Here is a 44,766-nt window from a genome sequence, read left to right as displayed (position 1 = left end):
ACATCCTCTGGACGTGGAACGCCCTCTCCCTGTCGCTGTACACGCGGCCTCCGTCCCGACCGGGTAATCCCCCGGTCCAACTTCCTGCCGCACCCCCCTAGTGCGAGGTTTGCGGGGCGTTTTTTACGCTTGTGCGAGGGGGTGGCCTGAGGTCGTCGGCATTTCCCCAGGTCAGGGGCTCGGACTTCTGGAGCTCTTCCCTGCAAACCTCGCATAACCGAAAAAAGCGCCCATTTTCGGAGTGCCTCTACGCAAAATCCCGCAGAACCGTCGTTTTTGGACGCGCCTCCATCCGGACGCGACGAAGCCCGCGCGGCCTTCGAGAGCCTGCCCAACATCGGCGTGCTGTTCGGCGGCGACGTGGCGTAGTATAGGCACGGATGGTTCACAGTGGGCCCCGGCTCCGCTTGTTCCGCGGGGTCGGGGCCCGTTTCTTTTTCGCGGAGGTCCCCATGATTCCCCAGGTGCAGGGTACGGTCGGCACGCCGGTTCGCCTGAGCGGCTACGCCTACGACTTCGGCCAGACCATCGCTGGCGTGCAGTTCTCGCTCAACGAGGGCAAGACGTGGACGACGTATGAGACGCCGGGCACGAACGACTACCAGACGCTGAGCTGGAGCTTCGACTACACGCCCGAGCGTCCCGGCACGTACCACTTCCTCATACGCGCCCTCAACGACCGAGGCGAGCCCAGCCCGACGCCCAGCCACGTTACGCTCGTGGTCTCCTAGGCCTACCTGCGCTTGTCGTTGAGACCCATCTGCAGCAGGTAGACTTCCTCGCGCAGCTGGTGAGCGACAGTCTTCGTGATGCGACCGTCCTCGCGAGCCCTCTGAATCTCGTCGAGCTCGAGGCTCAGCGCCCTGGCATATAGATCGCTCGCCACCTCGATGGCACGCTGCGCCTGGTCGCGCAGGTCGCCTACCGGCTGCATGGCGATCGTGCTGTCGGGGTCGGCGTTCAGGCGCGCCTCGAGTGTCGTGAGCGCGGCCTCGTGCTCGCTCAGGAGCACGGAAGCCGCTGCGGCGACTTCATGGCTCTCGTCGGCCATCTCGGTAAAGGGCCGCAGGTAGCGCAGGGCGCACTGCTCGAGCCGTACGACAAGCTCGAGGTCATCGCGCTTTGTCTGCCGAGCCGCTTCGCCCTTGCGCGCCCTCTGGAGAGAGTCGATGGCGCCGCGCACGGTGAGCTGCAGCGATACGATGGGATTGAACCGCTTGTTGCGGCCCGACCCCTGCTGGCGGGCGAGGACGCGCGCCATGCGGGCGATCTGGTCAACGCAGTGCTGACCGCTCTCTTTCGTGGCCGAGCCCTCGCGCACGGCCTTCATCGCCAGCGAGCGCTGCTGCTCAAGCACCTGCTCGCTGAGGTAGCGCAGCAGCTCGGCCGAGTAGCGCGGCCCCCTCAACTGCTCGAGGCGCACGTCGTAGGAGTGCAGCACGACCTGCATGGCCTGGGCGTTGCGCGGCGTCGTGGCCTCTCTAAGCTGCTCCATGACGTGTTGGAGGATGGCGGCGCACTCCTCGCGGGCCTTCTCGTCGTCGCTGTCGTCGCGCTTGGGCGCCACGGCCGGCATGAGGAAGTTGGCCGCTAGCAGCGTGAGCAGGACGGTCACCGACGCGATGCAGATGAGTGTCGTGCGGTAGGGGAACTCCACGACGCCACCGATGGAGATGGGGATCGTGAACGCGATGGAGAGCGTCACGGCACCCTTGGGGCCGGCGAGCGTTGTCACGAGCGCGTCGCGCGCGATCGCAAGCGACAAGCCCTGGCGCTTGCCCGTCTGCTCGCTGCGCATGAGCGCCTCCATGACGAGCACCCACACGAAGCGTACAGCGACGAGCACGAGCGCCAGTACGATGGCTGCCGTGATGATGAGGGCGTTGTTCATATCGGTGTCGTTCCAGCCGGGCAGGATGGCCTGCGGCAGCTCCATGCCCAGCATGACGAACACGACGCCGTTGGCCACGAACACGAGCAGCTCCCATACGCTTGACGAGGCGATGGACAGGCGCGTTGTGAGCGCGTTGATGGGCTTGGGGGCAAACGACATGAGCAGGCCGGCGGCCACGACGGCCAGGATGCCGCTCACGTGGAAGTGCTCGGCGGCGAGGAAGATGAAGAACGGCGTGAGCACCTCGAACGCCACGTGCGTCGTGACACTCTCGAGGCCGCGCCTGCGGATGAGACGCGTGAACGCCAGCGCGACGAGCCCGAGCACCAGGCCGACGAGCACACCCCCGCAGAACGTCGTGAAGAATGACACGCCCGCGTCGAGCAGCGAGAACACGCCCGTCGTGGCCGCGGCGATGGCGAACTGGAACGAGACGACGCCCGACGCGTCGTTGATGAGCGCCTCGCCCGACAGCAGCGCGCTCTGCCGTTTGCTGAGCGCGACCTCCTTCGAGAGCGACGCGACGGCGACGGCGTCGGTGGGCCCGAGCGCGGCGCCGAGCGCAAACGCGGCGGCGAGGGGGATGGACGGCTCGAGCCAGTGCAGCGTAAAGCCCACAGCAAGCGTGAGGGCGAGCACGAGCCCGATGGCGAGCGAGAGGATGGAGCCCTTGTTCTCCCAGATGGCGCGCGTGTCGGCGTTGCGGGACTCGTCGAACAGCAACGGTGCGATGAGCAGCACGAGGAACAGCTCGGAGTTCATGACGAAGTTCTGGTGTCCCGGCATGACGAGCACGATGACGGCGCCGACGGCGATCTGCACAAGCGGCAGCGAGACGCGCGGCAGGAGCTGGTCGACGACGGTCGAGGCCAGCACGGCGGCCATGAGCAGGAGAATGAGCTCGAACAGTTCCATAGGGCACCCGTCGTTCGCTATCCGACACTGACGTTAAAACGGTATAAAGACGAGCATACCCGCGTCGCGTTGCCACTGTGCGAACTGTCTGCACGCTGTGCATACGTCGCGGAAAAAACGCGCGAGAAGATTGCGGCGGAACCGTTTGCGCCGCACGGCCCGCTGAGGGGCGACGCGGGGCCGGCGCCCAGGTACAATTGCCCGCTGTCGGGACCTCTGAAATGGAGCTCGTCCGACGGGAAAGGGTCATCCGGGCGCAGGGAGGCGTCGTGTCGGGATTGGAGACGCAAGGGGATCCGGTGGTGCAGACGCAGTCGGCGCGCTCGTACTCCGTGGGAGATCTGACAAGCACGCTCAACATCTCGCGGACGACGCTGCTCTATTACGAGCAGCTCGGCATCGTGCGCCCCGAACGCGACGCGGAGAGCGGGTACCGCACATATCGCTCCCGCGACATATTCCGGCTCATGAGCGCCATCCTGCTCAAGAACTCCGGCGTCGAGCCCAAGCGCCTTGCTGAGCGCCTGGATGGCGAGCCGTTCTCCGACGAGCACTTTGCCGAGTACCTGCAGATGGCGCAGAGAGACGTCGCCTACCAGCAGGCGAAGCTCGAGTGCCTGCGCGCGCTCGACGAGCTGCGCCGCTCGGTGGGCACGCTTTCCGTCGTTGACGTCGAGCCGTACTACATCAGCTACGACCGGGCCGAGGGTGGCTATCACGACTTTCCCGAGGACGAGGCCCTCACTTCGCTGTTGGCGAACATGCCGATCGGTGGTCTGGGGTCGCACTACGACAGCGACCTGCTGGGGAAGGACAAGCGGCTCACGTCCAGCGGGGTGCGCTGGGGCCGTACGGTCGCCGTGCGGTTTGCGCCCCTCATCGAGGGGCTGCCCGAGGGGCTCGAGGTCATCGGCGGCTGTACGTGCGTGCGCAGCGTCACGTTTCAGAAGGACATCGTGACCTACCGGCCGAGCGTCGCAGACGAGGGGGACGACGTCCTCAGGTTTATGGCCGAGCGCGGCCTGCGACCTGCAGGTCGAGCGTTCTGTCCCTTCTCGCTGCCGTCGGATCGCGGGTTCTACGTGCCGCTGTGCCTGCCGGTTGAGCCTATCGACGCCTCGTCTGACCCACGGGTTTCGGGCACCGCTGGCGAGGCGGCCACGGGGACGAAGCGCAGCTGGTGGTGTCGTCTGTTCGGGTGCCGCTGACCCCTCTGGCAGCGGCTCGAGTGCGGCTCAATTCGTCGAAAAACGACTGTTGACCTGTCTAATATAGACGGTCCTAGGCTGAGGTCCGTCAGCTCGGAGATTGCTTGCGGCGTCGCGTGCGCCGGGTGTCTCACGGGCAGGGGATACCTCAGAAAGGGGACCGCGCCATGCACGACGTTTCCGCCTCACAGCCTGCCGTTTCCGTCTCGCGCCGCCGCTTCGTGGGCGCTGCCGCCCTGGGCGCCACTGCGCTCGGCATGACGGCTGCCACCTCGGCCTTTGCTGCCGACGCCTCCGCTTCGAAAGACGCTCCCGCCGCCGCGGGCTCGACGTTTGCCGACACGGTTGTCTGGGACGCCGAGTATGACGTCGTCGTGCTCGGCATCGGCTTCGCGGGCATGGCTGCCGCCATCGCCGCCGCCGACGAGGGCGCTGCGGTGCTGCTGTGCGAGAAGGCCGAGGAGGGCGAGTCGGGCGGCAACTCCAAGGTGTGCGCCCAGTTCTTCATCGACGGCCACGGCGATCCCGACGCCGTCGTCTCGTACTTCAAGGGCATGGCCGGCGGCCGCCTCGTCGACGACGAGGTCTACACGACGTTTGCGAACAGCGTCGCCACGATGGGCGACATCATCGCCGAGCGCTATGGCCTGGACAGCAGCCAGTACATCGATGCTGGCACGCTGGGCCTTGCCGCTGTTGACTACCTCTCGCCCGAGTACCCCGAGTTCGCTGGCTCCGAGAAGATCTCGTTCATGCTCTCGCACATGGGCTACAGCGACAGCTTCTTGTACCAGAGCGTGAAGAAGCAGCTCAAGGCCCGTTCCGAGAACATCGACGTCTGGTTCGAGACGCCGGGCGTCGAGCTCGTCCAGGACCCGGTGTCGCGCGCGGTCATCGGCGTCGTCGTCGAGCGCAAGGGCGAGCGCCGCTTCGTGCGCGCCCTCAACGGCGTGTGCCTGTGCACGGGCGGCTTCGAGAACAACCCCCAGATGATCCAGTACTACCTCGACTGCGTGAATATGGCGCCCATCGGCGGCCTGGCCAACACGGGCGACGGCATCGTCATGGCGCAGGGAGTGGGCGCGCAGCTGTGGAACATGGGCTCCTACGAGCGCGACTGCACGGGCGGCCTCGGCGCAGTCTGCTACAACGTGGGCGAGGGCCAGCGCGCCAACATGGTGAACCTGGGTGACAACGGCGAGATGCTCAGCGGAGCCGTCATGCTCGTCGGCACGTGGGGCAAGCGCTTCCTCAACGAGTCGGTGCCCGTGCGCCACGGCCACCTGCCCAACGGCAACGGCCAGTGGGAGAACCCCCGCTTCCCGGAGCGCTTCTGGGCGGTCTACGACCAGACGCAGGCCGACCTCATCGAGGCGGGCGGCGTGATCCCCGAGTCGTTCGCCGGCGACGTGCAGGCGTTCGACACCGCGGCCGACATGGCAGCCGCGCTCGACATGCCCGAAGAGGCGCTTGCCCAGACGATCGCGGACTTCAACTTCTTCGCCGAGAACGGTCACGACTACGAGTTCGGCCGCGACGCCTCGACGATGCGCCCGTTCGACGGCGTGAAGTTCTACGCCATCCCGCTGAAGAACGCGATCCTCAACACGCAGGGCGGCCCCAAGCACGACGCCCAGGCGCAGGTGCTCGACATGGCCGACGCGCCCATCCCGCACCTCTATGCGGCCGGTGAGCTGGGCAGCCTGGCCACCTACATGTACCAGGGCGGCACGAACGTGACGGAGTGCCTCGTGTTCGGCGAGATCGCCGGGCGCAACGCCGCTGCGGCCAAGGAGGCGCTGCCCGCCTACGAGGGCGTGCCGGGGGCGGAGTTCGTGACGTCGACACCGGCGCACCTCGGCGACGAGACCGACCTCGTGGCCGATGACGCCGCGGGTGCCTCTGAGGACGGCATGCTCGTGGGCACGGCCGACGGCATGGGCGGCACGGTGTCGGTCGCGGTCACGACGGACGCTGACGGCTGCATCGCGACGGTCGAGGTCACGCGCCAGTCCGAGACGGAGGGCATCGGCACGAAGGCCATCGACGAGCTGCCGCTGAAGTTCCTGGGCCTGAGCAGCGCCGACGAGATCGACGCCGTCGACGCGGTGTCCGGCGCTACCGTGACGTCCAACGCCCTGAAGGCGGCCGTGAAGGCGGCGCTGGGGCTGTAAGCCGAGGTTGTTTACTGGGCAATCGGAATGATGGGAGCGGGTCCCGCTGACGTGGGATCCGCTCCTTTTTGCGTGAGGTTGCCTGCGCAGGTTTGTGGGCATTGAACGCTTGCGACCCGCGCCCTATCTTGGTGAGAGGGGACAAGGGGAGGAGACGCGCTATGGGGGAGCACGAGGGGGACGCCAGAGACGTCGACCTGCGTTGGACCGACAAGGACGAGACGCCATACTCGATAGGCGACGTTGCCGCGGCGCTCAACCTGTCGCGCGCGACGCTGCTCTACTACGAGCGGCGTGGCATCGTGCGGCCCCGCCAGGACGAGGCGAACGGCTACCGCAGCTACACCGACGCCGACATCTTTCGGCTCATCGAGAGCATCGCGCTCAAAAACGTGGGCATCCAGCCGCGGGACGTGCTGGACTATCTCGATGGGGATCCGTTCTCTCCGGAGCGCTTCGACGAGTACGACGCTCTGATCGATCGCCAGGTGGAGCGCGCCCTGGCCGTGAGGGAGCGGATGGGCGCGCTGCGCCGCATGCCCGAGCGTGTGGGTGTCGTGAGCGAGGAGTACGTCGAGCCGTATTACATCAGCTTCGGCAAAGCGCCCGTAGGCTTTCGCGACTACGAAGACGATCCCGTGCTCGACGCGCTCGTGGCGAACGTGCCGCTGAGCTCCATGGGGGCGCTGTTCTTCGGCGACTACTTCGACCTGGACAGCCGCCCGCGCTTCGGCCGCACGGTGCCGGTGCGCCTGGCGCATCTCGTGGGGGAGTTGCCGACCGACCTCACGATCATGGGCGGCTGCCGCTGCGTCACGACCGTCCTGTACCAGGACGACATCTACCAGCGCCGCACGCAGGGCGTCACGATGAGCGGTCGCATCCAGGCGCATCTCGCCGAGCACGGTCTGACGCAGTCGGGTCGCGCGTTCTGCCCGTATTCGCTGCTCACCGAGTCTCGCGGCGCCTATACGGCCGTCTGCCTACCCGTATCATAGGCGCACGGCCCCATTCCCGCCTTTTGGTGTCGCGATGCCCAGGAGGTTTGCCGGCAGTCCTACCCGCGGTTGACGCGTTCGAGCAGCACGACGTTCTCGACGTGGTCGGTGTGCGGGAACATGTCGACGGGCCGGATACGGCGCACGCGGTAGCCAAAGCGCATGAGCTCCGTGATGTCGTGGCGCTGGCTTCGCGGCTCGCAGCTGATGTAGACGACGCGGCGCGGGCCGAGCCGGGCGAGGTTGGCGAGGAACGCCGGCGTCGACCCTGCGCGCGGCGGGTCCATGAACACGACGTCGAGATGCTCGCCGGCGCGGGCCATCCGAGAGAACACGCTGCCCGCGTCGCCCACGACAAACTCGGCCTGCTCGGTGCTCAGCCCGTTGGCCTCGGCGTTTGCCCGTGCGTCCGCGACGGCGTCCGCGTTGCGCTCGACACCGAGCAGATGCGCCCCGCTGCGCACGGCGGCCGCGATGCCGATGGTGCCCGTGCCGCAGTAGGCGTCGCCGAATCGGTCGCCGCTCTCGAGTTGCGCCATCTCGATGGCGAGGTCGTAGAGCTTCTCGGCCTGGATGGGGTTCGTCTGGTAGAACGACGACGAGCTGATGCGGAACGTGCAGCCGCAGATCTTGTCCTCGATGTAGCCGGGTCCGTAGAGCGTGCGCTCCTGCTTGCCCAGGATGACGCTCGTGCGCTCGGGGTTCACGTTGAGCACGATGGTCGTGAGCTCGGGATGCGCCGCCCGAAGCCGCTCGACGAACGTCCTGGCGCTCGGCAGGCGGTTGGAGCTTGCCACGAGCGTGAGCATGACCTGGCCGGTGTGCAGCGCCGTGCGTACGAGGGCGTAGCGCAAAAAGCCGGTATTCGTGCGTTCGGAGTACGGCTTGATGTTGAAGCGCGGCAGCAGATCGGCCACCGTGGCGATGATGGGGCGCGCCCGCTCGTCCTCGACGAGGCACTCGCGGCACGGGACGATGCGGTGCGTGCCGCGCTCGAAGATACCCCAGCGTGCGGTGGTGCGGCCGTCGCGATCGGGGCGTCCGGGGGCGAAGGGCAGCTGCACCTTGTTGCGGTAGCGCTGGGGGTCGTCCATGCCGATGATGGGCTCAACCTCGATGCGCGTGTCGGCGAACAGCTCTTCCATGCGGCGCTGCTTCATGGCGAGCTGCTCGTCGTAGGGCATGGCGAGCCACTCGCAGCCGCCGCAGCGCGCCGCCACGGGGCAGACGAGCTCGCTGCGCTGCAGGGTGCTCGCGGGGACGTCGCCGGATGCCGTGGGCGCGCCGTCTTGATGCGCGTCGCGGGCGCGGTGCTCGTCTCGCCGCCAGTTCGAATCGCGCGTGGCGCGCTGGTATCCTCGTTCGGTGTTCGCCATGGTGTCCCCTCTTGGTGCTGCGCGCGGCCTGGTTTGGCTTCGCGTCGCGCCTCTGCCCTCGAAGTGTTCGCCTCGTATTGTACGGGGTGCCCATCCTTGCGGCCACCTCCGCGCGACCCCTCACGAAATAGCGCATTACCGGCTTTTCTGGCCGCGCCGGCCGGCTGGGACGCCTTCTTTGTTGGGAGGAGGTTGTTCTGTGGCCAGAAGCCGAGCTTGTGTATGGGGCTCCTTCGGCTGGGCGACCGGTCGGCCGGACGCCACCTGCGGTTTTGCTGGCGAGCCTGTTGGGCGGTGGGATGGGCCTATGCACAAGCGGGATTCCAGGCCAGAAAGGCGGCGCCAGGTTGCAGGGCGCGCTTGCGGGCCGTTTGTGGGTCCGCTGATTGGCTGCCGTGCGGCGCCCGAGCGCAAGATTCCTGCTGCCGAGCTCGACGGGGCGCGCTGGATGCATGAGCGGGCTTTCGAGCTAGAGAGGCGGCGCCGAGCTGCAGAGTGCACCACCCCTGCGCTTGCGGGGGGTCTTCGATCGGCCGCCGCGTGGCGTCCGGGCGCGCGATTTCCGCCGCCAAGCTCGACGGTACGCGCCGGTCCGTGCTGCCTCGACGCGCTCCCTACCTGCTCGCCGGCAGCGTCACGGTGAAGTCCGTACCGTGGCCAGGCTCGGTGCGCACGGAGATCGTGCCGCGCGCCAGCTCGACGATGCGCCGCACGATGGGCAGCCCCAGGCCGTTGCCGCCTGCCGTCCCAGCCGTCGCCGACCCGCGGTAGAACTTGTCGAACGCGCGTCGCAACGTCTCCTCGTCCATGCCCGGCCCTTCGTCGCGCACGCTTACGCGGGCGATACCGTTGCCGCCTGCTGCCGTGCCTCCTACCTCGTCGGGCCAGACGTTCTCGCAGCTCACGTGCACGGTGCTTCCGTCGGGACTGTACTTGATGGCGTTGTCGAGCACGTTGAGCCATACCTGCGCGAGCATCTCCTCGCTGGCGCGCACCGTCGTGGGGCGCACGCTGTCGAGATCCAGCTCGATGCCGCGGGCCTCCCAGCGATCCTGCAGCATGAGGGCGCAGCGCCGCAGCTGCTCGTCGAGGGCGTAGTCACGCGCGTCCACGACGACCTGCTGGCTCTCGAAGCGGTTGAGCGCGAGCACGTTGGAGGACATCACGATGAGCCGGTTGGCCTCGGTGACGATGATGCCGGCGTACTCGCGGTCTCTCTGCGTGGCCTCGGGGTTGCGCTCGATTTGCCGAGCGAACCCGCGGATGGATGTGATGGGCGTCTTAAGCTCGTGCGAGAAGTCGTCGACGAACTCATCGCGCAGCATTTCGATGGACCCCAGCTCGTCGGCCATCGTGTTGAAGCTGCGCAGCAGGCTGCCGAGCTCGTTGTTAGCGCCCTCGTCATCGACGCGGGCCGAGAAGTCGCCCTGCGTCACGCGTTCCATGGCGCCACGCAGCTCGCGGATGGGCTTAAGCACGCGGTGCAGTGCGATGGAGGTCGTGACGAGCGTGGCCAGGGCCGACGCGGTAATCGCGAGGATGAGGACGGGCCCCGCGATCTCCTGGCCCTTGTGCAGCAAGCCGAGGTGGCTGAGGACGATGAGCGTGAGGCCGGTTGCGATGGCGCACAGGATGACGCAGGCGGCGACGCGAGCGATGACGAGCAGATCGAGCGAGCGTGTCCCGTAGAACGCGCGGCCCTGGTGGGACGGCGCTGGGATTTGGGAGCGACCCTGGGTGCTCTGGCGCGCGCCGCTCATAGGGTGGCTTCCAGGTGGAGGCTCGGCCTTGCGGGATCCTCTCCGGCGAGGACGACCGCCTTGTAGCCCAGCCCGCGCACGGTGGCGATCTCGAAGTCGGGACTGCCGTCGAAGCGCTCGCGTAGCCGGCTCACATGCACGTCGATCGTGCGCTCGTCGCTCTCGGCGTCGGGGCCCCACACGTCATCGAGCAGCTGGCGCCGGGTGAACACCTTGCCCGGGTAGGAGAGCAGCCGGAACAGCAGCTGGAACTCGAGTCGCGGCAGCTCCTGGACGCGGGAGCCTGCGCCTCGCCCCGCCTCGCTGACGGTGAGCGCGTCGGAGTCGAGCACGGTGCCCCCCACGGTGAGCCGGTGCTCGGCGTTGATGCGGGCGCGGCGCAGCAGGGCGCCCACGCGCATGACGAGCTCCTCCTCGTCGACGGGCTTCACGAGGTAGTCGTCGGCCCCCGCGTCGAATCCGGCGTGCTTGTCGCTGAGCGTCCCCTTAGCGGTGACGACGATGACCGGCAGGTTGTTGCCGGCACGGCGGAGCATGCGCGTGAAGGCGAGCCCGTCGATGCCCGGCATCATGACGTCGACGACGGCGAGGTCGACGCGCTCGTGCTCGAGCACGGCGAGTGCCTCGGCGCCGTTGGCGGCCGGCAGGGGAGCGTAGCCGCTCTGCTCGAGCACGACGCACGTGAGCCGGCGGACGTTGGGATCGTCCTCGACAACGAGAATCTGGATCACGGGAGCCTCCTTTCTCGTGGATGATACCCGCTTCGCCGAGCCTTGCCTCGTACCCAGTTTAAACGTGGTTCACATTCGGCTGGTAGGGTTGGGCCTACCATGGCAGGTTTCTCTCCCTCGAAAGGAAGTGATCTTCCCAGATGCTCGAGCTCAAGGACATATACAAGGACTACCCGTCCGGCGACGACATCGTGCGCGCGCTCAAGGGTGTCACGATCAAATTCCGCGACTCGGAGTTCGTCTCGATCCTCGGCCAGTCGGGCTGCGGCAAGACGACGATGCTCAACATCATCGGCGGTCTGGACCACTACACGACGGGCGATCTTGTCATCAACGGGCGCTCGACGAAGCGCTACAACGACAAGGACTGGGACACGTATCGCAACCACTCCATCGGCTTCGTGTTCCAGAGCTACAACCTCATCCCGCACCAGAGCGTCCTGCGCAACGTCGAGCTCGCGCTGACGATCTCGGGCGTGGGCCGGCGCGAGCGCACGCGGCGCGCCACGGAGGCGCTCGTGGCCGTGGGCTTGGGCGACCAGCTCCACAAGAAGCCGACGCAGATGTCGGGCGGCCAGATGCAGCGCGTCGCCATCGCCCGCGCCCTCGTCAACAATCCCGACATCATCCTGGCCGATGAGCCCACGGGCGCCCTCGACTCTGAGACGAGCGTCCAGGTCATGGAGATCCTCCGCAAGGTCGCCGAGACGAAGCTCGTCATTATGGTGACGCACAACCCCGAGCTCGCCCAGCGCTACTCGACGCGCATCGTGCGCCTGCTCGACGGCCGCATCACCGAGGACTCCAACCCCTACGTGCTCAACGTCGCCGAGCTGGGTGCCAACCCCCTCCCGCAGACGAAGCGCGAGATCCGCCGCGCCGAGAAGGCCGCGCGCAAGGCCACCGGCAAGGGCAAGAAGCGCATGTCGTTCGTCACGGCGCTCGGCCTGTCTATGCGCAACCTCACGACGAAGAAGGGCCGCACGATCCTCACGGCGTTCGCGGGGTCCATCGGCATCATCGGCATCGCGCTCATCCTGTCGCTGTCGAGCGGCGCGCAGAGCTACATCAACGGCGTCGAGCAGGACACGCTGTCGAGCTACCCCATCCAGCTGCAGAGCGAAAACGTCGACATGAGTGCGCTCATGAGCGCGATGGGTGCCATGACCGGCAGCGATACCGACGGTGACGGCCAGGCCGACGACACGAAGAGCGGCGCGCAGAGCGAGGCGCCCACCGAGCTCACGACGAACAACGTTATGACGAACATCATCCAGAAGCTCGGCACGGGCTCGACGAACAACGACCTGAAGTCGTTCCGCGACTACATCGAGAACGGTGACGGCCACAGGATCTACGACCTGGCCAATGACGTGCGCTACGGCTACGACACGACGCTGTACGTCTACAGCGCCGAGACCGACAACGGCGTGCTGCAGGTGAACCCCTCCACGGTCATGGATGCCATCGGCCTGGGCGGCATGATGGGCACGACCGACCAGACGCAGGACCAGAGCGCCGCCAACAGCATCGTGTCGAGCATGTCGTCCATGAGCCCGATGATGAGCTCCACCGACGTGTGGGACCAGCTCATGAACAACGACGACCTCGTCAAGAGCCAGTACGACGTGCTGGCCGGTCGCATGCCCGAGAAGTACAACGAGGTCGTGCTCATCACGGACAAGCAGGGCCGCATCTCCGACTACCTGCTGTACACGCTGGGCATGAAGGACCAGGACGAGGTCAACCAGATGCTGACCGACGTCGTGAACGGCGAGGAGCTCGAGCCTGCCAAGCAGGAGGAGTACGCGTTCGACGACTTCATCGGCAAGACGTTCAAGCTCGTGCCCGCCTCGGACTTCTACGAGGAGCAGGACGACGGCACGTGGGCTAACATGAAAGACGACGAGGCCTACATGAAGGGCGTCGTCGAGGACGCCGAGGACCTGGAGATCGTGGGCATCATCCGGCCCAACGACAACGCGGCTATCGAGGAGGACCAGGGTGCCATCGGCTACCGTGCCGACCTCACGGAGCACGTGGTCGAGCAGATCGACGACTCGGCCATCGCGCGGGCTCAGAAGGATGACCCCACGGTCGACGTGTTCACGGGGCTGCCGTTCGAGAAGAACGATGACGGCACGCTGACGGAGGCGGGCCAGGCAGCGAAGGACGCGGCCGAGGCTGCGGCAGCGGAGACTACCGATGGCGCCGAAGCCGTCGCCGCGCCGGCCGCTCCCACGATGGCCGACCTGACGACGTACATCGGGCAGCTCCAGGCGAGCAACCCCGACGCGGCGGCGCAGCTCACGCAGGCCGTCGATGGCGTGCGCGCCCAGCTGGGCGAGGGCGCAACCGACGACGCAGTTCTGCAAGCGCTCTACGCGATGAGCCCTGATCTGCAGGCGCAGCTGGCGGCTGTCGCGGGCGCTTCTGCGACGCCCGTCCCGACGATGGACATGTTGAGCGCCTATCTGGCGCAGCTCGCGACGGCGGATCCCGACACGGCAGCTGCCATCCAGGCTCAGGTGGATCAGGCTGTTGCGAACGGCACGCCGGCGGACCAGGTCGCGGCGGGCATGGCGCAGGCTGACGCGGGTTTTGCGGCCTACGTGGCGGCCCAGGCGCCGGCGGATGCAGGCGCACAGGCCGAGCAGCCCGAGCCGACGGTCAGCAGCGCAACGTACGAGGGTAACCTGCGCAAGATTGGCGTGGCTGACGTGGAGTCGCCGAATACCATCGAGATCTACGCCAAGGACTTCGACTCCAAGGAAGAGATTACCGGCATCATCGACGAGTACAACACGCAGGCTCAGGACGACGGCGAGGACGGCAAGGTCATCCAGTACACCGACTACGTTGGCCTGATGATGAGCTCCGTGCGCACCGTCATCGACGCCATCAGCTACATTCTGATTGCGTTCGTGGCCATCTCGCTCGTCGTGAGCTCCATCATGATCGGCATCATCACGTACATCAGCGTACTCGAGCGCACGAAGGAGATCGGCATCCTGCGCGCCATCGGCGCTAGCAAGCGCGACGTGAGCCGCGTGTTCAACGCCGAGACGTTCGTGATCGGCCTCATCTCCGGCCTGCTCGGCATCGGCGTGACGCTGCTGCTGATCATCCCGATCAACATCATCGTCTACCAGGTGGCCGGCGTGGCGAACCTGGCCGGCCTGCCGTGGGTCGCGGCGCTCATCCTCGTCGGCATCAGCGTCGTGCTGACGTTCATCGGCGGTGTCATCCCGGCGCACATGGCCAGCAAGAAGGATCCGGTGCTGGCCCTGCGCACGGAGTAAGGTGTCCGAACTTGCGGGAGCGGGGACCACGGCACCCCATCTGCTGCGTTGCCCGGTGGCTCGCGTATGTTCAATACGCGTCGCCGCCGGGCGCCTTGCATCTGGGGCACCGTGACCCCGCTTAACGAAGCTGGCACGACATGAAGAAGGCCGTCGCCCTCGCCCGCGAGGACGGCGGCCTTCTTGCGTACAGGATTGCACGAGGGCATATGCTTTCCCGGACAGAATGTGCCGGGCTGTAGCGAGGAGGCGTGACGCCGTGCGAGCTGTGAGGGATGACGTGGCAGAGGCCTCCGAGCTGCGGATGGACGCCCTGCTGGGTATTCGCACCACCGGGCGCGACGAGTCGCATGCCGATCAGGACAGCAACCCTTACGAGCCCACGCCCTACGCGGTGCTCGATCGTTTGGCGAACAGCGGCTTGGTAGGCAAGCGTAACGTGCTCGTGGACTACGGCTGCGGCAAAGGGCGCGTGGGTCTTTACCTCGCGTATCAGGCGCGGTGCCGCTCGATCGGTGTGGAGCGCGATCCGCTGCTTCACGAGGCCGCGCTGCGCAATGCGGCGACCGCGCGCTTCTTGCAGGGCCCGTACTCCGCCGGCCGCGTGACGTTCGAGCGGGCCGACGCTGCCCAGTACGTGCCTCCGGCGCAGGCCGATCGCTTCTACTTCTTCAACCCGTTCTCCGCCGTGGTGTTCGAACGCGTCCTCGACCGGATTCGCCGCTCGCTTGATGGCGCCCCGCGCGAAGCCATCGTGCTTCTCTACTATCCCGACGACGAGTACCGCGACGTTTTAGCGCGCACCTCGTGGTTGGAGCCTGCTGGCCAGGTAGACTGCCGCGACCTGTTTTGCGCGGAGACTGGCGCCGGCGGCAGCGACCCTCGCGAGGTGGTGCTTGCGTTTCGCGGCTAGCCGTACCGGCCGCGCGCGCGTCGAATGCGGGCTGACGGCGGTCTCTTCGCGCGCGGGGTCGAGGGTTTGCCAGCAAACCCGCAGGTGGGAGCCTCGGTAAACTTGAAGGTTCCCCGCAAAGACGCCCGAGTCAGCCCGCACTCGACGAAAGAGGGGCCGCCATCCTCGCAGGTGAGGACGGCGGCCCCTTGATACGTGGGGCAGATGGGCCGCTACAGACCCTGGGCCGCGTTCTTGCCGGCGATGTAGCCGTAGAACAGCGCCATCGAGACAGAGAGGCCCTTCAGCGAGATCGGGTACTCCACGGCGAAGCGGTTGCCTTGCATGTTGCCACAGACGTAGAGGCCGGGGATGACGTTGCGATCGGCGTCGAACGTGTGGCAGTTCTCGTCGGACTCGAGACCGCTGTTGCAGACGAGCAGCAGCGCCTGGCCGCACTCGACGGCGTAGTACGGCGGGTTCTGCAGCGCGAACAGGCGCTGGGAGCTCTTGCCGAAGTCGGTGTCCTCACCGGCAGCGCACAGCTCGTTGTAGTGCTCGATCGTCGCTTTAGCCGCCTCGACGTTCATGCCGTCGATCTGGGCGAGCAGCTCGGCGAGCGTGTCTGCCGTCAGGCAGCGGCCGTCATCCAGGGCACTCTGCAGGTCGGCGGGCGTGCGGACATTGATGAGCTGGTTGGAGTTCATCCACTCGGGGTAAGCCTCGTCGCTGTAGATGCAGGCCACGCCGTGAGCCGCCGGGAAGTACTGCAGCTCCTCGGGCCAGGCGGCGTCGAAGATCTGGTAGGCCTTGTGCCCGGGCTGCAGCTCAACCTGGTTCTCGAGCTGCTGGCCGGGCAGGTCTTCGTTCATGAAGCGCTCGCCGTTGAGGTTGATCCACAGCCAACCGTTGTTGCCCATGACGCCGTGGCCGTCGGGGCCAGCGCCGCCGCCCATGTGGTGACCATTGGGGGCATGCCACTGCTGCACCTGCGCGCCGGCCCATACGCCCATCTTGATGCCCGAGCCGTCGTTGGTGGCGTTGCCCTCGCTGTCGTGCCAGATCCACAGCGTCTGGATGTCATTCTCCACGGCGGAGGGCACGAAGTACTTCAGCATGGCTTTGTTGGAAGAGTAGTCGCCGGTGGCCAGAATGACGCCCTTGTTCGCCATGGCCTTGACGTACGCGCCCGTCTCGATATTGCGCACGTAAACGCCCGTGCAGCGGCCGTCCTCCATGATGAGCTTCTCGGCGATGTGGTTGTAGCGGATGGTCAGCTTGTCGCCGGCCTCCTCGACGGCCTTGTCCAGGTTGCCGCCCAGCGCCGCCGTGAGGTTGCTGAAGCCCAGCGACGTCGGGTAGCAGGGCATCTGCTCCTTCGTGTAGTCGTAGGACTCGAGCATCGGGACGAAGTAGGGGTAGAGGTAGTTGTCGCGGTTCTCCTCGGGCACCTCGGAGAACGTCTCCTCGGTGATGTAGGAGCCGGAGGCGTCGACGAACCAATCGAGCATGTCGCCCATCTCGTCAGCCCAGCGCTTGAAGATGGGGAGCTTCGTGTGGTAGCTGCACTCCTTCTGGTGCTCGGCAGCGATCTCGCGCTTGTCGAGGAAGCCCTCGCCACGGCCGTAGCGCTCCTGGATGGAGCCGCCCAGAACGGCGACGTCGCCGCCGGTGGCCGTGTAGTTCTCGCAGCGCTCGAACGCCAGGACGGTTGCCCCTTCTTCGACGGCGGCGCGTACGGCCGGGATGCCCGAGTCGGCCAGGCCGATGACGATAACGTCGGCGCTGAGCTCCTCGCTCACGTCGGCGTCGGAGATCTTGGGCTCCTCGCCGAGCCAGGACGAGTAGTCGGGGGCGGAACTGACCTCGGTGGCGGCCGTGCTTGTCTCGTCGGCCAGGGCGGAGCCGGCGGCGACGGTGGCGCCGGCGACAAGGGCACCGGCAACGCCGGCGGACTTCACAAAGCTGCGACGAGTGAGCTGAGGCGTGCTCGTGGACATACGTAACTTCCTTTCGATACGGGGAGAGGGACAAGCGGTGACGTGCCCCTCGCTATGCCTCCCGTATACTAGGAACCGGTGGGAAACTTGCCTATCGTCTGTGATGGTCGATGGGTTGAGCTGGTATTTTGCCGAAGCTCACGCATGAGGGTCGATGGGGTCGAGAGGGGTCTGATGGGCGGTTTGCTGCGCGACGGCGTTGGATCGGCGCGAGTGCCGGGCGTGTGGCGGGCGCTTGCGTTGGCTGCATGCAACCTCTGGAGCAACATGCTGTTCTTTGCGACGCCCCTGCTTGCCTCTCCCGAGGTCGCGATCTCCGTACGCGCGGTGTCAGTGCTGACAAGCATCGCAGGTTTCGCGGCGGCGTTTGTGATTGCGCGCCGTGTGCACTCGAGGCGTACCTGCGAGTTGGCGATTTCTCGCGTCGGCCGGCAAAGCGCGGGTTGCGAAGGCCGTGCCGCTTCTTCCGGGCCGAGAGGGGTTTGGGCTGGCGCGCTTCTTGGCGAGCAGCGCGCGCTCATGTGCGTGGCGGCCGTGGTGGCGGCACTCGCGACAGGCGTGCACGTGCTCGGGGCGCCGGCAATTCCGATGGCAGTCGACATCGTGGCCATCTCCCTCTACTCGGTGTTCTTCGCGTTTCTTCTTGTGGGCGCTGGCGAGGTGTATGCGCACATGAAGCCGTTCCAGGCGCTGGCGCTCGCGAGCGTATCGTTTTTCATCGGCTGGGTTGGTGGGTCAGCTGCGGCGCTCTTGCCGCGCGTGCCCTCGGCCATTGTTGCCTGCTCCATGCCACTTGTCGCTCTGGCTCTCATGCCGTGTTGGGATCGAGGTCGTGCGGGTGCCGTTGCCGGGCATGCGTGTGCGACGCGATCTGCCGTTTGGGACGCGGGGAGCGAGGCGCTCGGAGGCGCTCGCGATATGTTCTGTGCCGAGGGCCATCTTGCTGGAGGAGAAGCCGGCATGGACGCCAGCCGGGCCGTGGCGCCTGATGTGGCGTGCCGCCGCCCTGCTCCCTCGCTGCTCGATGATCTGCGCCGCACGCTTACTGCCATCCCGGCGCGCATTCTTGCCGGGCTTGCGGTCACCCACCTGGCTCTGGGTGTCGTGCTTGCCGCCACGGGCGAGGCCGCGACCGTGACGAGCTACTTCGCGCCGTCGTCCATAGCTATGGCGGCTGCAACGTGTCTCGTCTGCTTGGGGGTGGCCCTGCTGCTCAAGGGACGCGTGCCGCTTCTGACGTTCTACAAGGCCGCTCTGATCGTGCTCGTGCTCGGCGTGTTCCTGCTGGGTGAGGCGGGCATTGCCCAGCTCATGGGCGTCGTGTCGTTTGTGGGCGTCTACATCGTGTCGTGGGCGCTTGTGGCCCAGTGCGCCCATGCCGGGCTGATGCTCGGCGTGCTTCCGACGTTTGTCATCGTCGCGGGGCGCCTCGTTGAGCAGGCGGGAGAGGGCGTCGGACTTGCTTTGGTGGCGTCGGGAGCACTCTCTGGTGTGGCGTTGATGGCCGTGGTCGCTGTGCTGCTTCTCGTGGCGTCGGCGTTTCTGTTCACGGGGTCGCTGGAAGGGGACGCGACCTCCGCCCTGTCGGACGGGGCCACTCATGCAGGTACGCCGACTGCTGCGGAGGAAGCCTTGGGCATGGCGGCGGCCCCCTCTACGGAGGAGCGCCTCGCTCGAATTGCCCAGGCGTACCGGCTTTCGGCGCGCGAGACGGACGTATTCGAGCTGTGGGCCACGGGCCACGACCTCAAGTACGTGCAGGAAAAGCTCGGGCTCTCCCTCTCGACGGTTAAGACGCACGTGCGCCATATCTATGCCAAGACCGGCACGCACTCGCGCGCTGAGGTCGTCATCCTGCTCGATGAGGCCCAGCCGGACCCAGAGAAGTAGGAGCGAGTGCCTTTCTGGCCAGAAGTGCCCCGCTTTGCGAGTCACAGGTGGGCCCGCCGCCCTCTGGCTGGGGGTTACGCGAATGCCGACCTGCGGTTTTGCCTTCGCCTCGATGCTTCCATGCCTCCACGGGGCACCCTGCCCGCCGGGGACACTCGCAAAGCTCCGCCTTTTTGGCCACCGCACGGCTGTTTGAGACTGCTCTGGCCTTGCATGCCCCTCGTGACGGCCTCCCCCCGCCCGATCGGCGCGCACGCCGCCCTGTTTCATGTGGGTACCTGGGGGCTTGCGCTTGCCGGGGGCACTGCGAGGGCACCGCATGGCGGTTCTCGCTAGAATTGCGCCACAGGAACACGGGCGCCGAGGGGACGCTTGCAACATGGTCGAGCCTGGTTTTTCCGGCTGGGTGGCGACCCGTCCCCTTCTTCGCGCATCTTCGACCAGAAAGGGTTTCCGCCCATGGATCAGACCATCGCGCAGCGCGTCGAGCAGTGGCGCGCCGGCTGCACCGACCCGGAGCTTGCTGCCGAGCTCGCCGAGCTCGAGAAGCTTGCGGGCACCGAGGCTGAGCCCAAGCTCATCGACGCTTTCTATCAGGATCTCGCGTTTGGCACGGCCGGCCTGCGCGGTGTCATCGGCGTCGGTTCCAACCGCATGAACATCTACACGGTCGCGCAGGCGACGCAAGGTCTCGCCAACTACCTCAACGCGCACTTCGAGCACCCCACCGTCGCCATCGCGCGAGACAGCCGCAACAAGGGCGAGCTGTTCGTGCAGGTGGCGGCCGGCGTTCTGGCGGCCAACGGCATCGCCTCGCTCGTGTACCCGCGCATCGAGCCCGTTCCCGCGCTGAGCTTCGCGACGCGCCACCTGGGCTGCTCGGCTGGTATCTGCATGACGGCCAGCCACAACCCCGCTGCGTACAACGGCTATAAGGTGTACGGCGCCGACGGCTGCCAGATCACCTCTCAGGCTGCGGCGGACATCCAGGCGTCCATCAACGAGACGCCCGTCTTCGGGGGCGCCAAGCACATGGACTTCGCCGAGGCGCAGTCCGCGGGGCTCGTGCGCTGGATCGGGGACGAGACGCTCGACGCCTTCGTCGACGCTGTGCTCACGCAGTCGCAGCCCCAGGCCATCGCGGCCGCCAACGGCTTCGCGGACTTCAAGGTCGTCTATACGCCGCTTAACGGCACGGGCATCGAGCTCATGCGCCGTGTGCTTGACCGCATTGGCGTGCGCAATATGGTCGTCGTGCCGGAGCAGGAGTACCCGGACGGCAACTTCCCGACGTGCACGTATCCCAACCCGGAGAACCGCGCCGCCCTGGTCAAGGCACTCGAGCTGTGCGAGGTGGAGCACCCCGACCTGCTGCTCGCGACGGATCCCGACGCCGACCGCGTGGGCATCGCCGTGCCCCACAACGGCGCCTACGAGCTGCTGACGGGCAACGAGGTCGGCACGCTGCTGCTCGACTGGCTGTGCCGCACGAAGGCCGAGGCCGGCGAGGACCTCATGAGCAAGGTCGCCGTGAGCACGATCGTTTCGACGTCCATGCCTGATGCGCTTGCCCGCCACTACGGCTTCGAGATGCGCCGCGTGCTCACGGGCTTCAAGTACATCGGCGATCAGATCGACCGCCTGGAGCAGGAGAAGCGCGGTGGGGACTTCCTGTTCGGCTTCGAGGAGAGCTACGGCTACCTGGCTGGCACGCACGTGCGCGACAAGGACGGCATCGTGGCCGGTATGCTCATCTGTGAGATGGCGGCGTGGTACGCGGCCCGCGGCAAGGACCTCTACCAGGCCATGGACGATCTGTATGCCGAGCACGGCTACTACCTCAACGGCGTCGTCAACGTGGAGTTCCCCGGCGCCGAAGGGTCGACGCGCATGAAGGAGATCATGGCGGGGCTGCGCGGCGATCAGGCGCCGACCGAGGTCGCAGGGCTGGCTGTCGAAGGCGTGACTGACTATGCGACCGGCGTGGAGATGCCTGTCGTGCATGGTGCGTGCGCCGTGTGCGGCAACTGCGACGGGGGCAACAATGGGGCCGAGTCGCAGGTGCTGCCGAGCGCCAACGTCGTCGAGTTCCGTCTGGCGGGCGGCAGCAAGCTCATCGTGCGCCCGAGCGGCACCGAGCCCAAGATCAAGGCGTACCTCTTCGCGAATGCCACCACTCGTGAGGCAGCGGAGAAGCTGCGCGATGATCTCGGCGCAGCGGCGCGCGTCCTGCTACAATAGGCGAGTTCTCTCAACGGGATGGCTGCCGAATCCTCGACGGCTGCCGCGAGAATTGCCTCTTTAGCTCAGGGGATAGAGCACAGGTTTCCTAAACCTGGTGTCGTAGGTTCGAATCCTACAAGGGGCACCATCAAAACCGCAGGCCAGGGGGCGTGAGGCTCCCTGGCCTTTTTATTTAGGTGGCCTGCTACGGCTGCCGAGGCCCCTGGGGCCCGCTACTCGCGCCCGAACGGGTCGATGCGGCCGCGGGCATCCGTTGTGACGGGCGTGCCGTAGACGCGCTCTATGGTCGCGGGCGACAGCACGTCACGCGGATCACCTGCGCAGACGACGGCGCCCCCATCGAGCAGGACGACCTGGTCGGCGTAGGCGAGCGCCGCGTTGAGGTCGTGCAGCACGACGGCGACGATCTTCCCCTCCGCATGGGCGAGCTCTGCAGCCAGGTCCATGATCTCGCGCTGGTTCTTGATGTCGAGGCTGCTCGTAGGCTCATCGAACAGCAGGACGCGCGGCTCCTGGAGCAGGGCGCGCGCAACGACGATCTTCTGGCGCTGTCCTCCCGAAAGCTCGGCGAGCGCTTCGTTGGCAAGGCCGGCGATGCCCAGGCGCTCCATGACGGCGTCCACCGCTCGCAGGTCGTCGGCGCTGAGCTGCCACGAGAGAAACGGCCGCCGTCCGAGCAGCAGGTAGTCCACGACGCTGCCCGCCAGCTCTGTGCTTGCGCGCTGCGGCACGTAGCCCACAAGCCGCGCAAGTCGCTCCAGGGGGCAGGCGAGCAGATCCTCCGCGTCGTCGCCCTGCAGTTCGATGGAGCCGTCCCATGGCCGGTTGATGCGGTCGATGCACTTTACGAGCGTCGTCTTGCCGCACCCGTTCGGGCCCACGATGGCCGTGAGTTCCCCGGCGTGCATCGTCGCCGATATGCCGTGCAGCACCTCCCGCCGCCGCGCGTACCCGAAGCGCACATCGCGCAGGCTGAGGGCACTGGCTTCTTGGGGGCTCGCGCTCGTCGGGGCCATCTACACGCGCCTCCTGCGCACGATGAGGTAGAGGAAGAACGGCACGCCCACAAACGACGTCACGATGCCCACGGGCAGCTCTGTCGGCGCGAACAGCGTGCGGGCGAGGGTGTCGGCGGCCAGCATGAGCACGGCGCCGAACAGTGTGGCGGCCGGAATCGAGAACCGGTGGTCCGTCCCCACGAGCATGCGCGCGACGTGCGGCGCCACGAGCCCCACGAAGCCGATGATGCCGGTGAAGGAGACGGCCGTCGCAGTCAGCACCGTCGCGAGCGCGAACGTCAGCGTCTGCGTGCGTCGGTAGTCGACGCCGAGCGCTGTCGCCTCCTCGCGGCCCAGAACGAGCGCGTTGAGGTCCCACGCCCGCCGCATGGCGAGCACGAGGCTGACGCCGAGCACGACGGCGAGGATGGCGGCGACGTCCCAGCGCAGGCCCATCAGGTTGCCCATGCGCCAAAAGACAAGCTCAGGCAGGTTGGCGTCATCGGCGAGGTACTTGATCGTCGAGACGCCGGCCGAAAACAGGTATCCCACGGCGACGCCCGAGAGCACGAGCACGGCCGTTGAGCCGCGCACGACGCGCGAGATGGCGTAGACGAGCCCCATCGCGACGAGCGCCATGGCGAAGGCGAAGAGCGGCGTGAGCCATCGTCCCAGGTCAAGGCCGCGGGCGGCCAGCTGGCTTGCGCAGACGATCGCGATGCTCGCGCCGAACGACGCTCCATCGGAGACGCCGAGCGTGTAGGGGCTGACGAGCGGGTTGCGGAAGATGCCCTGCATGAGCAGGCCGGCGAGTGCCAGAGCTGCCCCGGCGAGCGCGGCGACGACGACGCGGGGAAGGCGGACGTCGAACACGATGCTCAGCAGCCCCTGGAGGTCGATGCCGCCTGCGGCTGTGCTGCCGGAAAAGCCCAGGGCGTGCACGATGGCCTGGCCGACCTGCGCCGGCCCCACCGATGACGCGCCGACGCATGACGCGGTCACGATGAGCACGAACAACAGCGCCGCCAGTATGCCGATGACGAGCAGCCTTCTCCGCGTTACCCGCTGAAACGTCGCGAGTGCGGGCGCCGGGCTGTCGGGAGCTCCGGGGACCTCGCCCCTACCGCGTATACGCATAGATTCCCGCGCGGCTCTCTCCGGGCCAGTACGTGTCGAACACCTCGGCAAGCAGGGCGTCGGGGTCGACGTCCGAGAAGCGCTCGGGGTATGCCTCGCGCGCGATGTAGAGAGGCGCGAGCATGAAGCCGAGGGGGTTGGTGGTGATGGCCGTGTCCAGGATGATGATGCGCCCGTCGCGCACGGCGTCGATGCTGCCCCAGCCAGGCCGGCTTGCTAGGCTGTCGTACAGCGCCTCGACGTTGGCGGCGTCGGAGACGCCCGGTCCCGTCGCGCCTTTGAGCGCCGAGCTCTCGCGGACGATGAGCTGCGGGTTTGCCGCGATGACCCACTCGTCGCTCACCTTGGGGTGGCCGGCCTTCTCGCTGCCGGCGAGGTTCGCGACGCCGGCCATCGCCATGATCTGGTCGCCGCCGGAGCCTGCACCGACTGACTTGTAGTCTGCGTAGATCTCCCAGTAGGTACGCAGCGGCTCGAGCCCCTGCGTTCGGCGCGCTACGTAGTTCTGGACGGCCTCCATCTGCGCGATGAACGCCCCGGCAAACTCCTGCGTCTGGAGCACGTTGCCGAGGAACTCGAGCTCGGCGCGGCAAGTGTCCGGCTTGTAGAGGTCGAGGCGCGCGATGGGAATGCCGGCGCCCTCGATCTGGCTGGCGATGCCCTCGTCCAGGCGCTTTGAGTAGGCGATGACGAGGTCGGGGCGCTCCTCGATGATGGCCTCGACGTTGGGCTTCGAGAGGTCGCCGAAGCTGGGGACGTCAGGCGTCGACGGGTCAAGCGTCGTGGTGTCGTTGACGCCGACGACGCTGGAGGCCTTGCCGAACGCGCAGATCATGTCGTAGACGTTGTTGTTGAGGCAGATGATGCGCTCTGCCGCGACGGGCATGGTAAAGGCGGTGCCGGCGGCGTCGAGGATGGTGTCGCCGGGGACCGCGATGACGGGCGTGCTTGAGGCGGCAGCCTGCGCGAGGTCGAGCGGAGCGTCGGTGCTTGCAAGGCTGTCCGCCTGCGAAGAAGAGGCCGCCGACGCCGCAAATGCGGGAAGGGCTGTCCCGGCCATGAGGGCGCCCGCTGCCGTGAGCATCGCTCCCGCAAACGAGCGCCGCGAGCAGGAGGGTGCCGGCTCTGAGATGCATGTACGCCCTGGGATGCAGCCCGAAGCTGAGGTGTCGATGCGATCGGGTGTAGGCATGGGGCCTCCCTGGGTGATGGCGCGCAAGCGCTGCTGGGTGGCCCGCTGCAGGGCCAAAGCTCCCCCATCATACCCCGATGGCCCTGCGCCTATGGGTGGCTCCCGAATGCGTGCGGCGAGCCACCATGCAATGAACGGGGCAGACGGGCGCGGGTTGCCGAGAGGGCGAGGAGATCTGCAAGCTTCCCCGCCCATCTCGCGTAAGCCCCGGCGCTGCCGCAACCCAGGCTACCGCAGGCGGCGCCCCTTGGAAAAGGCGGCGTCTCCCACGATGTAGTCGCCGGTGATGGCGGGCGCGGGAAGCTCGCTGAGGCTGACGCCCTGGCGGGTGACGCGCGCGAGTGCCATACCGCCGTTCTGCTCGACGAGGTAGGGAACGCCGTTGCGGCGCAGCTCCTTGGACTCGCGCAGGCTTTCAGCGATGGCGGCCGGGACAAGGGGCAGGTTGGTGGTCACGAACAGCAAGAAGTCGATCCACCATCCGCCGCGGTCGTGGGCAACGGCCTCGTCGGTGTAGGCCTCGTGGGCGCGCCAGATGGCGGTCGCCTCGGGAACAGCGCGCAACACGGCCTCGTCGGCTTTCGAAGGACGGCCACCATCCGCAGTGCGGGAATCTGGGTTGTCTGCCATGAACTCGTCACGCCCCTTTTGAACGAACCCGTTGCTGGGGTTGCGCGCTGCCTGCGTTGAAAGGGGCGCTGCCGCGCGCTCCCAGCCAGAAACGGCGAATATTCTAGCATGTCACCATGCAACAGGCAGGTGCTGCCCCAGCCCATCCCCGGCCGCCCATTACCAATAAGCAAGCATATCGGACGCTCTTACTTATACAAATCGCCCAATCGTATAAATAAGGAAGCCACCTAAGCGTCTCTATTGATACTTTCGGCCCTCGGTCCTACTCGCTTCCTATGCCCAACATGCTGCAAGCACGTTCTGTCAGCGCGAACCTGAGAGGCCTCTCGCTCGTTACCGCGATGAGCCCTCGTGCCTCCAGTTCGCGCGTGTACTTGCGCGTCATCTGGGTTCCCCTTCCGATGTAGGTTGCAATCTCTGCGAGCGCCACATCAGGGAACGCCCCAAACAGGTGATATTGCGCCAGCTGGTACAGCATCTCAAGTTCTTGCCGGTGTGCTCGGCCCTGGCCTGCCAACCCGTCAAGGTGTTTTGCAACGGTGTTGATTTGGGCGAGCTTGAGCCCGAGGTCGTCAATGATGCTCTCTTGGGCGGCCTGGACGTACTCGAGCATGTCGATGACAAACATGGTGAGCTCGCCGTGGTTGAGTTTTGCTTCTGCCTCGCGAAACGACCGGTAGTACCGGCTTCGATTCTCGGCGATAGTACGGGAGAGCGACAGCGTTGTCAGGAGCGAGAGCGACCTGCTGAGGTAGAGCGCAAGCAAATAGCGCCCCGTGCGCCCATTGCCATCGTAAAACGGGTGAATGCACTCGAATATGAAGTGCGAGAGTATGGCGCTGTACGTTTTGGGAATGTCGTCGGAATTTGCCAAGCCTATCATGCGCTGGATCCCGTCGATGATTTTGCTCTCCGGGCTGAAGCCCGTGTGGATGACGCGAGAGCCGGCCCCTATGACGTCGACGCCTCCCGCTCTGAACAGAATCCCGTCTGGTTCGTTGCCGCGCAGGTCTTCGCCGAGCATGATGCGGTCATAGATTGTCCTGATGTCTTTAGGACTGGCGGGAACAACGTGGCTTTGATCGCTGAGCTCGAGGTAGAGCCGGGCAAGCTCGCGGAATCGCTTGGTTTTGAGGGCTTCTTTGGGGCCTGAGGACTTGGCGGGGCTGGATGTGGGGGTTACCTCTTCGAGCAGGTCGCTGATCTGCCTCCGCGTGCTGTGAATTCCCTCGAGCTCGTTGGTACAGACGACTTCGTCGATGACGAGGCTGCGGATGAGCGCCCCTTGCGCGATGTGGGGCAAGGCGTTGAGGGCCTGCGAGACGCGCCGCTCGAGCTGAAGGACATGCTCGTTGAGAACGGAGAGCTCGCGTGGGGTGGCGAGGAAGAGCTCTCCCTGGGGAAGTACGATCCCCGTGCGAAACGTGGACTCTGCAGCGAGCCGCAGCTGGGCCATCTGGGTATTCTGCGTGAAGCGGTCGGGGGACGCGTCCTTGTGGAAGAGCTTTTCAAGGGATGCGTAGGGCATGGGAACCTCCGCAGGTGACTCGGGGGCATTACCAGTAGCTCGATAGTACCAATTATCGCCTCGATCTGACCTCTCTATTTATATAAATCGGCCAATCATATAAATAAGAGAGACAAAGACTCTGGCCTATTGCCAATGTGGACAGAACCGTACCGAGTGCCTGCCATGCGTGTGCTCAGGCCTCCCCGTTGGTGCAAAATCTTTCCCATAAGCCTCAGATGTGGCTTTTCGTTGTCGAGTGAACCCATGGCCGTCTGCGCGCTACCTACAGAAAAAGACGGGAGGTGGGCCGGGCGTATGGGGCTGGCGAGGGCGATACGAGAGAAGCTTGCGCGCTCTGATGAGGACGCATGGGCCCGAGGGCTTCTGGGGCGAGTCGCGGGCGGCGACGAGGACGCGTTCGAGGCCCTTTATGCTCGCTACGCCCAGCCGGTGCTTGCGTTCGTGGTGACGCGCTGCCCCGATCGGGGGCTTGCCGAGGAGGTTGCGGCAGACACATGGCTCGGTTGCTGGCGCTCGGCGCGGGCTTTTCGGGGGGACAGCCGCGTGCTTACGTGGCTGCTGGGGATTGCACGCCGACAACTCTACGTGCGCGTGCGAGGCGTTCGAATGGTGATTGAACCGTTAGACACCGGATCGGGGGACCCGACGGCAGCCGACGAGTTGGGGCTTGGCGCGGAAGACGGGCCCGCCGAGCTGGGGGATCCCGAGTCTCTGGTTTTGGCTGCTGCGGGCGCAAGGGAGCTGGATGCTGCCGTTGCCTGTTTGACGCCTGACCTGCGCGAAGTCGTGACGCTTGCCTGGCTCCATGACCTTCCGTACGAGGAGATTGCGCGTGTTGTTGGCGTTCCGGTCGGCACGGTGAAGAGCCGCGTTTTCCGCGCCCGTCGCCTGCTGCGAGAGCGGCTGAGAGGGTCGGAGGAGGATCACCATGAAAACTGACGAAGGGGCTCCCGGAGATGTCGTGCTGCGGGAGGTCCTAGCGCGCGCCGAAGCGGAGCGGGCTGGCGAGGTACCTTCGTTCGAGCAGGTGAAAGCCCATATCGCAAGGCAGGCCGAGCCGATGGCGGGGCGCCGGTGGACTTTCGTGCACAGCGCGCGACTTGCGGGGGCGCTCGCCCTCGCCCAGCTGAGGGTCGTGCCAGGCCTCGTCGCACCGGTTATGGTGGTCATGGCCGTTGCGGCTGTGCTGGCGGCTCTCTTCGCTGCCGGGGTGCCGGGCAGTTCGGGCGGCGCATCGGCGTCTCGTGATCTCTTCGCTACCGTCCTGCTTGCGGGGGTTGCCCTGACGGTAACGATGGCCGTCGGGCACGTCGAGCACGATGCGGTGAGCTTGGCAACGCCGCTCGGGCCCCAGGTGGTGACGCTGACGCGCCTCGCCCTCGTGCTGGCTCTCGATGTGGCGTCGGGTTTTGTGGCGTCGGTGGTTCTGGGGTCTCTCGGGCAGGGTGATGTCCCGGCGGTGTTGATGGGGTGGCTGCCCCCGCTTGCGCTCGTCGCGGGGTTTGCGTCCCTTGTAGCAATATGGATGGCGCCGTGGGCGGGCGCTACCTGCGGTTTTGTACTTACCCTGCTGGTGAGCCCCGCTGTGGCTGATCTTTTTGGCCCTGCGTGGGGCGTTTGGTTTGCTGGTGCCGCCGCGAGCTTTTGGGGGATGCTCGGGCCGGTTGGCATGGTCACGCTCGGGGTTGCCATGCTCGCGTTGACGGTCGCGACGTCTCGGCGCGCCCTGCTCATGCGTGAGGCCTGGGCGGAATAGGGCCCGGCTGGATCTAGCGGGCGTGATGGGCTTGCGACTGGCCTCGCCTACTTGCGAATTTTCCTCATCTGTGAACCGTCGCGTTCGCTTGCGCTACCTACCAGGTGAAATGGGCCGTTTGAACATCGGAGGGGGCTGATGCCATGGGGGCTCAACAGTTCGAGGAGCGTTCTGTGCCAAACGAGACGGGGACGATCGCCCCGCCGCCTCTTTCCGGGCAATCGCGGGGCTCGCGCCCGTCTGTGCCGACGCTGACGAGCGCGTACCGACATGTTTCGCCGTGGCTACTCCTGCGGGCACAGGCTCGTCGGTTCGGCGCCCTGCCTTTGCTGGGCCTGCCCGCTGCGGCCGCTCTCATGGCGGCGCTCGGCCTGTGGGGTCACACGGCGCTGGCACAGGAGGAGGCGTTCCTGCTGACAGCGGCGCTCGGCCAGCTTTTCCTTATCTCGTGCGGCGTTTTCGCGGCGTCCTTGCTTGCGGGCGACGCGCTGGGGGAGCTGCACGAAAGCACGCCAGCGGGGTTTCGGGCAACCCAGCTCGCTCGTCTGGTGCTCGTTGTGATGGCGACGATCCTGGGAGGCATTCTCTTGTATGTGCCTCTGAGCTGGGATGGGGCTCTGCCTTTCGGAGGCGAGTGGGCGACCATTCTCGTCGAGCCTCTCGGGTCGGCGCTCATCGTGTGCCTTGTCGCGTTCTGCGTCGCGACGTTTTCGGGCTCGACGCAGGCCGCAGTGCTCGCCTCGTTGAGCATGTGGTTCTTTCTCGCTCTGTTCTGGGATCCCAATATTGTCGGCGGTCTGGCGCTCAGGCGTGGCCTTCCACTGGCCGTGATGCTGCTCGTTGCAGCCTGGGCAATCCGGTGCCTGGGGAAGTCCGAGCGCACCATCGAAATGGCGCTGAGAGCGGAGGCCGAATGATGGGGGCTGCCAAGCGTTTTGCCCAGCTGGCCCTTACGCACGTGCGGGTGGCGGCACGTCGTCGGGCACTGTGGAAGGCCATCGTCCCGATCACGCTGCTCGTTACCTTGCCAGCGATATCTTCGCCGATGGAGACCTCGGGGATCGCCGGCAAGCTGGTCACCTTGGGCCAGATGTTCGTGATGCTGGGCACTCTGGTCTATGCGGCGTCGTTTACCGACCTGTTTACGTCGGCTCATCGGCGCGGGCTTGGCGAGGTGGAGTCGGCTTGCCCCAACGGTGGCTTTGCGTTGGCAGCGGCGCGCCTGGTCGGGTCGTTTTCCGTCGCCATCGTGCCGCCGACGGCTGCGCTGCTGCTCATGGGTATCGTCCAAGCATTGCAGGGCAATGCGATGGCGCCGCTGCATGCCCTCGCTGTTGCGGCGACCATCGTCGCTCCGGCGGTGCTGTTATCTGTCGCTATCTCCGGACTGGCCGGCACGCTGCTGCCACGGTCGGTCGCGCGCGTCGCGGCGCTCGTCGTGTGGTGCTTCGTGGTGTTTACGACGCCGGCCATGCATGTGCCGACGCTCAACGGCAGCGTGCTGACGCTGATGGGCGATGCGGTTGCAGCGGGATTCTTTGGCGCGGATCCGGGCACGAGCCCGGTGGGACCGCTCGCCTTTGACGGAAGCGTGGCCAGTGCAGTCGTCTCGCTGGCATGGCAGGGGCTGCTCATCTCGGCTCTCGTGGCGTTGGGGACGCTTGCTGCGCGCCGCCGCTCGCGACGCCGTGGGTAATGCCCCACGTCCTTGGATTTGCCCGCATCCCTGTTTTCTTTTCGTGCAGAAAGGAGCCTGGCCTCCTATGTTTATCTCCATTGATCATGTGAGTAAGGATTTCCGAGACAAGCCGCGTGCTCTCAACGACGTTACCGTTGACCTTCCCTCCGGCATGATCGGCCTGGTGGGACCCAACGGTGCCGGCAAGACGACGCTCTTGCGCATCCTGTGCGGGATCGTGGCCCCGACGCGCGGGCACGTGCTCGTGGATGGAGCCGACATCTCTGCCGCTCGGTCTCGTCGTGCTCTCAAGCGCAGCCTGGGCTACTTGCCGCAGGACATCTCGCCCTACCCCAACCTCACGCCGCTTGAGTTCCTTGACTACATGGGTGTGCTCAAGGGCATGGATAACTCTCGCGAGCGTCGCCGCCAAGCTGCCGAGTTACTGGAGCGCGTGGGTTTGGCTGACGCGGCACACGCGCGCCTCGGTGGGTTTTCCGGTGGCATGCGCCGGCGCGTTGGCATTGCCCAGGCGCTTATGGGAGACCCGCAGCTCATCATCGTCGACGAGCCGACGGCCGGCCTCGATCCCGCCGAGCGCATGCGCTTTCGCATCATGCTTGCGAGCCTGGGGCGCGACCGCACGGTCATCCTTTCGACGCACATTCTCGACGATGTGGCGCAGACGTGTCCCTGGACGTTCATGCTGCAGGCGGGGGGTGTGCGCTATGCCGGCCCGACGATGGATCTCGAGCGGGAGGCACGCGGCCGTACATGGCTGACCCCGCCGCTCATGACGCCGCCGCCCGATGGGGGCGTGCTCGTGAATGCGATTTCCGACGCCGGGGGAACGCGGTACCGGCTCGTGAGCGACGCGCGCCCGGACGGTGCCGAGCCCGTGGAGCCGACGCTTGAGGACGGCTACATGGCGCTGCTTTCCCTTGAGCCAAGGGCGGCAGTCCGATAGGCGCTCGGCACGTCGGGATTTCTGGACGGTTCTTTGTCGCGCGGCTCATTCCCTTGCGTGGGGGTGGGCCGCGCGTTTTCGTGTCGAGGCCGGATTCTGCTTGGCGCCTCGGGGTCGACCCCGCCTCGGCGCCGCCTTGAGACTTTCTTGAGCAGTGCCCCCTATCGTGGTGATGCGGTCGCCGAGGTTGGTGCCGGTCGCCGCTAACGCTTCTGTCACCTGGGGATGACGGTTGCGCAACAGATGCTCTTTTACACGGCCCGATGGAGAAGAATGAGGGTGGCGAGGGGGCAAAACTCCGCCCGGCCCTCTCGCCACTTACCCGCTAGGAGGTGCATTATGTCTGTCCCAATAGCCGCTACGATTTCCGCGCCCGTGTCCGACAAGGGGGTGCCCACGCCTGCCGACCCCCGGCTGGGCGGTATCCCCGGCCCCGAGCGCTGCGCGTTCCTGCGTGCCCTTGGGGCCATCCGTGACGGCGCGTTGAGCCTCGTGGCCACGACGGTGCTTATCCTGGGTGCTGCCTGGCTGCTCCGCAGGGCGTGATGTGCCTGTGGGTACGGACTTTACGCTGAGCTTGGGTTTCCTCTCGGGGTATAGCCGGCAGTTCGCTGTCGCTCTGAGCATGTGGCCGCTTGCGTCGATGTTCTTGACGCTGCCGCTACTCGCGTTTCTCTACCACCGCGACGGCAGGCTGCGTTTCTGGTCCGCCGTCGGCGCGTATCTGTGCGTGCTGTACGGCCTGTCTCTCGTGTGCTTCACGCTGTATCCGCTGCCGACGGGGGACTCGGGCCTCGGCATCACGTACGGCGCGCCGGTGCAGCTCGATCCGCTCGCGTTCGTTGGGGACCTGCGTCGGGATGGCTTGCGCGCCGCGCTTCAGATCGCGTTTAACGTCGTGTTCTTTGTGCCGCTCGGGTTCATCGCGGGGCGTGCCCTGCGTCTGAGCCTGCCCTGGGCCCTGGTCATCGGCTTCGCGGTGTCGCTGCTCATTGAGGTTGCGCAGCTCACGGGCCTGTTCTTTCTCTATCCGTACGCCTACCGCACGTTCGATGTCGACGACCTCGTCTGGAACACGTCGGGGGCGCTTATCGGTTGGGGGTGCGCGGCGCTTTCGAAGCGCTTGCTGCCGAGCGCGATCGCCGGGGTGCCCGCCGACACGACGCGGCCGGGCTTCGTGCGCCGCTGCGTGGCATTCTGCCTCGACATGGCGCTGATGACGACGCTGGTTCTTGTTCTGTGCGCAGGCCTGCAGGTCGTGATCGTGTTGGGCCTGCGGGTCCCCGCCGAGGCGCTCTATGCTGAAGCCTCGTGGGCGGTTGGCGTTGCTGTGGCGGTGTTCCTGCTGTTCGAGGGCATTCTGCCGTGGATGCGCGGTGGCCAGACGCTCGGCGGCGACTTCGTACGCATGACGTTCGAGACGTGCGAGCGACACGGGGTGCGACGGCTCGTGTTCTACGCAGCCAGGCTGGCAACCATCGCGCTGGCCGTCGGCTTCCCTCCGATTGTGGTGCCCATTCTCGCGGTGTTCTACTTCGCCGTCCGCTGTATGCCCTACGACTACATCTAGGGGGGGCGGTGGGCTCGGTTTCGGGGCACTCGCTTGCGTGGCGTTCCGGCAGATTGCCGATCTAGCACAATAAAGTGCTCAAGTGCACATCTCTTGGACGTGTCGTGTCCAAGGTGACCCTCGAGTGCAGGTTTCTTGGGGATGGGCGGCGCGTACTGCGTCCGATGGGACGAGCAGCCCAGCTCACCACCTGCGGTTTTTTTCGGGCAAAGCGCCGACCGTGCCTCCTAGGCGCCTCAATCGACGGAAGAAACCTTCACTCGACGGCCATTTTGCGCACAGGCATCCAAAGAATCATGCACTTGAGGCCGTTCTTGTACGCAACCCGTGCTGCCCGACTATCTGGGCGCCTCCCCGAACGTCTTTAGCACTTCTTTATGGCTGCCTCCGATGATGGGATACGTGGCGGACGCCGGGATGTGTTTCTCGGGCGTCTTGCTCAGATCTCAGCTGGCGCCTCGCGGCGTCTTCGTGCCACCCCAATCGGAAAGGAGCCCCTGCATGGGATACCTGCTCGAAACGCGCGGCCTCACGAAATGCTTCGGTCGCGGGGCCAACGCGCAAACGGCTGTTGACAGCGTGAGTCTGCACGTAGGCGAAGGCCAGGTCTACGGCCTGCTCGGCCCCAACGGCGCCGGCAAGTCCGCGGCGCTCAAGATGGTCTCCGGCATGCTGTACCCAACGGATGGCCAGATCCTCTTCGACGGCCATCCTTGGTCGCGTGCCGACCTCTACCAGATCGGCTCACTCATCGAGGCACCGGCGCTCTATCCCAACCTGACGGCCTTCGAGAACCTGCGCGTGCGCACGACGCTGCTCGGCCTGCCCGAGTCGCGGATCGGCGAGGTTCTCGCGGCCGTTGGTCTCACCGGCACGGGCAAGAAGCGAGTGGGGCAGTTCTCGCTGGGCATGAAGCAGCGTCTCGGCATCGCACTGGCGTTGCTGGCCAGCCCGCGCCTGCTCATCCTCGACGAGCCGGCGAACGGCCTCGACCCCATCGGCATCGAGGAGCTGCGCGGGCTCATCCGGTCGTTTCCGGCCCGAGACGCCACCGTCATCGTGGGTGGCGCGCACCGATGGCCGCCGCGGGGGGAGTAGGGCCTCGCTCTGGCACTGCCCCCGCCCGGGCTCACCGGCGGCGCAGGACCTTCTCCATCGAGCGCCCCTTCGCTAGCTCGTCGACGAGCTTGTCGAGCCGGCGGATCTCTCGCATGAGTGGCTCCTCCACCTCTTCGACGCGCACGCCGCACACCACGCCCGTCACGAGCTCGCGGTCCGGGTTGGGCGCGGGCGCCTGCTCGAAGAATGCCCCGTAGGTTGCGGACGGATCGGCAAGTAAGGTGTCGAGCTGCTCCTGGCTGTATCCGGTGAGCCACCGCGTTACCTCGTCGACCTCGGCTCTCGTGCGGCCCTTACGCTCTGCTTTTGCGACGAGCAGGCCGTACACCTTGGCAAGATTCATCTGGTAGACGCGCTCGTTTGACATGGGGCCTCGGCTCCTCCGGTTTCTTGGGCAACGAGTGGAGCACGCCGCCCAGTGGGCTTGCTGGGTGCTGTTGTACCATGCGTGACGATCTGTCGCACAAGACGGGAGCCCCGTGCGGTGGCTATGCAGGATGAAAAGGCGATCAGAGGTGGCGCGCGTTCTTGCGGTCGATGACGGCCAAGCGATCCTCGACGTGCTCGGGCACGTCCTGCGCCGGGCCGGCCACGACGTCCTTAGGGCGAGATTGATGCGACGCGCGAGCCTCGATAGCCTCTCGCGGGCTCCGCTCTGCGGGAAGGCCGGCCATCCACGGCCAGAAAGCCTGCTCGTGTATGGGCTCCTCTGCCCCAGGGGGCGCCCTCGGGCCGCGTGGGCGCCAAAAACCGCAGGTGGGCTCTGGGCTCGGAGGCGTCGATCCGGATGCGGCCATGCACGCCGCGCATTCCTGTCCAGAAATCGCGTCTCTCGCTACAAAGATGCCCCGCCGACGCCGATGTGCGCGCCGACGGGGCATCCGCATCTCCGTATTTGCCGTGCGTCGCGGCTTGCTTGGCCGCCCGGCCGCGCGCCGCTTACTGCGCGAACATGCTCTTCCGCATGAACTCGGCTTTCACCGTGCGCAGCATGAGGTCGGTGTCGTCGAGGCCGAGGTGCTTCTCGTTGTCCTCCGTCGACAGCGTGCCGCGGCGGCGCGCCCAGTTCTCCAGGCTCGCGGGGCTGGACTCGCGCGGCAGCGTGGCGACCTCGCCGTCGAGTCGGCGGCAGACGTCGCGCGTGTCGATCGGGACGATCTTGCCGGCCTTGCGGGCCTCGGCGTACCCGTCGAGGTGCAGCGTGAACCACGAGTCCTCGAACGCCGCGTTGTGCGCCATGTACGGATAGGTTTGCATGAGCTTGAGCAACGTCTTCTGCAGCTCGCGATCCTCGCGAAACGGCGTGTGCCCCGCCACCATGTCCCACGTGATGTGGTGGATGCGCTCCAGTGGCACGCCCGTCTCGGCGTACATGTCGGGGATGCCGGGGTAGACGGCCTGGGCGTCACGCGGCTCGCCGTCAGTCGTCAGGTCCATGAGCTCCCAGCCGACGTTCACGATGTACCCGCGGTCGGGGTCGCGGCTCGTCGTCTCGATGTCGATGCCGAGCACGGTGCCCTTGATGGGCTTGGCGACGTAGGACGAGGCCAGGTTGTTGCGGTCGCCGCGGATCTCGCGGACGACGGCGCTCTTCTTGCGGCCCTGCAGCGCGGCGACTCCCTGGCACAGGTCGTCGTCGGTCAGGCTGCGCTCCAGGTTGCGGCCCTGCAGGTTGGCCAGGCGCTTCTCACCGATCTCGTCGCACAGGGCGCGGTTGCGGTCGGCGAGCTCGCGCACGATGACGAAGGGGAACTCGGGGTACTTCTTGCCGTCCTTGTCGACACCCTTGAAGAAGGCGTCGCGCAGAAGCTCGATGGCCTCCTCGTTCTTCTGGCGCTCCGAATCCATCACCTGGTAGCCGCTACCGTAGATGAGCTCGGGAAACGCGAACGCGTTGGCGTGTTCGAGAGCCTGGGACAGATTCATGGCGAAGGGGCCTCCTCGTGTAGCGCCCGCAGCGGGCGTGTGGCTTGCCTGTGGGTCCGGACGGGCGTCCGGTGGCGCGGCCAAAAGCGAGGCGCGCTGCCCCGTGGTCGCTATTGCAAGAGAAACCACAGGTAGATAGCGTCGTTTTGCCCGCGCTGCGCAGGTGAGCCAAAATGGACGGTTAACGTGTGCTCGTGGCCCCATGATAGGAAGCCACGGCATACTGGCATTGCCACGCGCCCGGCCTCCCACGCGAAACCCACAAGCCCTGTGCGCGCCCTGCCAGAAGGGAGCTTTTGCTCAGAGACTCACTTGCAAAAGGCTGCATAAAACTGTTCCAAAATACACTCTTGACCGCCGGTGCCTTGCCGCGTAATCTACCGCGCAATCGCACAGCACCTCCACAGGCTATGACCGAGGGCCAGTACGGCGGATGCCGCGCTCACAGAGAGCTGCCGGTTGCTGAGAGGCGCGAGTCGCGCGCCGCCCGAATACACCTCGAGAGCTGCGCACCAAACGGAAGGGGACGGCCCGGCCGACCCTCTCAGTAGGCTGCGCCGGGTGCGCCCGTCAGCGCGCATGGGCTTTCCGGCCAAGGGGCAAGCGCGGGTGACGCTCCGGTTTGGGCAGTCCACAAGGCCGGGGTCGCGAGGCCCTGGCAAACGAAGGTGGTACCGCGGGTTTCTCTCATCCTCATGAAGGCCCGCCCTTCGACGCATCGTCGGAAGGGCGGGCCTTTTGCGTTTGCATCCGCAGCCGCCAGGGCCCCCTCTTCCGCACCGTCCGCACGCGAAAGGGAGTGGGTCCAGTGGTCGTCAAGGTTCTCATGCTCGTCGTGTTCGTTGCGCTGTGTGTCGGCATCGGCCTGTGGTGTCGCGGGCACGCGCACAGCGTCAGCGGCTTCGTGCTCGGCGGGCGCTCCGTCGGCCCGTGGCTGTCGGCGTTCGCCTACGGCACGTCGTACTTCTCGGCCGTCATCTTCATCGGCTACGCGGGCCAGTTCGGCTGGAAGTTCGGCCTGTCGTCCACGTGGATCGGCATCGGCAACGCCATCATCGGCAGCCTGCTTGCCTGGGTTGTGCTCGGCTCGCGCACGCGCCGCATGACGCAGGGGCTCGGCTCGCAGACGATGCCCGAGTTCTTCGGCATGCGCTTCGACAGCCGCGGCCTGCGCCTTGCCTCCGCTGCCATCATCTTCGTGTTCCTCGTGCCATACACCGCCAGCGTCTACAACGGCCTCTCGCGCCTGTTCGAGATGGCGTTCGGCCTGCCCTACGAGGCGTGCATCATCGGCATGGCGGTCGTGACCTGCATCTACGTCGTGCTGGGCGGCTACATGGCCACCGTGGTCAACGACGCGTTCCAGGGCGTCATCATGCTGGTGACCATCACGGCCGTCGTCGTGTGCGTGCTGGCGGCAAACGGCGGCCTCGCCGCGTCCGTCACGGAGCTCGCACAGGTCTCCGACGCCTCTGCCGGCGTTGCGCAGGGCTCGCTGACGTCGCTGCTCGGGCCCGACGCCTTCAGCCTCATGACCGTCATCGTGCTGACGTCGCTCGGCACGTGGGGCCTGCCGCAGATGGTACAGAAGTTCTACGCCATCCGCGACGACGGCGCCGTGCGTCGCGGCACGATCATCTCGACGCTGTTTGCCCTCGTCGTGGCCGGCGGCAGCTACTTCCTCGGCGGCTTCGGGCGCCTGTACGCCGACGAGGTGACGATGGGCGCCAACGGCGTGCCCGTCTACGACTCCATCGTCCCCACGATGCTCTCCACGCTGCCTGACCTGCTCGTGGGCCTCGTCGTCGTGCTCGTGCTGTCCGCCTCGATGAGCACGCTGTCGTCGCTCGTGCTTACGAGCTCCTCGACGCTCACGCTCGACTTCCTCGCCAACACGTGCGTCAAGAACATGGACGAGAAGCGCTCGCTCGGCTGGATGCGCGGGCTGCTCGTCGTGTTCGTCGCGCTGTCGGCCGTCATCGCGCTCGTGCAGTACAACTCCTCGATCACGTTCATCGCCCAGCTCATGGGCATCAGCTGGGGTGCCCTGGCCGGCGCCTTCCTCGCGCCGTTCCTCTACGGGCTGTACTGGCGCGGCGCCACAGCGGCCGGCTGCTGGGCGAGCTTCGTCTTTGGCGTGGGCTTTACGGTGGCGAACATGATCTGGGGCTTCGCGGGGTCGTCCATTGTGGCGGGCGCCATCGCGATGCTGGCGGGCCTCGTCATCGTGCCGGTCGTGAGCCTGCTGACGCGCAAGCCCTCGGCCGAGGTCATCGAGCGTTCGTTTGCGCCGTTCTCGAAGTAGGGGGCACTCCAAGAGAACGCTGCGGCACGCAGAAGGCGGGCGCGGGGAGCTTCGCAGCTTCCCGCGCCCGCCTTCGTTTGAACGCTAGATCGCCCTTGTTACCCGCGCTTAGCCATCGACTGATACAGCGGGTAGAGCGGCGTGCCCAGGCCGCTGCCGCCGGCGAGCTCCAGCACGGCGCCCGTCATGTAGGCGCTCATGTCGCTGGCGAGGAAGAGCACGGCGTTGGCGATGTCCTCCGGCTCGCCGAGACGGCCGAGCGGCACGGTCGACAGGAACGCCTTGGTGAACTCCTCGCTCATGTTGTTCTTGACGGCGTCGGTCGCCACGGCACCCGGCGCGACGGCGTTGGCGCGCACGCCCTGGCGCGCGTACTGGATGGCCGTGTCCTTCGTGATGCGGATGATGGCCGCCTTTGCCAGACCGTAGCTCTCGCGGGCCAGGTCGGGGTAGATGCCGCCCGTCGACGCGATGTTCACGATGGCGAGGCCGCCCTTGTCGCGCATGGCGTTCACGGCGGTCTGCGTGGAGTCCCACACGCTGCGCACGTCGTCCATGACGATCTCCTGCATGACGTCGAACGGCGTGTTGGCGATGTCGTGGTCGCGCGTCACGTCCGTGGAGCCGTAGTTGTTGACGAGGATGTCGATGCGTCCCTCCGCCTCGACGATCTCGCGCACAAAGCCGGCGTACGTGCTCTTGTCGGCGGCGTCAAAGCGCACGTAGGCGGCCCGCCCACCCGCGGCGACGATCTGGTCGATGACGCCCTGCGCGCGCTCGGCGTTGCGGGCGGCCACGTAGACCTTCGCACCCTCGGCGGCGAGCTTCTGGGCGCAGGCCAGCCCGATGCCGCGCGTGGAGGCGGTGACGGCGGCGATCTTTTCCTCGACGAGTCCCATGGCGTGTCTCCCTTCTGGGCGGGGCGTCTTGCGGTGCTGAGGGCGACGCCCGCAGTTGCAACGGATGCCGAGCGTATGCCCGAGGTGCGCCCCTCGAGACCTCCTCCACGGGAACAGCGTCGGCACGCTCGGCGGGCGGCGGTGTTTCTGGCGCCAGGCGGGAAGGCGATGGGGGCTCCGGAGCCGGGGTGAACCTCTCGCTGTCTCACGGCATGTTCCTGACGGATTCTTGTGGGTTCGCAGATGCGTGGGATGCGCCACATTGGGTAGCATGGTGGTAAACAACTGCATTGAACAAGGGAGATGCCGTGGACACACAGTCCGTGCCCGAGAGCCCTGTTGCGCCGCAGTCCAGCGCGCGCCGCGGGCCCGTTCAGCCAGCCAACAAGCTCGACCAGCGCATCACGCGTGTCTGGCGCATTCACGAGGGCATCGCTTTGGTCGTTATTGCGCTCATCGCGGCCTGCGTCGTGGGCGGCATGTACGTGGGCGGCGTGTTTGCGTCCAACTTCGCCGTGGCGTTCTGGGTGAGCTTCGTGGCCATTGCTGTCACGCTTGCCCAGCTCATCGAGTTTGCCGTCGTGCCCTCGATTCGCTACGCCCGCTGGCGCTACGAGGTCACGAACACCGACGTCGTGCTCAAGCACGGCATCGTCGTCGTGAAGACCGTCGTCATCCCGCTCGTGCGCGTGCAGCACGTCGAGACGAAGCAGGGCCCCATCCTCAAGGGTTGCGGCCTTTCGAGCGTGACGATCTCGACGGCCGGCGACAGCTTCGAGATCCCCGGCTTGGGCTCGTCCGAGGCTGAGCGCCTGCGCGACCAGGTGGCCGTGCTCGCGCGCATCGCTCAGGAGGACGTGTAACCATGGCCGACTCAACGCTGCGCCCTGATCAGCAGGGTGCCCCTGACGGCCGGACTGCGAGCCCTGATCGGCCTGCCGTTGGCGGCGCCCCCGTCCCGCCCGCCGGGTTTGCGCCCTCGCCTGTTGCGGGCGCCCCAGCTTCCGCCGGCGAGGCGACGCCAACCGCGCGTCCTGAGCGACCCGTTCCTGCGGGTGCTCCCATTGCTCCCGATGCGCGCCGGCCCGAGGACGACGCTCCGCGCTCGGCGTTCGAGACGGCTCGTGCGGCTGTCGAGAGTATTCCTGGCCTGGGCGACATCAACGTCAGCCAGCTTGACGCCATCGCGCCTGGCCCGCATCGCGCTTCCCCGCTCTCGTTTATCCCGACGAGCTTCAAGATCATTCCTTCGTTCCTCGCCATCATCGTCGTGTGGGTGTTCCAGCTGCCAAAGGCGTTCGAGAAGTCCGGCGGCGCCATGGTGCCGCTGTTCCTCACGGTGCTCGTGATCGTGGCCCTGCTCGTGCTCGCCGCGATCATCGCGCTCGTCTCGTGGCGCATCCACACGTGGGAGCTTGAAGACGACGCCCTGGTGCTGCGCAAGAAGTTCGTCACGAGTACGGAAAAGCGCATCCCCTATCAGCGCGTTCACTCTATCGATCTCAACGCCGGCCTGTTCTCGCGCCTGCTCGGCCTCGTGGACGTCTCCGTGGACACGGGCACGGGCGTAGCCGACAAGATCGACGGCCTCAAGCGCTCCGACGCCGAGGTGCTCAAGCGCACGGTGTTTGCGCGCAAGGAGCTGCAGGGCAAGGCGGCCGTTGCGCGCGATGGGGTTCCCGCCCCTGCGGGCATGGGCGCACCCGTTGACAGTGCGGCTTCCGTCGAGCCCCAGCCCGTCGCGCCTGCGGCTCCCGATGACATCCTTACGTCGGATCACGTCGACCACGAGACGCGCCTCACGCGCCGGCAGTACGTGCTCGGCGCGCTCACGAGCCCCAACATCAACGGCCTCATCGTGTCGCTCGTCGGCTTCGTGGCCGGTCTGTTCAGCCTGCTCGACTACGCTGCCGACATATTCGGCGAGCAGGTCATCTACGGTCTGCTGGGTTCCGGCGTCGAGATCACCGTCGATTCGGCGGCTGACATGGCAAGTGGCATAGACCTGGGCCTCGTCGCTGTGATCGTTGGCGTGCTGCTGGTCGTGCTGCTCGTGGTGTGGGTCGCCTCAGCCGTGCTGTCGCTCATTAAGTGGGGCAACTTCGTCGCGCGCCGTCGCGGCGATCGCGTCGAGGTGTCGTGGGGCCTGCTGTCGCGCAGCACCCGCGCCGTCGAGCTCGGTCGCGTGCAATATATCAGCGTCGAACAGTCGCTCATCCGCCGCGCGACCGGCTATGCGCGCATCGTCGCGCATACGGTCAGTGTGAGCTCGGGGGAGGATGCCAGCTCTCTGGAGGCGGGCGTCGTCATCCACCCGTTCATCAAGCTTTCCGAGGTGGACGCCTGGCTCGCCGACATGCTGCCCGAGTTCTCCGGCATCGTCGGCGCGGCTCCCGACTTCGACCGCCTGCCGTTGCCGGCGCTGCGCCGCACGCTGCTGCATGGCCTGTATTGGGCGCTTGCGTGCGCGGTTCCTGCGGTGATCCCGACGATTCTACGCGCCACCGATGTGATGGTTGTCACGGGCAGCACGGCGTGGCTTGTGGATGCCGGCATCGCGACGCTCTGGGTACTGGCGGCGTTCGTGCTGGTGTGGGGCGAGTTCGTGCGCGTGCTGGCGTGGCGCCATCGCCGCATCGGCACGAGCGGGCGTCTGTTTGCGCTGCGTGACGGGGCCCTGGGCAGCACGATCAGCGCGACGCCGCGCACGAAGGTACAGGCGCTCAACGTGAGCCAGTCGCCGTTCCAGCGCGGTGCGGGCGTCGGTACGGTGCGCGTGAACACGGCCGGTGCGGGCGGCGACCTGCGCATGCGCGACGCGGGCACCAGCACGACCGACGGGCTGCTCGACTGGGCGCGACCGCGCTACCACAACGAGGAGCAGGTGGCCCGCGCCCTCACCGACGCCGGCCTGATGTAGGGACTTGCCGCCCGCCGACGCCACGCAGCTTCGGGGTGTCGGCAGGCTTCTTTTCGCGTGAGGCGTCCTGCCCACGCACCCACCGCGCTCCCCGCGAGTTAGCCGGAGCGGCCCGCGTGAACGTTCGCTGGCCGAGGTCGGGTCGCCCGGCGCCGTCTGACAGCGCGTCGCGCAGTTCGGGTATAGTGAGACGTACCTTGTTTCTCGTTCGTGCGCGCGTCACGCTCGCTCTCGGTCTGGGCGGCTTCCTTTTGAAGGAGCCTTCTCGATTCGAGGCGCACCTGATGCCACGCGCCAAAGGAGTCGATGCACGCGATGGCGGGTTCAACACCATCATCGGAGGGTGAGCCTCCGCACAGTACCACGGCCGCACCTGCGGTGACAGACGACGCCTCGTGCGGCGACTGTGCCTGCGTGGGCGGCGGCCCTCTCGACTCCGCGGCGCACCCCACGTGGGAGCAACGCCGCGCCGGCAGGCAGTACACCATCGGCGAAGAGATCGCCAACTCCATCTCACACGGCATCGGGGCGGGCCTCTCCATCGCGGCGCTCGTGCTGCTCATCGTGTTCGCCTGCACGCATGGCGGCGGCCTCAAGCTCGTCTCGGCGCTCATGTTCGGCATCGCGCTGCTGCTCGAGTACCTGTTTTCGACGCTGTACCACGCCATCCAGCCCGTGCGCGCCAAGCGCGTTCTGCGCATATTCGACCACTGCGCTATCTACATTCTCATCGCGGGCACGTATGCCCCGTTCCTTCTCGGCCCCCTGCGTGACGAAGGCGGCATCGCCATGTGCGTGGCCATGTGGGTCGCGGCCCTCATCGGCGTGACGGTCGAGGCGTTCTCTCGCGAGCGCCAGCCCAAGTGGGTCAGCGCGCTCATCTACCTTGTCATGGGGTGGGTCATCGTCTTCAAGCTGCCGGCGCTTGTCGGTGCCATGCCCGAGCCCGGCCTGTGGCTGCTGTTCGCTGGCGGCCTCTCCTATACGGTGGGCGTGCTGTTCTACCTGCTCAAGAAGGTGCCCTACATGCACATGGTGTGGCACCTCTTCGTGCTGGGCGGCAGCGTGTGCCACTTTCTGGCGGTGTTGCTGTTCGTCTACTAGTCGCCCTCGTCAGGCACTGCGGGCGCTCTGCGCTCGAATCCGTTTTCGTTTCCGCTCCCGAAGATTATGTAAGGGGTCTAACACACGCCCATGGGCATAGGTATCAGCATCGTCGTCTCGTTCCTTCTCATCCTGGCAAACGGCTACTTCTCGATGTCGGAGATGGCCCTTGTCAACGCCAGTAAGCCGCTGCTTGACCACGACGCCGAAGAGGGCGACAAGAAGGCCGCCCGCGCCGCCGAGCTCTCGAGCGACTCAGGCCAGTTCCTCGCCACGATCCAGGTCGTCATCACGCTCGTCGGCTTCTTCGCGTCGGCCATGGCGTCGACGAACCTGTCCGACCCGCTCACGAAGGCCATCCAGTCGTGGGGCATCGGCTGGCTCTCCGCCATCGCGCCGGGGCTGTCGCCCATCCTCATCACGCTCGTCGTGTCGTACTTCAGCATCGTGATCGGCGAGCTCGTGCCTAAGCGCATCGCCCTGGCGAGCCCGGAGAAGACGGCCAAGTCCGTGGCTGGCCCGCTGCTGTTCTTCAAGAAGCTCATGGCCCCGCTCGTGTGGCTGACCTCGGCTTCCGCCAACGGCCTGGCCACGTTGCTGCGCATCAAGAGTGCTGACGAGAACCAGGTCTCCGAGGAGGAGCTCAAGTACATGGTCGCCGAGCAGGACGACCTGTCCGACGACGAGAAGCGCATGATCCACGACGTGTTCGACCTGGGCGACGCCATCGCGCGCGAGGTCATGGTGCCGCGCGTCGACGTGACGGCCGTCGAGGATACCGACGCTGTGCAGGACGTGCTCAAGCTCATGAACGAGACGGGCTTCTCGCGTATGCCTGTGTATCACGAGGATATCGACCAAGTTGTGGGCGTCGTCAACATCAAGGACCTCATCGCGCCGGCGCTGCACGGCAAGGGCGGCGACGCCGTGAAGGAACACATGCGTCCCGGCATATTCGTGCCCGACACGAAGGACCTTGTGCCGCTGCTGTCCGAGATGAAGTCCAAGCGCAACCAGATGGCCATCGTCGTGGACGAGTACGGCGGCACGGCGGGCGTTATCACGATCGAGGACATCGTCGAGGAGATCGTCGGCGAGATCGAGGACGAGTACGACCCGGACAACCGCAGCATCACGAAGGTGTCGGATCGCGAGTGGGTCGTCGAGGGCGCCTACCCCACGGACGACGCCGTTGAGCTCGGCTGGCCCATCGAGGAGAGCGACGAGTACGAGACGATTGCCGGTTGGCTCATGGACGAGGTGGATTCGCTGCCGCGCGAGGGTGACGTCTACGAACGCGACGGGTGGACGTTTGCGGTGACGAAGATGGACGGCCGCCGAATCGCGAGGGTGCGCGTGACGGCGCCTGAGCCGGGGAGTGCCGAGGGAGGGGACGATGCGTCCGGGGAGGACGGGGACGGCTCCGGTCCGGCTGCCGGGCTGCGCAAGCTGACGCAGCGCCTGACCGCTTCCGACGAAGAGGACGAGAGCGACAAGCGATAGGGAGCCCCCGCGGTTCCGTTGTCGAGAAGGGGAGGGGTGCCGCCTGTGAACTGCGCCCCAAAACTTGGATGCTAAAATGAGGATACCCTAAGCGGCCTCCAGAAGGGCCTGCTCCCGGAACTCGACCGGGGTCAGGCCCTTCAG

General features: G+C 66.5%; 35 protein-coding genes and 1 tRNA gene. 22 read left to right on the top strand and 14 right to left on the bottom strand.

All coding sequences use genetic code 11. From position 1 onward, the window contains the following. Positions 1-452 precede the first annotated feature (452 nt). Positions 453-731, top strand: a complete 279-nt coding sequence (locus KHZ24_10650) for a molybdopterin-binding protein (protein MBS5451646.1) — start codon at positions 453-455, stop codon at positions 729-731. Positions 732-733: 2 nt separating this feature from the next. Here KHZ24_10650 and KHZ24_10645 read toward each other — a convergent pair whose 3' ends face one another. Next, positions 734-2,809, bottom strand: a complete 2,076-nt coding sequence (locus KHZ24_10645; GenBank protein ID MBS5451645.1) for a Na+/H+ antiporter — start codon at positions 2,807-2,809, stop codon at positions 734-736. 302 nt (positions 2,810-3,111) lie between these two features. Here KHZ24_10645 and KHZ24_10640 point away from each other — a divergent pair, with 302 nt between their 5' ends. The 3 genes from KHZ24_10640 (at position 3,112) to KHZ24_10630 (ending at position 7,189) form a co-directional block, all read left to right on the top strand. Beyond that, positions 3,112-4,017: a MerR family transcriptional regulator gene (locus tag KHZ24_10640; GenBank protein MBS5451644.1), complete on the top strand. Its 906-nt coding sequence runs from the start codon at positions 3,112-3,114 to the stop codon at positions 4,015-4,017. Positions 4,018-4,184: 167 nt separating this feature from the next. Next, positions 4,185-6,191 (top strand): FAD-binding protein, encoded by a 2,007-nt coding sequence (locus KHZ24_10635; protein MBS5451643.1) that lies wholly within the window; start codon positions 4,185-4,187, stop codon positions 6,189-6,191. A gap of 161 nt (positions 6,192-6,352) precedes the next feature. Continuing rightward, positions 6,353-7,189, top strand: a complete 837-nt coding sequence (locus tag KHZ24_10630; protein ID MBS5451642.1) for a MerR family transcriptional regulator — start codon at positions 6,353-6,355, stop codon at positions 7,187-7,189. A 59-nt stretch (positions 7,190-7,248) separates the two neighbouring features. On the opposite strand, the gene rlmD is transcribed toward KHZ24_10630, so the two are convergent. The 3 genes from rlmD to KHZ24_10615 all read right to left on the bottom strand — a co-directional run bounded on the left by rlmD (position 7,249) and on the right by KHZ24_10615 (position 11,056). Then, positions 7,249-8,565 carry a 23S rRNA (uracil(1939)-C(5))-methyltransferase RlmD gene (rlmD, locus tag KHZ24_10625; protein MBS5451641.1) on the bottom strand — a complete coding sequence of 439 codons (1,317 nt, stop codon included), beginning with the start codon at positions 8,563-8,565 and terminating at the stop codon, positions 7,249-7,251. A gap of 614 nt (positions 8,566-9,179) precedes the next feature. Then, positions 9,180-10,325 (bottom strand): HAMP domain-containing histidine kinase, encoded by a 1,146-nt coding sequence (locus KHZ24_10620; GenBank protein MBS5451640.1) that lies wholly within the window; start codon positions 10,323-10,325, stop codon positions 9,180-9,182. Then, entirely contained in the window at positions 10,322-11,056 is a 735-nt protein-coding gene (locus KHZ24_10615; protein MBS5451639.1) for a response regulator transcription factor, read from the bottom strand. The genes KHZ24_10620 and KHZ24_10615 overlap by 4 nt, the downstream gene beginning before the upstream one ends. A 140-nt stretch (positions 11,057-11,196) precedes the next feature. On the opposite strand from KHZ24_10615, the gene KHZ24_10610 reads away from it, so the two are divergent. Beyond that, positions 11,197-14,358: an ABC transporter ATP-binding protein/permease gene (locus KHZ24_10610; GenBank protein ID MBS5451638.1), complete on the top strand. Its 3,162-nt coding sequence runs from the start codon at positions 11,197-11,199 to the stop codon at positions 14,356-14,358. 280 nt (positions 14,359-14,638) lie between these two features. Beyond that, a complete protein-coding gene (locus tag KHZ24_10605; GenBank protein ID MBS5451637.1) occupies positions 14,639-15,271 on the top strand; it encodes a class I SAM-dependent methyltransferase in 633 nt (210 codons plus the stop codon). A gap of 212 nt (positions 15,272-15,483) precedes the next feature. Here KHZ24_10605 and KHZ24_10600 read toward each other — a convergent pair whose 3' ends face one another. Beyond that, positions 15,484-17,250: an FAD-binding protein gene (locus tag KHZ24_10600; protein MBS5451636.1), complete on the bottom strand. Its 1,767-nt coding sequence runs from the start codon at positions 17,248-17,250 to the stop codon at positions 15,484-15,486. Between the two features lie 144 nt (positions 17,251-17,394). Here KHZ24_10600 and KHZ24_10595 point away from each other — a divergent pair, with 144 nt between their 5' ends. The 3 genes from KHZ24_10595 to KHZ24_10585 all read left to right on the top strand — a co-directional run bounded on the left by KHZ24_10595 (position 17,395) and on the right by KHZ24_10585 (position 21,511). Next, positions 17,395-19,140, top strand: coding sequence for a helix-turn-helix transcriptional regulator (locus KHZ24_10595; GenBank protein MBS5451635.1), 1,746 nt, complete (start codon positions 17,395-17,397; stop codon positions 19,138-19,140). Between the two features lie 459 nt (positions 19,141-19,599). Then, positions 19,600-21,381, top strand: a complete 1,782-nt coding sequence (locus KHZ24_10590; protein MBS5451634.1) for a phospho-sugar mutase — start codon at positions 19,600-19,602, stop codon at positions 21,379-21,381. 54 nt (positions 21,382-21,435) lie between these two features. Next, positions 21,436-21,511, top strand: a tRNA-Arg gene (locus KHZ24_10585). Positions 21,512-21,596: 85 nt separating this feature from the next. On the opposite strand, the gene KHZ24_10580 is transcribed toward KHZ24_10585, so the two are convergent. The 5 genes from KHZ24_10580 to KHZ24_10560 form a co-directional block, all read right to left on the bottom strand. Next, positions 21,597-22,400, bottom strand: coding sequence for an ABC transporter ATP-binding protein (locus tag KHZ24_10580; protein MBS5451633.1), 804 nt, complete (start codon positions 22,398-22,400; stop codon positions 21,597-21,599). Next, a complete protein-coding gene (locus KHZ24_10575; GenBank protein MBS5451632.1) occupies positions 22,401-23,519 on the bottom strand; it encodes an iron ABC transporter permease in 1,119 nt (372 codons plus the stop codon). It lies immediately after the preceding gene. Further along, entirely contained in the window at positions 23,503-24,711 is a 1,209-nt protein-coding gene (locus tag KHZ24_10570) for an ABC transporter substrate-binding protein (protein MBS5451631.1), read from the bottom strand. The genes KHZ24_10575 and KHZ24_10570 overlap by 17 nt, the downstream gene beginning before the upstream one ends. Before the next feature lie 228 nt (positions 24,712-24,939). Then, on the bottom strand, positions 24,940-25,341 hold the full coding sequence (locus KHZ24_10565; protein ID MBS5451630.1) for a hypothetical protein: 402 nt from the start codon (positions 25,339-25,341) through the stop codon (positions 24,940-24,942). Positions 25,342-25,606: 265 nt separating this feature from the next. Next, on the bottom strand, positions 25,607-26,872 hold the full coding sequence (locus KHZ24_10560; GenBank protein MBS5451629.1) for a Fic family protein: 1,266 nt from the start codon (positions 26,870-26,872) through the stop codon (positions 25,607-25,609). Between the two features lie 297 nt (positions 26,873-27,169). On the opposite strand from KHZ24_10560, the gene KHZ24_10555 reads away from it, so the two are divergent. The 8 genes from KHZ24_10555 (at position 27,170) to KHZ24_10520 (ending at position 33,944) form a co-directional block, all read left to right on the top strand. Beyond that, entirely contained in the window at positions 27,170-27,814 is a 645-nt protein-coding gene (locus KHZ24_10555; protein ID MBS5451628.1) for a sigma-70 family RNA polymerase sigma factor, read from the top strand. Then, positions 27,804-28,631: a hypothetical protein gene (locus KHZ24_10550; protein MBS5451627.1), complete on the top strand. Its 828-nt coding sequence runs from the start codon at positions 27,804-27,806 to the stop codon at positions 28,629-28,631. The genes KHZ24_10555 and KHZ24_10550 overlap by 11 nt, the downstream gene beginning before the upstream one ends. A 143-nt stretch (positions 28,632-28,774) precedes the next feature. After that, positions 28,775-29,548, top strand: coding sequence for a hypothetical protein (locus tag KHZ24_10545; protein MBS5451626.1), 774 nt, complete (start codon positions 28,775-28,777; stop codon positions 29,546-29,548). Further along, positions 29,548-30,327: a hypothetical protein gene (locus tag KHZ24_10540; GenBank protein MBS5451625.1), complete on the top strand. Its 780-nt coding sequence runs from the start codon at positions 29,548-29,550 to the stop codon at positions 30,325-30,327. Before KHZ24_10545 ends, KHZ24_10540 begins: the two co-directional genes overlap by 1 nt. Before the next feature lie 67 nt (positions 30,328-30,394). Beyond that, on the top strand, positions 30,395-31,276 hold the full coding sequence (locus tag KHZ24_10535) for an ABC transporter ATP-binding protein (GenBank protein ID MBS5451624.1): 882 nt from the start codon (positions 30,395-30,397) through the stop codon (positions 31,274-31,276). 339 nt (positions 31,277-31,615) lie between these two features. Beyond that, the gene (locus KHZ24_10530; GenBank protein ID MBS5451623.1) at positions 31,616-31,822 is read left to right on the top strand and encodes a hypothetical protein; all 207 of its coding nucleotides are present in this window, start codon (positions 31,616-31,618) and stop codon (positions 31,820-31,822) included. 79 nt (positions 31,823-31,901) lie between these two features. Then, positions 31,902-32,846: a VanZ family protein gene (locus KHZ24_10525; GenBank protein ID MBS5451622.1), complete on the top strand. Its 945-nt coding sequence runs from the start codon at positions 31,902-31,904 to the stop codon at positions 32,844-32,846. A 501-nt stretch (positions 32,847-33,347) separates the two neighbouring features. Next, the gene (locus tag KHZ24_10520; GenBank protein MBS5451621.1) at positions 33,348-33,944 is read left to right on the top strand and encodes an ATP-binding cassette domain-containing protein; all 597 of its coding nucleotides are present in this window, start codon (positions 33,348-33,350) and stop codon (positions 33,942-33,944) included. Between the two features lie 31 nt (positions 33,945-33,975). On the opposite strand, the gene KHZ24_10515 is transcribed toward KHZ24_10520, so the two are convergent. The 3 genes from KHZ24_10515 to KHZ24_10505 form a co-directional block, all read right to left on the bottom strand. Continuing rightward, positions 33,976-34,332: a DUF2200 domain-containing protein gene (locus tag KHZ24_10515; GenBank protein ID MBS5451620.1), complete on the bottom strand. Its 357-nt coding sequence runs from the start codon at positions 34,330-34,332 to the stop codon at positions 33,976-33,978. Between the two features lie 142 nt (positions 34,333-34,474). Further along, positions 34,475-34,639 (bottom strand): hypothetical protein, encoded by a 165-nt coding sequence (locus tag KHZ24_10510; protein ID MBS5451619.1) that lies wholly within the window; start codon positions 34,637-34,639, stop codon positions 34,475-34,477. Positions 34,640-34,904: 265 nt separating this feature from the next. After that, entirely contained in the window at positions 34,905-35,891 is a 987-nt protein-coding gene (locus tag KHZ24_10505) for a 3'-5' exonuclease (protein ID MBS5451618.1), read from the bottom strand. A gap of 808 nt (positions 35,892-36,699) precedes the next feature. On the opposite strand from KHZ24_10505, the gene KHZ24_10500 reads away from it, so the two are divergent. Beyond that, positions 36,700-38,196: a sodium:solute symporter gene (locus KHZ24_10500; GenBank protein MBS5451617.1), complete on the top strand. Its 1,497-nt coding sequence runs from the start codon at positions 36,700-36,702 to the stop codon at positions 38,194-38,196. Positions 38,197-38,294: 98 nt separating this feature from the next. Here the strand turns inward: KHZ24_10500 and KHZ24_10495 are convergent, their stop codons facing one another. Further along, complete coding sequence (locus KHZ24_10495) at positions 38,295-39,095, bottom strand: SDR family oxidoreductase (protein MBS5451616.1); 801 nt, start codon at positions 39,093-39,095, stop codon at positions 38,295-38,297. A 308-nt stretch (positions 39,096-39,403) separates the two neighbouring features. Here KHZ24_10495 and KHZ24_10490 point away from each other — a divergent pair, with 308 nt between their 5' ends. From KHZ24_10490 to KHZ24_10475, 4 genes are all read left to right on the top strand, one after another. Continuing rightward, complete coding sequence (locus tag KHZ24_10490; protein ID MBS5451615.1) at positions 39,404-39,958, top strand: PH domain-containing protein; 555 nt, start codon at positions 39,404-39,406, stop codon at positions 39,956-39,958. 2 nt (positions 39,959-39,960) lie between these two features. Next, complete coding sequence (locus tag KHZ24_10485) at positions 39,961-42,015, top strand: PH domain-containing protein (GenBank protein MBS5451614.1); 2,055 nt, start codon at positions 39,961-39,963, stop codon at positions 42,013-42,015. 315 nt (positions 42,016-42,330) lie between these two features. Next, on the top strand, positions 42,331-43,119 hold the full coding sequence (locus tag KHZ24_10480) for a hemolysin III family protein (GenBank protein ID MBS5451613.1): 789 nt from the start codon (positions 42,331-42,333) through the stop codon (positions 43,117-43,119). Between the two features lie 90 nt (positions 43,120-43,209). Next, positions 43,210-44,622 carry an HlyC/CorC family transporter gene (locus KHZ24_10475; GenBank protein MBS5451612.1) on the top strand — a complete coding sequence of 471 codons (1,413 nt, stop codon included), beginning with the start codon at positions 43,210-43,212 and terminating at the stop codon, positions 44,620-44,622. The last annotated feature ends 144 nt before the right edge of the window (positions 44,623-44,766 follow it).

The sequence above is a fragment of the Coriobacteriia bacterium genome, from assembly GCA_018368455.1.
GTDB lineage: Bacteria > Actinomycetota > Coriobacteriia > Coriobacteriales > UMGS124 > JAGZEG01.
This window is presented reverse-complemented; position numbering and strand designations above follow the sequence as displayed.

What these genes read in the sequence shown, in the direction of transcription:
- KHZ24_10610 (MBS5451638.1), top strand. Translation starts at nt 11,197, where the DNA reads ATGCTCGAGCTCAAGGACATATACAAGGACTACCCGTCCGGCGACGAC.
- KHZ24_10525 (MBS5451622.1), top strand. Translation starts at nt 31,902, where the DNA reads ATGTGGCCGCTTGCGTCGATGTTCTTGACGCTGCCGCTACTCGCGTTT.
- KHZ24_10590 (MBS5451634.1), top strand. Translation starts at nt 19,600, where the DNA reads ATGGATCAGACCATCGCGCAGCGCGTCGAGCAGTGGCGCGCCGGCTGC.
- KHZ24_10520 (MBS5451621.1), top strand. Translation starts at nt 33,348, where the DNA reads ATGGGATACCTGCTCGAAACGCGCGGCCTCACGAAATGCTTCGGTCGC.
- KHZ24_10475 (MBS5451612.1), top strand. Translation starts at nt 43,210, where the DNA reads ATGGGCATAGGTATCAGCATCGTCGTCTCGTTCCTTCTCATCCTGGCA.
- KHZ24_10495 (MBS5451616.1), bottom strand. Translation starts at nt 39,095, where the DNA reads ATGGGACTCGTCGAGGAAAAGATCGCCGCCGTCACCGCCTCCACGCGC.
- KHZ24_10555 (MBS5451628.1), top strand. Translation starts at nt 27,170, where the DNA reads ATGGGGCTGGCGAGGGCGATACGAGAGAAGCTTGCGCGCTCTGATGAG.
- KHZ24_10570 (MBS5451631.1), bottom strand. Translation starts at nt 24,711, where the DNA reads ATGCCTACACCCGATCGCATCGACACCTCAGCTTCGGGCTGCATCCCA.
- KHZ24_10515 (MBS5451620.1), bottom strand. Translation starts at nt 34,332, where the DNA reads ATGTCAAACGAGCGCGTCTACCAGATGAATCTTGCCAAGGTGTACGGC.
- KHZ24_10505 (MBS5451618.1), bottom strand. Translation starts at nt 35,891, where the DNA reads ATGAATCTGTCCCAGGCTCTCGAACACGCCAACGCGTTCGCGTTTCCC.
- KHZ24_10575 (MBS5451632.1), bottom strand. Translation starts at nt 23,519, where the DNA reads ATGCGTATACGCGGTAGGGGCGAGGTCCCCGGAGCTCCCGACAGCCCG.
- KHZ24_10635 (MBS5451643.1), top strand. Translation starts at nt 4,185, where the DNA reads ATGCACGACGTTTCCGCCTCACAGCCTGCCGTTTCCGTCTCGCGCCGC.
- KHZ24_10485 (MBS5451614.1), top strand. Translation starts at nt 39,961, where the DNA reads ATGGCCGACTCAACGCTGCGCCCTGATCAGCAGGGTGCCCCTGACGGC.
- KHZ24_10550 (MBS5451627.1), top strand. Translation starts at nt 27,804, where the DNA reads ATGAAAACTGACGAAGGGGCTCCCGGAGATGTCGTGCTGCGGGAGGTC.
- KHZ24_10580 (MBS5451633.1), bottom strand. Translation starts at nt 22,400, where the DNA reads ATGGCCCCGACGAGCGCGAGCCCCCAAGAAGCCAGTGCCCTCAGCCTG.
- KHZ24_10620 (MBS5451640.1), bottom strand. Translation starts at nt 10,325, where the DNA reads ATGAGCGGCGCGCGCCAGAGCACCCAGGGTCGCTCCCAAATCCCAGCG.
- rlmD (MBS5451641.1), bottom strand. Translation starts at nt 8,565, where the DNA reads ATGGCGAACACCGAACGAGGATACCAGCGCGCCACGCGCGATTCGAAC.
- KHZ24_10565 (MBS5451630.1), bottom strand. Translation starts at nt 25,341, where the DNA reads ATGGCAGACAACCCAGATTCCCGCACTGCGGATGGTGGCCGTCCTTCG.
- KHZ24_10600 (MBS5451636.1), bottom strand. Translation starts at nt 17,250, where the DNA reads ATGTCCACGAGCACGCCTCAGCTCACTCGTCGCAGCTTTGTGAAGTCC.
- KHZ24_10535 (MBS5451624.1), top strand. Translation starts at nt 30,395, where the DNA reads ATGTTTATCTCCATTGATCATGTGAGTAAGGATTTCCGAGACAAGCCG.
- KHZ24_10630 (MBS5451642.1), top strand. Translation starts at nt 6,353, where the DNA reads ATGGGGGAGCACGAGGGGGACGCCAGAGACGTCGACCTGCGTTGGACC.
- KHZ24_10595 (MBS5451635.1), top strand. Translation starts at nt 17,395, where the DNA reads ATGAGGGTCGATGGGGTCGAGAGGGGTCTGATGGGCGGTTTGCTGCGC.
- KHZ24_10540 (MBS5451625.1), top strand. Translation starts at nt 29,548, where the DNA reads ATGGGGGCTGCCAAGCGTTTTGCCCAGCTGGCCCTTACGCACGTGCGG.
- KHZ24_10645 (MBS5451645.1), bottom strand. Translation starts at nt 2,809, where the DNA reads ATGGAACTGTTCGAGCTCATTCTCCTGCTCATGGCCGCCGTGCTGGCC.
- KHZ24_10560 (MBS5451629.1), bottom strand. Translation starts at nt 26,872, where the DNA reads ATGCCCTACGCATCCCTTGAAAAGCTCTTCCACAAGGACGCGTCCCCC.
- KHZ24_10650 (MBS5451646.1), top strand. Translation starts at nt 453, where the DNA reads ATGATTCCCCAGGTGCAGGGTACGGTCGGCACGCCGGTTCGCCTGAGC.
- KHZ24_10510 (MBS5451619.1), bottom strand. Translation starts at nt 34,639, where the DNA reads ATGGCCGGCCTTCCCGCAGAGCGGAGCCCGCGAGAGGCTATCGAGGCT.
- KHZ24_10545 (MBS5451626.1), top strand. Translation starts at nt 28,775, where the DNA reads ATGGGGGCTCAACAGTTCGAGGAGCGTTCTGTGCCAAACGAGACGGGG.
- KHZ24_10480 (MBS5451613.1), top strand. Translation starts at nt 42,331, where the DNA reads ATGGCGGGTTCAACACCATCATCGGAGGGTGAGCCTCCGCACAGTACC.
- KHZ24_10530 (MBS5451623.1), top strand. Translation starts at nt 31,616, where the DNA reads ATGTCTGTCCCAATAGCCGCTACGATTTCCGCGCCCGTGTCCGACAAG.